This is a genomic window from Pseudomonas sp. 1176_21, assembly GCF_052850635.1.
On record NZ_VXCV01000015.1, the window covers coordinates 1 to 57,671 of the forward strand.

General features: G+C 67.3%; 44 protein-coding genes and 2 pseudogenes (1 of these 46 running past the window's edge). 19 read left to right on the forward strand and 27 right to left on the reverse strand.

All coding sequences use genetic code 11. The features are described 5' to 3' along the window. Positions 1-126, forward strand: a 126-nt coding sequence (locus FW760_RS23970) for a hypothetical protein (RefSeq protein ID WP_446444067.1), incomplete at its 5' end; no start/stop codon positions are given. Further along, positions 102-3,200, forward strand: a complete 3,099-nt coding sequence (locus FW760_RS23975) for an error-prone DNA polymerase (protein WP_446444038.1) — start codon at positions 102-104, stop codon at positions 3,198-3,200. The genes FW760_RS23970 and FW760_RS23975, both read left to right, overlap by 25 nt. On the opposite strand, the gene FW760_RS23980 is transcribed toward FW760_RS23975, so the two are convergent. Then, positions 3,201-4,022, reverse strand: coding sequence for an aldo/keto reductase (locus FW760_RS23980; protein WP_446444039.1), 822 nt, complete (start codon positions 4,020-4,022; stop codon positions 3,201-3,203). It lies immediately after the preceding gene. Between the two features lie 206 nt (positions 4,023-4,228). On the opposite strand from FW760_RS23980, the gene FW760_RS23985 reads away from it, so the two are divergent. From FW760_RS23985 to FW760_RS24000, 4 genes are all read left to right on the forward strand, one after another. Then, complete coding sequence (locus tag FW760_RS23985) at positions 4,229-4,927, forward strand: CoA transferase subunit A (protein WP_043862941.1); 699 nt, start codon at positions 4,229-4,231, stop codon at positions 4,925-4,927. A 36-nt stretch (positions 4,928-4,963) separates the two neighbouring features. Beyond that, positions 4,964-5,620 (forward strand): CoA transferase subunit B, encoded by a 657-nt coding sequence (locus FW760_RS23990; RefSeq protein WP_054915387.1) that lies wholly within the window; start codon positions 4,964-4,966, stop codon positions 5,618-5,620. 143 nt (positions 5,621-5,763) lie between these two features. Then, entirely contained in the window at positions 5,764-7,182 is a 1,419-nt protein-coding gene (locus FW760_RS23995; protein ID WP_043862939.1) for a short-chain fatty acid transporter, read from the forward strand. A 150-nt stretch (positions 7,183-7,332) separates the two neighbouring features. After that, on the forward strand, positions 7,333-9,561 hold the full coding sequence (locus FW760_RS24000) for a TonB-dependent siderophore receptor (RefSeq protein WP_446444040.1): 2,229 nt from the start codon (positions 7,333-7,335) through the stop codon (positions 9,559-9,561). 83 nt (positions 9,562-9,644) lie between these two features. Here the strand turns inward: FW760_RS24000 and FW760_RS24005 are convergent, their stop codons facing one another. Together FW760_RS24005 and FW760_RS24010 are read right to left on the reverse strand one after the other, a co-directional pair. Then, positions 9,645-10,529: a dihydrodipicolinate synthase family protein gene (locus FW760_RS24005; protein ID WP_043862937.1), complete on the reverse strand. Its 885-nt coding sequence runs from the start codon at positions 10,527-10,529 to the stop codon at positions 9,645-9,647. Between the two features lie 25 nt (positions 10,530-10,554). Then, positions 10,555-11,337, reverse strand: a complete 783-nt coding sequence (locus FW760_RS24010) for an aldolase (protein WP_043862936.1) — start codon at positions 11,335-11,337, stop codon at positions 10,555-10,557. A 161-nt stretch (positions 11,338-11,498) separates the two neighbouring features. Between FW760_RS24010 and FW760_RS24015 the strand changes: the two genes are divergently transcribed. Beyond that, on the forward strand, positions 11,499-12,047 hold the full coding sequence (locus FW760_RS24015; RefSeq protein ID WP_043862935.1) for a helix-turn-helix domain-containing protein: 549 nt from the start codon (positions 11,499-11,501) through the stop codon (positions 12,045-12,047). Here FW760_RS24015 and FW760_RS24020 read toward each other — a convergent pair. Beyond that, a complete protein-coding gene (locus FW760_RS24020) occupies positions 12,044-12,595 on the reverse strand; it encodes an RNA 2'-phosphotransferase (RefSeq protein WP_446444041.1) in 552 nt (183 codons plus the stop codon). The genes FW760_RS24015 and FW760_RS24020 overlap by 4 nt on opposite strands. Positions 12,596-12,731: 136 nt before the next feature. Here FW760_RS24020 and FW760_RS24025 point away from each other — a divergent pair, with 136 nt between their 5' ends. Next, a complete protein-coding gene (locus tag FW760_RS24025) occupies positions 12,732-13,514 on the forward strand; it encodes an AraC family transcriptional regulator (RefSeq protein WP_088515382.1) in 783 nt (260 codons plus the stop codon). 65 nt (positions 13,515-13,579) lie between these two features. Here the strand turns inward: FW760_RS24025 and FW760_RS24030 are convergent, their stop codons facing one another. After that, the gene (locus FW760_RS24030) at positions 13,580-14,173 is read right to left on the reverse strand and encodes a LysE family translocator (RefSeq protein ID WP_446444042.1); all 594 of its coding nucleotides are present in this window, start codon (positions 14,171-14,173) and stop codon (positions 13,580-13,582) included. Between the two features lie 269 nt (positions 14,174-14,442). Here FW760_RS24030 and FW760_RS24035 point away from each other — a divergent pair, with 269 nt between their 5' ends. After that, a complete protein-coding gene (locus FW760_RS24035; protein ID WP_043862931.1) occupies positions 14,443-16,014 on the forward strand; it encodes a TerC family protein in 1,572 nt (523 codons plus the stop codon). Here FW760_RS24035 and rarD read toward each other — a convergent pair. Then, on the reverse strand, positions 15,977-16,864 hold the full coding sequence (rarD, locus tag FW760_RS24040; protein ID WP_043862930.1) for an EamA family transporter RarD: 888 nt from the start codon (positions 16,862-16,864) through the stop codon (positions 15,977-15,979). The genes FW760_RS24035 and rarD overlap by 38 nt on opposite strands. Positions 16,865-16,914: 50 nt before the next feature. After that, positions 16,915-18,474, reverse strand: coding sequence for an EAL domain-containing protein (locus tag FW760_RS24045; protein ID WP_446444043.1), 1,560 nt, complete (start codon positions 18,472-18,474; stop codon positions 16,915-16,917). Positions 18,475-18,878: 404 nt separating this feature from the next. On the opposite strand from FW760_RS24045, the gene hppD reads away from it, so the two are divergent. Next, complete coding sequence (hppD, locus tag FW760_RS24050; RefSeq protein ID WP_054915379.1) at positions 18,879-19,955, forward strand: 4-hydroxyphenylpyruvate dioxygenase; 1,077 nt, start codon at positions 18,879-18,881, stop codon at positions 19,953-19,955. A 67-nt stretch (positions 19,956-20,022) separates the two neighbouring features. Here hppD and FW760_RS24055 read toward each other — a convergent pair whose 3' ends face one another. Continuing rightward, a complete protein-coding gene (locus tag FW760_RS24055; RefSeq protein ID WP_043862927.1) occupies positions 20,023-20,829 on the reverse strand; it encodes a CSS-motif domain-containing protein in 807 nt (268 codons plus the stop codon). Between the two features lie 140 nt (positions 20,830-20,969). Next, positions 20,970-21,674 carry a type 1 glutamine amidotransferase domain-containing protein gene (locus FW760_RS24060; protein ID WP_043862926.1) on the reverse strand — a complete coding sequence of 235 codons (705 nt, stop codon included), beginning with the start codon at positions 21,672-21,674 and terminating at the stop codon, positions 20,970-20,972. A gap of 147 nt (positions 21,675-21,821) precedes the next feature. Between FW760_RS24060 and FW760_RS24065 the strand changes: the two genes are divergently transcribed. Together FW760_RS24065 and FW760_RS24070 are read left to right on the forward strand one after the other, a co-directional pair. Further along, complete coding sequence (locus tag FW760_RS24065) at positions 21,822-22,283, forward strand: nucleoside deaminase (protein ID WP_446444044.1); 462 nt, start codon at positions 21,822-21,824, stop codon at positions 22,281-22,283. Between the two features lie 23 nt (positions 22,284-22,306). Further along, positions 22,307-24,388 carry an ATP-binding protein gene (locus tag FW760_RS24070; RefSeq protein WP_446444045.1) on the forward strand — a complete coding sequence of 694 codons (2,082 nt, stop codon included), beginning with the start codon at positions 22,307-22,309 and terminating at the stop codon, positions 24,386-24,388. On the opposite strand, the gene FW760_RS24075 is transcribed toward FW760_RS24070, so the two are convergent. The 14 genes and pseudogenes from FW760_RS24075 to FW760_RS24140 form a co-directional block, all read right to left on the reverse strand. Then, positions 24,340-25,308 (reverse strand): lysylphosphatidylglycerol synthase domain-containing protein, encoded by a 969-nt coding sequence (locus FW760_RS24075; protein ID WP_286899413.1) that lies wholly within the window; start codon positions 25,306-25,308, stop codon positions 24,340-24,342. The two genes, FW760_RS24070 and FW760_RS24075, sit on opposite strands and share 49 nt — an antisense overlap. Then, positions 25,305-26,516 carry a cardiolipin synthase ClsB gene (gene clsB / locus FW760_RS24080; protein WP_236176897.1) on the reverse strand — a complete coding sequence of 404 codons (1,212 nt, stop codon included), beginning with the start codon at positions 26,514-26,516 and terminating at the stop codon, positions 25,305-25,307. The genes FW760_RS24075 and clsB overlap by 4 nt, the downstream gene beginning before the upstream one ends. Continuing rightward, positions 26,513-27,295: an endonuclease/exonuclease/phosphatase family protein gene (locus tag FW760_RS24085; RefSeq protein ID WP_446444046.1), complete on the reverse strand. Its 783-nt coding sequence runs from the start codon at positions 27,293-27,295 to the stop codon at positions 26,513-26,515. Before FW760_RS24085 ends, clsB begins: the two co-directional genes overlap by 4 nt. Continuing rightward, positions 27,292-28,920, reverse strand: coding sequence for a response regulator (locus tag FW760_RS24090; protein WP_446444047.1), 1,629 nt, complete (start codon positions 28,918-28,920; stop codon positions 27,292-27,294). Before FW760_RS24090 ends, FW760_RS24085 begins: the two co-directional genes overlap by 4 nt. Positions 28,921-29,037: 117 nt before the next feature. Continuing rightward, positions 29,038-30,090, reverse strand: a complete 1,053-nt coding sequence (locus FW760_RS24095; RefSeq protein ID WP_236176898.1) for a tetratricopeptide repeat protein — start codon at positions 30,088-30,090, stop codon at positions 29,038-29,040. 113 nt (positions 30,091-30,203) lie between these two features. Beyond that, positions 30,204-30,773, reverse strand: a pseudogene (locus tag FW760_RS24100) (methyl-accepting chemotaxis protein); the annotation flags it as partial. A gap of 285 nt (positions 30,774-31,058) precedes the next feature. Further along, positions 31,059-31,778 (reverse strand): annotated as a pseudogene (locus FW760_RS24105) (HAMP domain-containing protein); the annotation flags it as partial. A 129-nt stretch (positions 31,779-31,907) separates the two neighbouring features. Then, positions 31,908-34,367 carry a TonB-dependent receptor plug domain-containing protein gene (locus FW760_RS24110; protein WP_446444048.1) on the reverse strand — a complete coding sequence of 820 codons (2,460 nt, stop codon included), beginning with the start codon at positions 34,365-34,367 and terminating at the stop codon, positions 31,908-31,910. Positions 34,368-34,427: 60 nt separating this feature from the next. Beyond that, a complete protein-coding gene (locus FW760_RS24115) occupies positions 34,428-36,659 on the reverse strand; it encodes a TonB-dependent receptor (RefSeq protein WP_282362488.1) in 2,232 nt (743 codons plus the stop codon). A 267-nt stretch (positions 36,660-36,926) separates the two neighbouring features. After that, positions 36,927-37,985: an ABC transporter substrate-binding protein gene (locus tag FW760_RS24120; protein ID WP_043862916.1), complete on the reverse strand. Its 1,059-nt coding sequence runs from the start codon at positions 37,983-37,985 to the stop codon at positions 36,927-36,929. Beyond that, complete coding sequence (locus tag FW760_RS24125) at positions 37,982-39,127, reverse strand: LLM class flavin-dependent oxidoreductase (RefSeq protein ID WP_043862915.1); 1,146 nt, start codon at positions 39,125-39,127, stop codon at positions 37,982-37,984. Before FW760_RS24125 ends, FW760_RS24120 begins: the two co-directional genes overlap by 4 nt. Before the next feature lie 183 nt (positions 39,128-39,310). Then, on the reverse strand, positions 39,311-41,134 hold the full coding sequence (locus FW760_RS24130; protein ID WP_054915370.1) for an ABC transporter ATP-binding protein: 1,824 nt from the start codon (positions 41,132-41,134) through the stop codon (positions 39,311-39,313). Further along, positions 41,127-42,905 carry an ABC transporter ATP-binding protein gene (locus FW760_RS24135; protein WP_446444049.1) on the reverse strand — a complete coding sequence of 593 codons (1,779 nt, stop codon included), beginning with the start codon at positions 42,903-42,905 and terminating at the stop codon, positions 41,127-41,129. Before FW760_RS24135 ends, FW760_RS24130 begins: the two co-directional genes overlap by 8 nt. 55 nt (positions 42,906-42,960) lie before the next feature. Beyond that, positions 42,961-44,178: an acyl-CoA dehydrogenase family protein gene (locus FW760_RS24140; RefSeq protein ID WP_043862912.1), complete on the reverse strand. Its 1,218-nt coding sequence runs from the start codon at positions 44,176-44,178 to the stop codon at positions 42,961-42,963. Between the two features lie 290 nt (positions 44,179-44,468). On the opposite strand from FW760_RS24140, the gene FW760_RS24145 reads away from it, so the two are divergent. Genes FW760_RS24145 through FW760_RS24175 form a run of 7 tightly spaced genes read left to right on the forward strand, consistent with a single transcriptional unit; the run spans position 44,469 to position 52,762 of the window. Next, complete coding sequence (locus FW760_RS24145; RefSeq protein WP_446444050.1) at positions 44,469-45,524, forward strand: ABC transporter substrate-binding protein; 1,056 nt, start codon at positions 44,469-44,471, stop codon at positions 45,522-45,524. A gap of 15 nt (positions 45,525-45,539) precedes the next feature. Continuing rightward, complete coding sequence (locus FW760_RS24150) at positions 45,540-46,274, forward strand: class II aldolase/adducin family protein (protein ID WP_054915366.1); 735 nt, start codon at positions 45,540-45,542, stop codon at positions 46,272-46,274. 10 nt (positions 46,275-46,284) lie between these two features. Next, entirely contained in the window at positions 46,285-47,460 is a 1,176-nt protein-coding gene (locus FW760_RS24155; protein WP_446444051.1) for an LLM class flavin-dependent oxidoreductase, read from the forward strand. A 10-nt stretch (positions 47,461-47,470) separates the two neighbouring features. Then, a complete protein-coding gene (locus FW760_RS24160) occupies positions 47,471-49,045 on the forward strand; it encodes an ABC transporter substrate-binding protein (protein WP_196932390.1) in 1,575 nt (524 codons plus the stop codon). Next, a complete protein-coding gene (locus FW760_RS24165) occupies positions 49,038-50,099 on the forward strand; it encodes an ABC transporter permease (protein ID WP_054915363.1) in 1,062 nt (353 codons plus the stop codon). The genes FW760_RS24160 and FW760_RS24165 overlap by 8 nt, the downstream gene beginning before the upstream one ends. A 12-nt stretch (positions 50,100-50,111) precedes the next feature. Beyond that, positions 50,112-50,930 carry an ABC transporter permease gene (locus FW760_RS24170; protein ID WP_043860485.1) on the forward strand — a complete coding sequence of 273 codons (819 nt, stop codon included), beginning with the start codon at positions 50,112-50,114 and terminating at the stop codon, positions 50,928-50,930. Continuing rightward, a complete protein-coding gene (locus FW760_RS24175; RefSeq protein WP_282362546.1) occupies positions 50,927-52,762 on the forward strand; it encodes a dipeptide ABC transporter ATP-binding protein in 1,836 nt (611 codons plus the stop codon). The genes FW760_RS24170 and FW760_RS24175 overlap by 4 nt, the downstream gene beginning before the upstream one ends. Here FW760_RS24175 and FW760_RS24180 read toward each other — a convergent pair. The 4 genes from FW760_RS24180 to FW760_RS24195 form a co-directional block, all read right to left on the reverse strand. After that, complete coding sequence (locus tag FW760_RS24180) at positions 52,656-53,942, reverse strand: benzoate/H(+) symporter BenE family transporter (protein WP_446444052.1); 1,287 nt, start codon at positions 53,940-53,942, stop codon at positions 52,656-52,658. The two genes, FW760_RS24175 and FW760_RS24180, sit on opposite strands and share 107 nt — an antisense overlap. Positions 53,943-54,002: 60 nt before the next feature. Continuing rightward, a complete protein-coding gene (pdxR, locus tag FW760_RS24185; protein WP_446444053.1) occupies positions 54,003-55,526 on the reverse strand; it encodes a MocR-like pyridoxine biosynthesis transcription factor PdxR in 1,524 nt (507 codons plus the stop codon). A gap of 85 nt (positions 55,527-55,611) precedes the next feature. After that, entirely contained in the window at positions 55,612-56,070 is a 459-nt protein-coding gene (locus FW760_RS24190; RefSeq protein WP_054915360.1) for a GNAT family N-acetyltransferase, read from the reverse strand. Between the two features lie 113 nt (positions 56,071-56,183). Beyond that, positions 56,184-57,671, reverse strand: partial view of a GmrSD restriction endonuclease domain-containing protein gene (locus tag FW760_RS24195; protein ID WP_446444054.1) — the 3' portion only. The gene runs 876 nt beyond the window's last position; 1,488 of the gene's 2,364 nt are visible here — the last part of the coding sequence; its start codon lies off the right edge, out of view; it ends in the stop codon at positions 56,184-56,186.

Below are 57,671 nucleotides of genomic sequence, written 5' to 3' on the forward strand. Positions count from 1 at the left end.
TGGTGGGATGGCGGCGATGTACGGCGTGACTACTACCTGGTCGAAACCCCGGCTGGCCAGCGCGGCTGGGCCTACCGGCCACTGGGCGAAGGCGGGCCGTTGTGGCTGCAGGGCTGGTTCGCATGAGCGTGGGCTATGCCGAGCTGCACTGCCTGTCGAACTTCACCTTCCAGCGCGGGGCCTCGAGTGCCCGCGAGCTGTTCGAGCGGGCGCACCAGCAGGGCTACCAGGCCCTGGCGATCACCGACGAATGCACCCTGGCCGGTATCGTGCGCGCCTGGCAGGCAGCCAGGGAGACGGGCCTCAAGCTGATCGTCGGCAGCGAGGTGCGGGTGCACGACGGCCCCAGGCTGGTGCTGCTGGTTGAAAACCTGAGCGGCTACCAGCACCTGTGCCGGCTCATCACCCTGGCGCGGCGCCGGGCGAAAAAGGGCGAATACCAGCTGCTGCGCGAAGACTTCGCCGGCCCGCTGCACGGCCTGCTGGCGCTGTGGGTGCCGGACGAGCCGTTGCAGGCCGGCCCCGGCCTGTGGCTGCGCGAGGTGTTCGGCGAGCGCCTGTGGCTGGCGGTGCAACTGCATCGCGGTGCCGACGACCATCAGCGCCTGCAACAACTGCAGGGGTTGGCCGCGAGCCTGAACCTGCGCACCGTGGCCTGTGGCGACGTGCACATGCATGCGCGTGGGCGGCGCGCGCTGCAGGACTGCATGAGCGCGCTGCGCCATCACAGCACCGTGGCCGGTGCCGGGCAGCACCTGTTCGCCAATGGCGAGCGGCACCTGCGGCCCCTGGCGCAGCTGGCCGAGCTGTACCCGGCCCACCTGCTTGAGGCCACCCTGGAGATTGCCCGGCGCTGCACCTTCGACCTCGGCCAGTTGCGCTACCAGTACCCGCGCGAAGTGGTGCCCGAGGGGTACACGCCGACCGGCTGGCTGCGCACGCTGTGCGAACGCCAGGTGCCGTGGCGCTGGCCTGGGGGAATCGAGCCGGCCGTGCGCCAGACCCTCGAACACGAACTGGCGCTGATCGCCGAGCTGGGCTACGAGAGCTACTTCCTGACCGTCTACGACATCGTTCATTTTGCCCGTGGCCAGGGCATCCTGTGCCAGGGCCGGGGCTCGGCAGCCAACTCGGTGGTGTGCTTCGTGCTGGGCATCACCGAGCTGGACCCGACCCGCACGCACCTGCTGTTCGAGCGCTTTTTATCGCGTGAGCGCGACGAGCCGCCGGACATCGACGTGGACTTCGAGCACGAACGGCGCGAAGAGGTGCTGCAATACGTGTTCAACCGCTATGGCCGCCACCGCGCCGCCCTGACGGCCGTGGCCAGCACCTACCATGCCGCCGGGGCGGTGCGCGACATTGCCCGGGTGCTGGGGCTGCCGCCCGACCAGATCAACGCCCTGGCCGATTGCTGCGGGCGCTGGACCGACCGCATCCCGCCGCCGGAGCGGTTGCGCGAAGCCGGTTTCGACCCCGACAGCCCGCTGCTGCACCGGGTGCTGACCTTGACCGGCGAGCTGATCGGCTTCCCCCGGCACCTGTCGCAGCACCCTGGTGGCTTCGTGATTTCCGAGCAGCCACTGGACACCCTGGTGCCGGTGGAAAACGCCGCCATGGACGAACGCACGGTGATCCAGTGGGACAAGGACGACCTGGACATGGTCGGCCTGCTCAAGGTCGATATCCTGGCCCTGGGCATGCTCAGCGCCTTGCGCCGCTGCTTCGACCTGGTGCGCTACCACCGCGGGCGCGAGCTGACCATCGCGACCCTGCCGCCGGACGATGTCCCCACCTACGACATGATCGGCCGTGCCGATACCGTGGGGGTGTTCCAGATCGAGTCACGGGCGCAGATGGCCATGCTGCCGCGGCTCAAGCCACGCGAGTTCTACGACCTGGTGATCGAGGTGGCCATCGTGCGCCCCGGGCCGATCCAGGGCGACATGGTGCACCCGTACCTGCGCCGGCGTAACAAGCAGGAGCAGGTGACCTACCCGTCGGATGCGCTGAAGAAGGTGTTCGAGCGCACCCTGGGTGTGCCGCTGTTTCAGGAACAGGTGATGGAACTGGCCATGGTGGCTGCCGACTATACGGCAGGCGAGGCCGACCAGTTGCGCCGTTCGATGGCCGCCTGGAAACGTCACGGCGGGCTGGAGCCACACCGCGAGCGGCTGACCCGGGGCATGCTGAACAACGGCTACAGCGTCGAGTTCGCCGAGCGCATCTTCGAGCAGATCAAGGGCTTTGGCAGCTACGGGTTCCCCGAGTCCCACGCGGCCAGCTTTGCCTTGCTGACCTACGCCAGTTGCTGGCTCAAGTGCCACGAGCCGGCGATCTTCGCCTGTGCGCTGATCAACAGCTGGCCGATGGGCTTCTACAGCCCGGACCAGATCCTGCAGGACGCGCGCCGCCACCGCATCAAGATTCGCCCGGTGGATGTGCAGCACAGCCAGTGGGACTGCAGCCTGGAGCCGGTGGGCGGCGATGAACTGGCGCTGCGCCTTGGCCTGCGCCAGGTGCGCGGCTTTCGCCAGGACGATGCCCTGCGCCTGGCACAGGCCAGGGCGCAGCGGGCGTTCGGCGATGTGGCCGACCTGTGCCTGCGTGCCGGCCTGGATGCGCGGGCGCGGGCGCTGCTGGCCGATGCCGGGGCCCTGGGCGCCCTGGCCGGGCACCGTTATCAGGCGCGCTGGGAAGTGGCGGCGGTGCAGGCGCAACTGCCGCTGTTCGCCGGGGTGGAGCCGCCCCGTGAAGTGCCGGTGAACCTGCCGGTGCCCAGCGTGGGCGAGGACCTGTTTGCCGACTATGCCAGCGTCGGCACCACATTGGGCCCGCACCCGCTGAGCCTGCTGCGCCGACGCCTGAATGGCCTGGGCTGTCGCAGTTCGCAGGCCCTGGAGGGGGCCGAACACGGCGATGCGGTGAGCGTGGCGGGGCTGGTCACCGGGCGCCAGCGGCCAGGCACTGCCAGCGGCGTGACCTTCGTGACCCTGGAGGATGAGTTCGGCATGGTCAACGTGGTGGTGTGGCGCGAGCTGGCCGAGCGTCAGCGCCGGGTGCTGGTGGGCTCGCAGCTGCTGCGGGTGATGGGTACGCTCGAATGCGCCGACGGCGTGCGCCACCTGATCGCGAAGCGCCTGGAAGACCTCAGCCCGCTGTTGCACGGGCTGGATGTGCGCAGCCGCGACTTTCGCTGATCACACCATCGCCAGGCGCTGCTTGCGGGTGGGCGGCGGGAAGGCGCGGTCGATGGCGCGCAGGTCTTCGCTGCTCAAGGTCAGGCTGGCTGCGGCGGCATTGAGTTGCACATGGCGCTTGTCCACCGCCTTGGGGATCGCGATCATGCCGTCTTCTCGGGTTACCCAGGCCAACGCCACCTGGGCCGCGGTGGCGCCATGACGTTCGGCGATCTGGTTGAGGGTCGCGTTTTTGAGCAGGCGTCCGGCCTGGGCCAGCGGGCAGTAGGCCATGGTTGGCAAGTGGCGCTTGTGGCTGTAGGGCAGCAGGTCGAACTCGATGCCGCGCTGCTCGGGGTTGTACAGCACCTGGTTGGTGGCGCAGGCCGGGTTGTCCAGCTCGCGCAGGTCATCGGTATCGAAGTTGGACACGCCCCAGCGCCGGATCTTGCCGGCCTCGCGCAGGCGCTCGAAGGCTTCGACGGTTTCCTCCAGCGGGTACTGGCCGCGCCAGTGCAGCAGGTACAGGTCGATATGGTCGGTGCCCAGGCGCTGCAGGCTGCGCTCGCAGGCGGCGGGGATGCCGCTGCGGCTGGCGTTGTGCGGGTACACCTTGCTGACCACGCAGACCTGCTCGCGACGCCCCTGGATGGCCTGGCCCACCACCCGCTCGGCGCCGCCCTCGGCATACATTTCGGCGGTGTCGATCAACGTCAGGCCCAGGTCGATGCCGTGTTGCAGGGCGGCGACCTCGGCTTTCTGCTGGCCGGGGTCTTCGCCCATGTACCAGGTGCCCTGGCCGATGACGGGTACGGTGGAGTCGCCGAGTTCGAGCGTACGCATGGAAGGCTCCTGCAAAGTGGGGAGGGTGGTCTACTGTCCTTTAGGGTTTTGTGGCGGGTCAAGCCTACCCGCGTCGACATTGATTTGAATAACCAATCAATCCATCAAAAAAACAAAATTAACAAATGAGTGGCCAAGGGTGAAGATGGCCCCAGACGCTCTCCGACGACCCTCGTCGGTTCTACAACTACAAAAGGCGAATCAGCATGGCCGGACTGGACAAGCGCGTAGCGACCTATGAAGAGGCCCTCGAAGGCCTTGCCGACAACATGACCGTACTGGCAGGCGGCTTCGGCCTGTGCGGCATCCCTGAAAACCTCATTGCCGAGATCAAGCGCCGCGGCGTGCGCGGCCTGACCGTGGTGTCCAACAACTGCGGCGTCGACGGCTTCGGCCTGGGCGTGCTGCTCGAAGACCACCAGATCCGCAAGATGGTCGCCTCGTATGTGGGCGAAAATGCCGAGTTCGAGCGTCAGCTGCTCAGCGGCGAGCTGGAAGTGGAACTTACCCCGCAAGGCACCCTGGCCGAGAAGATGCGCGCCGGCGGCGCCGGCATCCCGGCCTTCTTCACCGCCACCGGCTACGGCACCCCGGTGGCCGAAGGCAAGGAAGTGCGCGAATTCAACGGGCGCAAGTACATCCTCGAAGAAGCCATCACCGGTGACTTCGCCATCGTCAAGGGCTGGAAGGCCGACCACTACGGCAACGTGGTGTACCGCAACACCGCGCAGAACTTCAACCCGCTGGCCGCCACCGCCGGCAAGATCACCGTGGTGGAGGTCGAGGAGATCGTCGAGCCAGGCGTGCTGCTGCCTACCGAGATCCATACCCCGGGCATCTACGTCGACCGGGTCATCGTCGGCACGTTCGAGAAGCGTATCGAAAAACGCACCGTCAAAGCCTGACCCGACCCCGCGCAGAACAACAAAGAGAACCTGAGCATGGCACTTACCCGCGAACAAATGGCACAACGTGTAGCCCGTGAACTCAAGGACGGCTACTACGTCAACCTTGGCATCGGCATCCCGACCCTGGTGGCCAACTACGTCCCGGCGGATATGGACGTGATGCTGCAATCGGAGAACGGCCTGCTGGGCATGGGGGAATTCCCCACCGAAGCGCAGCTGGACGCCGACATGATCAACGCCGGCAAGCAGACCGTGACCGCCCGCACCGGCGCGTCGATCTTCAACTCGGCCGAGTCCTTCGCGATGATCCGTGGCGGCCACGTCGACCTCACCGTGCTGGGGGCGTTCGAGGTGGACGTGGAGGGCAACATCGCCTCCTGGATGATCCCGGGCAAACTGGTCAAGGGCATGGGCGGGGCGATGGACCTGGTGGCCGGTGCCGAGAACATCATCGTCACCATGACCCATGCCTCCAAGGACGGCGAGTCCAAGCTGCTGTCGCGCTGCAGCCTGCCGCTGACCGGTGCCGGCTGCATCCGCAAGGTGCTGACCGACCTGGCCTATCTTGAGATCGAGAATGGCGCGTTCATCCTGCGCGAGACGGCGCCGGGGGTGAGCGTGGAAGAGATCGTCGCCAAGACCGCCGGCAAGCTGATCGTGGCCGATGATGTGAAAGAGATGACGTTCTAGGCTGATAACCGCCTTGCCTGTGCTGGCCTCTTCGCCGGCAAGGCCGGCTCCTGCAGGGAACCACGCATTCCTGTGCAGGAGCCGGCCTTGCCGGCGAAGGGGCCTTCAGTCGTTCAAAAAAAATCAATAAGAAGGAAAATCCCGTGGCCGCCGAACTCCAAGACAGCCGCTCCGCCCGCTTTGCCCTGCGTTGCTCCAACTGGGCCGAACGCTGGTTCCCCGACTCCTGGGTGTTCGCCGCCCTGGCCGTGGTGCTGGTGTCACTGGCCGCCCTGGCCATGGGCGCCAAACCCCTCGATACCGCCACCGCCTTCGGTGACGGGTTCTGGAGCCTGATCCCCTTCACCATGCAGATGGCCTTCGTGGTCATCGGCGGCTATGTGGTGGCCAGCTCGCCGCCGGCGGTGAAACTCATCGACCGCCTGGCGCGCATTCCGAAGAACGGCCGTTCGGCCGTGTGCTGGGTGGCGCTGATATCGATGGTCGCCTCGCTGCTCAACTGGGGCCTGTCGCTGGTGTTCGGCGGCCTGCTGGTACGCGCCCTGGCGCGCCGTACCGACCTGAAGATGGACTACCGCGCCGCCGGTGCCGCCGCCTACCTGGGCCTGGGCGCCGTATGGGCCCTGGGCCTGTCCTCGTCGGCCGCGCAGCTGCAAGCCAACCCGGCCAGCCTGCCGCCGTCGATCCTGGCGATCACCGGGGTGATCCCGTTCACCGAAACCATCTTCCTCTGGCAGTCGGGCGTGATGCTGGCGGCGCTGGTCATCGTGTCGCTGATCGTGGCCTACGCCACTGCACCCGGCCCGCAGAGTGCCCGCGATGCCCAGGCCTGTGGCATCGACCCCAGCTTCAGCGCACCACCACCGGCGCAGCGCACGCGCCCAGGTGAATGGCTGGAATACAGCCCGGTGCTGACCCTGCTGCTGGTGGCCCTGGCGGCTGGCTGGCTGTACCACGAGTTCTCGACCAAGCCGGCCATCACCGCGATCTCGGGGCTCAATACCTACAACTTTCTGTTCATCATGCTCGGCGCCTTGCTGCACTGGCGCCCGCGCAGCTTCCTGGATGCGGTGGGCCGTGCGGTGCCGACCACCACCGGGGTACTGATCCAGTTCCCGCTGTACGGCTCGATCGCGGCCATCCTCACCCAGGTCAAGGGCGTGGACGCGCAAACCCTGGCGCACCATATCTCCACCTTCTTCGTGCAGATCGCCTCGCATGACACCTACGCCTTGCTGATGGGCGTGTACTCCGCGGTGCTGGGCTTCTTCATTCCCTCCGGTGGCGGCAAGTGGATCATCGAGGCGCCCTACGTGATGCTGGTGGCCAACGACCTGCAGTACCACCTGGGCTGGGCGGTGCAGATCTACAACGCCGCCGAGGCGCTGCCCAACCTGATCAACCCGTTCTACATGCTGCCGCTGCTGGGCGTGCTGGGGCTCAAGGCGCGCGACCTGATCGGCTTCTCGTTCGTGCAGTTGCTGGTGCACGTGCCGCTGGTGCTGTTCTTGCTCTGGGCGCTGGGCACCACGTTGCAGTACACGCCACCTGTGATGCCGTAGCGCATCCGGCGGGTAAAAAAGGCGATCTTCGGATCGCCTTTTTCATGCCTAAATTAAATCGATAAGCATTCGTATTAAGGGTGATCCGATGATGTCCCGCTGTGTATTTCTAAACGGAATTTCCCGCCGTAAAACAAGGAGAAGGCCGCGATGTTCGCGCCGATTACCCGTTCCATGACGTTGACACTGGGCCTGTACGGCACCGCCTGCAGCGCCGTCGCACTGGCTGACAACGAACCCCTGCCCGACGCCGCCCCCCAGGCGCTGGAGCTGGGTTCGACCAACGTGAGTGCCCAGGGCCTGGGCAGCACCACCGAAAACACCGGGGCCTACACCACCGGCAGCATGAGCACCGCAACCCGCCTGAACCTGTCGATCAAGGACACCCCGCAGTCGATGTCGGTGCTGACCCGCCAGCAGCTGGACGACTTCCAGCTCGACAACCTCTCCGAAGCCATGGGCCAGGTGACGGGCGTGGTGGTGCAGCGCAACGACTCCGAGCGCCCCACCTACAACTCGCGCGGCTATGCCATCGACAACTTCCAGATCGACGGCATGCTCAACACCTTCGCGGGGCTCAAGTCCGACTCGGACACCATCATCTACGACCGCATCGAAGTGGTGCGTGGCGCCACCGGGCTGACCACCGGCGCCGGCGACCCGTCGGGCACCATCAACATGATGCGCAAGCGCCCCACCCATGAACTGGCGGTGAAAACCGGCCTGCGTGGCGGCAGCTACGACAACTACTACAGCTATGTCGACGTGGGCGGGCCGCTGGCCTTCGACGGCCGTCTGCGCGGGCGCAGCGTGCTGGCCTACCGCGATGCCCATTCGTTTCGCGACCGCTACCAGACCCAGCGCGAGGTGGCCTACGGCATTCTCGAGGGCGACCTGAGCGACGACACCGTGCTGGCGGTGGGGTACGACTACCAGAACAAGCATGTACAGGGTGCCTCGTGGGGCACCGTGCCGTACTGGAACGCCTCCGGTGGCAAGGCCAAGCTGCCGCGTTCGAACAACATCTCGGCGCCGTGGAGTTCATGGCCGCTCAAGGACGAGACCGTGTTCGCCGCCCTCGACCAGCGCCTGGGCGGCGACTGGCACCTCAAGGCCGCCTACACCTACCGCCAGAGCGAAACCGACGGCAAGGTGTACTTCGGTGGCCAGGGCTTCCCCGAGGCCGACCGCAGCGGCATGAATGCCTGGGTCAGCCACTTCATCGGCGACGAGAAAATGAGCGCCGCCGACCTCAACCTGGGCGGGCCCTTTGCGCTGCTGGGGCGCGAGCACGAATTCATGATCGGCTATGGCGAGTCGCAGCGGCGCAACAGCGCGCCGCTCAAGCGGCCCCTGGACCTGCCGCCCGGCTACACGACCATCCCCGACTGGAAGTACCTGGGCGGGGTAGACAAGTTCGCCGATACCGTGACCAACCTGGATGGTTCGCGCGATACCACGCAGCAGAAGGCCGGCTATGTCGCCACCCGGCTGAACGTGACCGATGCACTGCACCTGGTGCTGGGCAGCCGCTACGGCAGCTGGAAGGTCACGGGGCGCTCATGGGCATTCGATGCGGCGGGGCAGGTGGTGGAGAACCCGCGCTCCAGCCGCACCCACAATGATGTGTGGACACCCTATGCGGGCGTTCTGTACGACATCACCGACCAATACACCGTGTACGCCAGCTACACCGACATCTTCAAGCCGCAGAACTACAAGGATGTCGACGACAAGTACCTGGAACCGGTGGTGGGCAGCAACTACGAGGTGGGGCTGAAGGGCAGCCTGCTGGACGAGCGCCTGAACCTGTCGACGGCGGTGTTTCGCAGCAAGCAGGACAACGTGGCCGAGGTGGACGATTCCATTCCGGTAGGGCCCAACGGCGAGCAGTATTACAAGTCCGGCGGCAAGGGCAATACCGTGGAGGGCTTCGAGGCGGAGGTCGCTGGCGAGGTGATGGCGGGGTGGAACATGACCCTGGGCTACAGCTACACCCACTCGCTGGATGCCGAGCACAAGCGGCGCAACACCACCCAGCCGTTGAACATGGTGCGCTGGAACAGCACCTACAGGGTGATGGACAGGTTGACCGTGGGTGGGTCGGTGGATTGGCAGAGCGACATCTACCGCAGCGGCAATCGTCCGGTGGGGCGAGGCAGCGATGGCCGGATCATCACGGCGCCGGCTGACATTCGCCAGCGGTCCTACACGGTGGTGGGGTTGATGTCCCGTTACGAGTTCGACGAACACCTGTCGGCGTCCTTGAACGTGAAGAACCTGCTGGATACCAGGTACTACAACAACGTGGGGTTCTACAACGGGGTGTACTGGGGTGATCCGCGCACGCTGACGGTGAGCCTGGATTGGCGGTTGTAGCGCCCTGAAGCCGAGCCAACAGGGCTGGCGATGCATGCCCTGTTGGCCGTGGCAATCCCGTGCGCCGAGGCCGTGAGAAGGCCTTACCCCATCTGTTCGAGCAACCCGCGCAACCGCTCACGCCCGGCGTCATCCAGCCCGAACACCGGCCTGCGCGGCTCGCCCACCTCCAGCCCCGTCAACGCCAACCCTGCCTTCACCGTCGCCGGCAAGCCGCCCTTGAGGATGAACTCCAGCAATGGCAACTGCCGGTAGAACAGCGCCCGCGCCGCCTCAAGGTCGTTACCCAGCACGGCCTGGTACAGCTGCTGGTTGAGCGCCGGAATCAGGTTGGCTGCCGCCGTGCACCAGCCCGTGGCACCGGCCACGAACGCTTCCAGGGCCAACGGGTTGCAGCCGTTGTAGAAAGGCACCTGGCCTTCGCCCAACTGCTGCAGCTTGTGCATGCGCTGGATGTCGCCGGTACTCTCCTTGACCATGGTCACGTTCTCGACCTGGCGCACGATGCGCATGATCAGCTCCACCGACAGGTCGGTGCCGCTGGTGGCCGGGTTGTTGTAGAGCATGATCGGCACGCCGATGCAGTCGCCGATGCTCTGGTAGTGCTGCAGGATCTCGGCTTCGCTCAGCTTCCAGTAGGCCGCCGGCAATACCATCACCGCATCTGCCCCATGGGCCTCGGCAAAGCGCGCGCGGCGCATGGCGCTGGCGGTGGTCAGGTCCGAGACGCTGACAATGGTCGGTACCCGCCCGCCAATGTGCGCCAGGCTGAACTCGGCCACCTGGTCCCACTCGCGGTCGCTCAGGTAGGCGCCTTCGCCCGTGCTGCCCAGGGGCGCGATGGCCTGTACCCCACCTTCGATCAGCCGATCGATGGAGCGGCCAAGGGCCGTCAGGTCGAGCTGGGTGCCGTCGGCGCTGAACGGGGTGATGGTGTAGCCGATGATGCCGTGAAAAGTCGTGGACATGAAAAACACTCCGCAGAAAACAGGTTCAGTTCAGGCAATCGGCATGCTGACGCAGGCACTGCCGGGCATAGTAGGCGAACGCCGCGCCGTGGCGCTTGGGGCGGGCGATCCAGTCGTGCGCTTCGCGCCCCAGCACCGGCTCGATGGGCTTGATCTGGCCGGCTGACATCGCCAGCAACTGCAGGCGCGCCGCGCGCTCGATCAACTGCGCGATCACACAGGCTTCCTCGATGCTGGCGCCGGTCGACAGCTGGCCGTGGTGCGAGAGCAGGATGGCGCGCTTGTCGCCCAGCGCCGCGCTGATCAGCTCGCCTTCCTCGTTGCCCACCGGCACCCCGGGCCAGCCTTCGAGAAACGCGCAGTCCTCGTACAGCGGGCAGAGGTCCATGTGCGACACCTGCAACGGTACCTCGAGCATCGACAGCGCGGCGATGTGGGTCGGGTGGGTGTGGATGATGCAGTTCACATCCGGGCGTGCGCGGTACACCCAGCTGTGAAAGCGATTGGCCGGGTTGGGCATGCCGCTGCCTTCGAGCACCTCCAGGTCCTCGTTGACCAATAGCAGGTTGCTGGCGGTGATTTCATCGAAGCCCAGCCCCAGTTGCTGGGTGTAGAAGGTGCCCGGTTGCGGGCCGCGGGCACTGATCTGCCCGGCCAGGCCGGAGTCGTGGCCGTTGTCGAACAGGATTCGGCAGGTCAGCGCCAGCTTTTCACGCACAGTCCACGTATTATCGGCAAGCGAGCCCTGCATCTGTTCCAGGGCCTGCTTGACCAGTTGGTCCTTGGGGAGTGCTAATGTCTTGGCCATTGGGGTTTCCTCGGTGGCGGATCGGACGTCAGGGCTGGCCCGCCCCGGTTGCTTGGAAGGTGAGCGGGGTGGTCAATCTAATGACACAAACAAGGCTATATGACACAAAGTGTCATTGGCAAGGGAAAGGTTGCCCATTGCACCGGGAATAGCGGCGTTAAATGTCTATCCGATTGAAAGTATTAAGAAAAAAACTTGGGCTGACGCTTGAGACGCTGGCCGAGAAAACGGCCATGACCAAGAGCTACCTGTCCAAGGTGGAGCGGGGTCTGAACACGCCTTCGATTGCGGCGGCGCTGAAACTGGCGCGGGCGTTGAACGTGAACGTGGAAGAACTGTTCGCCGAAGACCAGCCTGCGCAGGCGCGCTACAGCCTGGTACGCCGGGGTGAGCGCCAGGCGTTGTCCGGCAGCGCCGAAGGGCCGGGCTACGCGGTGCTGGCCCAGCATATCGGCCAGCGCAGCCTGCTGCCGTTCATCATCTGCCCGCCGGCGGACTTCAGCGACTCGACGTTCAAGGAGCACCTGGGCGAAGAGTTCCTGTTCGTGCACGAAGGGCAGGTGGAAGTGGACTTCATGCACGAGCGGGTGTTGCTCGAGCGCGGCGATGCGCTGCACTTCAATGCCCAGACACCGCACCGGCTACGCTCGGTCGGGGCGGTGCAGGCGCAGTTGCTGGTGGTGGTGCACGACGCCGACTCGCCGGTTTAACCGGGCTGTCGAATGAACGCCACCGGCACGTGGGCCGTCAGCCATACGCCATTGTCGGCCTGGAAGAACGCAAGGCCCTGGGCGTGCATTGCCGCTGCATCGATGTGCAGCAGTACCGGTGAGCCGTAACGCTGGCCGACCGCAATGGCCGTGGCGGGGTCTTGGGACAGGTGCACGTGGTGACGGTTGCCGGCGATCAGGCCCTGTTGGGCAATCGAATCGAGAAAGCGCGTTGCCGTACCGTGGTACAGCTCGGCAGGCGGCGCCTTGGGCGCGTACTGGAGCTCGACCGTCGCTGTCGAGTGCCCCTGTACGGCGCGAATCCTGCGGCCATCGTCCGACAGGCCGAAGCGTTTCTTGTCGCTGCTGGCCACCACCGCCTGCAGGTGCGCCAGGTCCAGCGCGCGGCCCTGGCGAGCGGCGCCGGCAATCAGTGCATCGACATCGCCCCAGCCTTCGCTGTCCAGTTGCAGATCGATGGATTCGGGGGCGTGACGCAGCACGTAGCTGAGAAATTTGCTGGTTTCGGTGAAGTGCTTGCTGCTCATGCGGGTCTTCCTTGAACGGTCTGCGCGGCAGCTTATCAGGGCGCGCAAGCGGCGACGAGCGGTGCGCAAGGGGCAGTGGCACGCCTTGAAGCCTGATAGAGTGCGCGTTGTTCCACTGCCCACAGGCCCGCACGCGATGACCACCACCTCGTATTTCTGGCGTGACCCGGCGTTGCCCTTCATCGAGGCGCGCGGGGTCGCAGACGGTCGCAAGGTCTGCTATGCGCGCCATTCCCATGCCGGGTTCTCCATCGGTGCGATCACTGCCGGGCGTAGCTCCTACCTCAGCGGGCACACCTGGCGCGAGGTCGAGACCGGCACGGTGGTGATGATGAACCCCGGTGTGGTGCACGCCTGCAACCCGATCGCCGACCAGCCGTGGTCGTACCTGATGTTGTACGTGGACATGCCGTGGCTGACCCGGCTTGGCTTCGCACCGGTCGCTGCCACCCTGAGTACCGCCCCGGCCCTGTTCGAGGCCCTGTTGCAGTTGTACGACGTGCTCATCGACAACCAGCGTGGCGCGGCGTGCAAGGCGGCGGCTGCCGAAGCGTTCTTCGGCGACCTGCGCCAGCAGCTGGAGGCAGCGCCACCGCCGCTGGCCAGGCCGGATGCGCGCCTGGAGCGGGCGGCGGCATTCATTCGCGCACATTGCACCGAACCGCTCAAGCTCGAAGACATCAGCCAGGCGGCCGGCTTGTCCACCTCGTATCTGATCCGCACCTTCAAGCAGCATTACGGCCTGACCCCGCACGGCTTTGTGCTGGACTGCCGCGTGCAGTACGCCCGCGCCCAGTTGCGCCAGGGCCGGCTGATCGCCGAGGTGGCGCTGGAGGCCGGGTTTGCCGACCAGGCGCATCTGCAACGGGCATTCAAGCAGCACCTGGCTGCGACGCCCGGGCATTACCGCTCAGCCTAGGCGCTGTACGAAAAGCCTTGATACTCGGTGATGCTGCGTTGAAAACAGCCTGACCTTCGTCTTTTTCATACAGACCCCTGCATCAGGTACAGCGCACTCAGCACCAGCAGGGCGGCCAGGCTGCGATTGAACAGGCGCAGGCGCCGCGGGTTGTCGAGGTAGCTGCGGATCAGGCTGCCGGCCAGCGCCCAGCTGCCCAGCGAGAGGTAGCAGATCACCAGGTAGATCAGGCTGAACTGGCCCAGCATGGCGGTTTCGCCCTGGCCCACGAAGGCGCCGATGCCCGCCACGCAGGCCAGCCAGGCCTTGGGGTTGAGCCATTGCATGGCAGCGCCGCGCAGCAGGCTGGGTGCGTGGGTATCACGCCCTTCACCGAGCGCGCCGTCGTCGCGGGCCAGTTTCCATGCCATGTACAGCAGAAACAGCACCCCGGCCCAGTGCAGGGCAACGGCAAGGCCTGGCCAGTGGCGCAGCACCTCGTGCAGGCCCAGGCCGATCAGTACCAGCAGCAGTATGAACCCCAGGGTGGCGCCGGTAACGTGGCGCATGGCCGGGCGCAAGCCATGCCGTGCGCCGGCGCCCAGGGCAACGATGTTGACCGGGCCAGGGGAAATGGAGGCGGCCAGGGCGAAGGCGGCCATGGAAAGGCTGAGGCTCATGCGGCAGATCCTTGAGGGGGAGGGTGCAGCGAGGGTAGGCGGGAAGGTCGGTGGGGTATTGAAGGAAATTGCCCTGTGCCGCAGCGCGTGTTTTGCCACAGATTGAAATAATTTCACGCTGTGAGAAAAGTCAGCTGAAATTGTAGGATCACCGTCCCTAATTGACCCAAGGTTGATATGACTTCGTTCTCGGAGCCTCCCAGTACCCGGCCGTCCTGGCCATCCTCCCTTTCCCGTCCCCGTGACGTTTCCCGCCTGAGTACCTGCCCATGGAATGGCTAGCCGACCCCACGGCCTGGCTGGGCCTTGCCACGCTGATCGTGCTCGAGCTGGTACTGGGTATCGACAACCTGGTGTTCATCGCGATTCTCGCCGACAAGCTGCCGCCCCATCAGCGCGACCGCGCGCGGGTGATCGGCCTGTCGCTGGCGCTGATCATGCGCCTGGGCCTGCTGGCCAGCATCTCGTGGATGGTGACGCTGACCGCGCCGCTGTTCGAGGTGTTCGACAAGAGCTTCTCGGGCCGTGACCTGATCATGCTGTTCGGCGGTGTGTTCCTGCTGTTCAAGGCCACCATGGAGTTGCACGAGCGTCTCGAAGGGCATGTCGCCCACCATCAGGGCCCGGCGCGCCATTCGGCGTTCTGGCCGATCGTGGCGCAGATCGTGGTACTCGATGCAGTGTTCTCGCTGGACGCGGTGATTACCGCCGTGGGCATGGTCGAGCACCTGTCGATCATGATGATCGCGGTGATCTTCTCCATCGGCATCATGATCGTCGCGAGCAAGCCGCTGACCCGCTTCGTCAACGCCCACCCCACGGTGATCATGCTGTGCCTGGGCTTTCTGATGATGATCGGCTTCAGCCTCACCGCCGAGGGCCTGGGCTTTCATATACCCAAGGGGTACCTGTATGCGGCAATCGGCTTCTCGATCCTGATCGAGCTGTTCAACCAGCTGGCCCGCGCCCGGCGCAAGCGCAGCCTGCAACAGCACCGGCCATTGCGCGAGCGCACCGCCCACGCGGTGATGCGCATGCTGGGCGGGCGCCGGTTGCAGGCCGACGAGGTGGGTGAGGACATCGCCGACCTGGTCGAGGATGGCGATGAACAGGTGCTGTTCGACCGCCGCGAACGGGTGATGATCAGCGGCGTGCTGAACCTGGCCGAACGCCCCATCAGAACGCTGATGACGGTGCGCGCCAAAGTCGACTTCATCGACCTGGCGCAACCGCCGGAGGCGATCCGTACCGCGCTGATGCATTCGTCCTACTCGCGCCTGCCGCTGATTCGCCAGGGGCGGGTGGAGGAGCCGCTGGGCTTCGTGCACAAGAAGGAGCTGCTCAGGGAGCTGCTGGCCGGTCACGAGCCGGACCTGGAGCGCCTGGCGCGCACGCCGCTGAACCTGCTGGAGAGTTTCAGCATCCTCAACGCGCTGGAGCAGATGCGCAGCCAGTCGACCCACATCGCCTTCGTGGTCAACGAATTCGGCGACTTCACCGGCGTGCTGACCATGACCGACATCCTCGAGTCCATCGCCGGCGAGCTGCCCGATGCCAGTGAAGTCGAAGGGCCGGGCATCGTGCAGGCGCCGGACGGCTACCTGGTCAACGGCGCGCTGAACCTGCGCCAGATCCAGGCGCAGATCGGCTTTGCGGCCAAGCCCACCGAGGACTACCAGACCCTCGCCGGCCTGGTCATGAGCCTGCTCGACCGCCTGCCGCGGGTGGGCGATCAACTGACCTGGGGCGACTGGCTGATGACCGTCGAGGCCGTGCAGGAGCGCCGGGTGCGGCAGGTACGGCTTACACCGAACGCCGCCGCTGACGCAGCAGGTGCCTGACCCCCTCGAGCACCAGCACCACCACTGCCAGCCAGATCGGCAGGTAGGTCAGCCACTGATCCGGGGCGATGCTCTCGCCCAGGATCAGGGCCACCGCCACCAGCAGCACCGGTTCCACATAGCTGAGCAGGCCGAACAGGCTGAACGCCAGCAGACGGCTGGCCATCACGTAGGTGACCAGCGCCAGGGCGCTGATCACGCCCAGGATCGGGATCAGCACATAGAGCTGCGGGTGGGCCAGCAGGTCGGCTGCGCTCAGCGGGCCCTGCACGATGAAGTACACCGAGGGCGGCATCATCAGGCACATGTCGGCCCACAGCCCGCCCAGGTGATCGGTGCGCAACTTGCGCCGCAAGATGAAGTAGAACGGGTAGCCGCCGGCCACCAGCAGGGTTTCCCAGGCGAACGAGCCATGGCGTATCAGTTCATGCCCCACCCCCACCACGGCGCAGGCCACGGCGACCTTCTGCAGGCGTGACAGGCGCTCGCCATACACCACCCGCCCGGTCAGCACCATGGTCAGCGGCAGCAGGAAGTACCCCAGCGACACCTCCATGCTGCGCCCGTGCAGCGGTGCCCACAGGAACACCCACAGCTGCAGCCCCATCAATGTCGAGGTACCCACCAGCCCCAGCAACAGCAGCGGGTTGCGCCGGATGCGCTGCAGTACGCCGATTGCCAGTGGCCAGTCCTTGGACAGCAGCATGAACAGCGTGATGCACGGCAGGGTCAGCAGCATGCGCCAACCGAAGATTTCCTCGCCGTCGAGGGGGGTGAGCAGGGAGGTGTAGTAGTACATCAGGGCGAACAGACACGACGCCATGACCGATGAAACGATGCCTCTGGACAAGGGGGCCTCGGGAGCACGAAGGGGTAGGGAAGTGGTGAGCGCGCATGATCTCAGGGGCGCGTCACCTGGGCAACCGGCTGTGTGCCCAATGCAGCCACGAACTCGGCCAACGGCATCGGCCGGGCGAACAGGTAGCCCTGCTGGAAGTCCACCCGGTGCCGGGCCAGGTAGTCGCGCTGGGCGATGGTCTCCACGCCCTCGGCGACGATGCCCAGGCCCAGCTTGCCCGACAGCTCGATGATGCTGTCGAGGATATGCAGCGACAGGGCATCGACGCCGATCATGGCCACGAAGCTCTGGTCGATCTTCAGGTAGTCGACCTTGAACTGGCGCAGGTAGCCCAGGCTCGACTGGCCGGTGCCGAAGTCATCGATGGCGATCATCACCCCCAGGGCCTGCAGACTTGCGAACAGCTGCTCGGTGGTGTCGCTGGGTACCACCAGCTTGCGCTCGGTCAGCTCCAGGGTCAGGATCACCCGGCCAGGCGGGAAGGCGGCGAGAAAATCGCGGCAGTCGTCATACAGGGCCATGTCCTGGCAGTGATCGGCAGTGATGTTGATGCCCACATGAAAGCCGTCGCCAAAGGTCTGGGCGTGGGGCGCCAGGCCTTCGGCCACGCGCTGCATCAGGCGCCGGGTCATGGGCACGATCTGGCCGCTGTGCTCGGCATAGGGAATGAACAGGTCAGGGCGCACCATGCCTTCGCGCGGGTGCTGCCAGCGCATCAGCACCTCGGCGCCGGCCCAGCGGTAGTCACCCTCGCGCACCACCGGCTGGAAGTACGGGATGAACTCGTCGGCCTCCAGTGCCCGTTGCAGCTCCACCCGTGGCGAACTGGCCCTGCGCAGCTGCCAGCGGCAGGCCGCGCCGGCCATCACGCCCAGCAGGGTCACCAGGCCGAACAGCCCCGGGTACTCGGCGCGCATCAGGCGCCAGGGCTCGCCAGCGGCATAACCGCTGTGCACCGAAAAACGATAGCGCTGCGAGGCCTGCTGCGTCGGCGCCACGGCAAACACCGGGGGCGGGCCCTGGTGCACCACGCCGTCTTCGCCCATCCAGTTGGGGCCTACCTGCAGCACCAGGGTGGTGCCCTGGTCGAGCAGCTCCAGGGCGCTGCTCAGGTGGTCGCCATCGACGGTGGTGATGGCGCCGTCGTTGCCCTTGCTGAGCCGGTAGGCCAGCAGCGCATGGCCGGGCGTCACCGAGTTGCCGTTCATCAACCACAGGCTGCCATCGACATAGTCCTTGGCATCCACCGGCTCGCTGAAGTTGCCAAACAGCGAACTGCAGTACAGGTCATTGTCACGAAACAGGTTGCTGGAGCGCACGAACGAGCCGCGTGTCACCTGTTCGCGCAGGGCCAATGTGGCCTCTGCGCAGGGTTGGCGGGTCAGGGGCAGCAGGGCCTGGGCGGCGCCGGCGATATTGTCGAGGATGCGATCGAAGTGCCCGGTGACCAGGGCGGCCGTGTTCGCGGCCCTGGCCTCGAGCTCACGCTGTGCCTGCCAGTGCATGATCAGCACGCCGGACACCACCGGTATCGCCCCCACCAGCCATGGCAGCAGGGCTCGCAGGGTCCAGCGACCGGGGCGTTTTTTCGTGAGGGGCATGGTGGCTACCTGTGCGGGATGAGCGCGGATGATTTCAAGGGCAGGGTTTCCCTGGTACCCCGAGCGCACAGCATAGCCGTTCATCGGCCTGTATACAGCTGAGGCGTCAGCCTGATGTACTGCAGGGGAGGCTGCCGCTGTCGGCAGGCCCGGGCACTAAAGTACTTACAATTTTTCTTACGCCCTGTAGAATCGCGTTACGCATACAATAATAAGGTCCTTCGCCACTGGAGGATCAGACGGCCGAGAATAGGTCCCATATGAAGTGTCATGGGTTCAAACTGATTTATGGTGACTACCTCGCCCGCAGTGTGAGGGGCATCTCCTGCGCGCCGCCACGTTCGCTCCACATCGACAGCAAGCTACCCCTGTGATTTGAACGCTTTGATGATGAGGAAACGAACATGGCAGATATCTTCGAAAACCCGATGGGCCTGATGGGCTTCGAGTTCATTGAACTGGCCGCACCTGTCCCGGGTACCCTGGAGCCGATCTTCCAGATCATGGGCTTCACCAAGGTTGCCAGCCACCGCTCCAAGGACGTGCACCTGTACCGTCAGGGCGGCATCAACCTGATCCTGAACAACGAACCCAAGAGCGTGGCGTCCTACTTTGCCGCCGAGCATGGTCCGTCGGTGTGCGGCATGGCCTTCCGTGTGCGCAATGCCCATGAAGCCTATGCCCGTGCCCTGGAGCTGGGTGCCCAGCCGGTCGAGATCGAGACCGGGCCGATGGAACTGCGCCTGCCGGCGATCAAGGGTATCGGCGGCGCGCCGCTGTACCTGATCGACCGTTTCGAGGAAGGCAGCTCGATCTACGACATCGACTTCAAGTGGATCGAAGGCGTGGACCGCAACCCGGTCGGCGCCGGCCTCAAGATCATCGACCACCTGACCCACAACGTGTATCGCGGGCGCATGGCCTACTGGGCCGGCTTCTACGAGAAGCTGTTCAACTTCCGCGAGATCCGCTACTTCGACATCAAGGGTGAGTACACCGGCCTGACCTCCAAGGCCATGACCGCCCCCGACGCGATGATCCGTATCCCGCTGAACGAGGAGTCCTCCAAGGGCGCCGGCCAGATCGAAGAGTTCCTGATGCAGTTCAACGGCGAGGGCATCCAGCATGTCGCCTTCCTCACCGACGACCTGATCAAGAGCTGGGACGCGCTGAAAAAGCTCGGCATGCGTTTCATGACCGCGCCGCCGGACACCTACTACGAAATGCTCGAAGGCCGCCTGCCGAACCACGGCGAGCCGGTGGGCGAGCTGCAGTCGCGGGGCATTCTGCTGGACGGCTCGTCCGAGGCGGGCGACAAGCGCCTGCTGCTGCAGATCTTCTCCGAAACCCTGATGGGCCCGGTGTTCTTCGAGTTCATCCAGCGCAAGGGTGACGACGGCTTCGGCGAGGGCAACTTCAAGGCCCTGTTCGAATCCATCGAGCGCGACCAGGTTCGCCGCGGTGTACTGACCGCCGAATAAACGCGGCGCGTATGCAAAAAGGCCATCGAGCATGCCTCGATGGCCTTTTTTTGTGCCTGCGCCGGCCTCAACCGTAACGACGGACCGATGGCGCGCGGCGGTTGCGAAACAGCGTCCAGTACACCGCTGCCGAGGTCATGACGCCCACCAGCAGCAACGACGGGATGATGGCCTGGGCGTTGGACAGCATCGCCTGCCAGATATGGCCGTCCGGGTAGCCGCCATGGATGGTGTACCCGTAACTGGCGGACAGCACGCGGACATGCTGTTCGGAGTGATCGGGCAGCACGTCGTCGAAGGTGCTGCCCTCGCTCCACAGGTAATCGTCACCGAACTGCAGCACCAGATTGGCGCTGGCCTTTACCCGCTGCATCGTGGCTTGCAGGGTCTTGGCGTCGACCAGGGCCAGCACGCCGAGCGGGTACTCCTGCAGGCGGTAATACAGGATGGCCGAGTCCGGGGTCACATCGTTGCCCGGCTCCAGGCGCAGGCGCTGGTTGAAGAAGCTGCCCGGGTCGACCAGCAGCTGGTATTCGCCGTGCACCGTGCTGCAGTAGGCCCGGTTCTCGCGCACCAGCACCAGCGAGCGCAGCTCGGGGCGCATCACCACTTCGGTACGCAGGCTGGGCAGGGCCCGCGGGCAGGGGAAGTCCGCCAGGTTGAGCACCTTGTTGCTGGCATTGTGCAGCGAGTCGAGGATGCGATCGATGTCCTGCTGGGTGTGCTGGATCGAGACCAGGGTCGACTCGGCCAGCATCTTTTCCACCTGCCAGCTCATGATCAACAGGCCGCACCCCACAGGGGTCAGGCCGATCAACAGGATGACCAGCAGTTCCAGCAGCACACGGCCAGCGCGAAATTTGTGACGGGGCATGATTCACCTATGTTGACAGAGCGGGCCGCAGGGGCGCGCGGGCATCTTGAGCGGATGCCGTTCAGCATAAGTGAGGGGCGTAGTTTGCCCTTGTAAGACGCGACGACATTGGCCGTGCTATTCGTCGACGCTCCGGGGGGCTAGCCTGCCTTCGATGCGGCCAGTACTGCCAGCACCTGGCGTGCGACAGCGGCCGAGGAGGCGGGGTTCTGCCCGGTGATCAGGCGCCCCTCGCGCTGGTCGCGCACCACGTATTCCTGCCAGGGGTCCTCGGCCTTGCTGTACAGGCCACCGCGCGCGGCCAGTTCGTTCTCGGTCAGAAACGGCACCACCTTGTCCAGTTCGACCAGTTGTTCCTCGACGTTGGAGAACCCGGTAACCTCGCGGTCCTTGAGCAGCAGGGTGTTGTCACTGAGCTTGATGTTGAGCAGGCCGACCGCGCCATGGCACACCGAGGCCACCACGCCGCCGGCCTCGAAGATCTGGCGCGCCAGGCCCTGCAATGCCGTGTTGTCGGGGAAGTCCCAGATCACCCCGTGGCCGCCGGTGAAATAGATCGCGTGGTAGTCCTGCGCCTTGACCTGGTCAGGGGCCAGGGTGGCGCCCAGGCGGTTCATGAACGCCTTGTCGTCGTACCACTGCCAATCCAGGTCCGGGGCCATGCTCAGGCTGTGCGGGTCGATCGGCACGTAACCGCCGGCGGGGCTCACATAGTCCACCTTGTAGCCGGCCTTCTCGATCACCGCAACGAAGTGCACGGCTTCGCCCAGCCACAGCCCGGTGGCGCGCTTGAGGCTCGGATACCTGGCGGTATTGGTCAGCACTACCAGTACTTTCTTGCTCATTGCAGCGTTCCTCTGGTGATCGGGCGCGGGGAGGGGTGGGGCGAAGCAAACCTATAGAGCATAGTCGCGGCCGCAAAACCCGCCATCGCCCAGGGCGTTGTGCTAGTTTCCACCCATACAGCCGCTGTCACAGGAGTCACCGCCATCATGTCCACACACACCGATCCGTTCATGCAGGCCGCCATCGACGAAGCGCAGAAGAGCCTGGCAGAAGGTGGCATTCCCATCGGCTCGGTGATCGTGCACCAGGGCAGGATCATCGGACGCGGCCACAACCGCCGGGTGCAACAGGGCAGCGCGATACTGCACGGTGAAATGAGCGCGCTCGAAGATGCCGGGCGCCAGCCGGCCAGCGTGTACGCCGACGCCACCCTCTATACCACCCTGTCACCCTGCGCCATGTGCAGCGGCGCCATCCTGCTGTACGGCATCAAGCAGGTGGTGATCGGCGAGCACCACACCTTCCTGGGCGAGGAGGCCCTGCTGCAGAGCCGTGGCGTGAACCTGCAGGTGCTGCATGACGCCACCTGCACCGGCCTGATGCGCGGATTCATCGAGGACCACCCCCAGCTCTGGAACGAAGATATCGGCGAGCAGTCCGAGCCTTGAGCCCCAAGGAAGCGCACCCGATCATGCACACCCCCCACTCTGAAGCGGCCCCGAACCTGTCGGGCGGCATGAGCGATGCGGTACGCCAGTTCGACTGGAGCCGCACCGCCCTGGGGCCGGCGCCGCAATGGCAGGCTTCGCTGCGCATCGCCGTGGACATGCTGCTGGCTTCCAAGTTTCCGGGTTGCCTGGTGTGGGGCCCCGAGCTGATCAGCATCCACAACGACGCGTTCGTGCCCTTGCTCGGCGCCAAGCCGGCGCCGCTGGGCAAGCCGCTGAGCGTGATCTGGAGCGACGTGTGGGACGATATCAGCGCCCTGGCGCAGCGGGCCTACGCCGGCGAAGCGGTGTTCATGGAAAACTTCGCGCTCGATACCGACCGCAACGGGGACGTGGAGCGGGCGTACTTCACCTTCTGCTACAGCCCGGTGCGCGACGAGTCCGGCCAGGTGGCGGGCTTTCTGAACACCGTGTTCGAAACCACCGAGACGGTCAGAAACGAGCAGGTGTGGCGCGAACGCGCCGATGCCTTCGAACAGAAGATCATGGAGCAGACCGCAGACCACGAACGCATCTGGGAGCTGTCCAGCGACATCATGATGCTGGTGCGCGAAGACCTGCAGATCTACGCCATCAATGCCTGCGGTCGCGAGCTGCTGGGCTGGGACGATTCGTTCATCGGCAGGCCGGTGCTGGAGCTATGCCATGTAGACGACCGCCCGGGCATCGAAGCGGTGCACCAGCAACTGCGGGCCGGGCAGACCGTGCAGGGCTTCAAGTGCCGCTACCGTCACCGTGACGGCCATTACCGCTGGTTCAACTGGTCGATCGTGCCCAGCACCGGCATCTATACCGCCATCGGCCACGACATCACCCTGGACCAGGAGCGCGCCGCGGCCCTGGTGCAAGCCGAGGAACTGCTGCGCCAGAGCCAGAAGATGGATGCCGTGGGCCAGTTGACCGCCGGCATGGCGCACGACTTCAACAACCTGCTGACCGGCATCAGCGGCAGCCTGGAAATGATCGAGCGGCGTATCGGCAGTGGCCAGCTGGACGGCCTGGATCGCTACATCGCCGCCGCCAAGGAGGCGTCCCAGCGCGCGGCGGTGCTCACCCACCGCCTGCTGGCATTCGCCCGGCGCCAGCCCCTCGACCCGCGCCCGGCAGACCTCAATGCCCTGGTGCACGGCATGGACGCCCTGATCCGCCAGACCCTGGGCCCGGACATCGCCCTGCAGCTGAAGGTCGAGCCGCAGCTGTGGCGCACCCTGGTGGACGCCAACCAGCTGGAAAACGCCTTGCTCAACCTGTGCATCAACGCACGCGATGCGATGCGCGCCGGCGGGCGGCTGACCATCAGTACCGGCAACGAACGCTACGATGCCCGGGTCGCAGGCAGGGACGGCCTGCCCCCTGGCGACTACTGCTCGCTGACGGTCGAGGACGACGGCCAGGGCATGAGCCCCCAGGTGATGGAACGCGCCTTCGAACCCTTCTTCACCACCAAGCCCGTGGGCCAGGGCACCGGCCTGGGCCTGTCGATGGTGTACGGTTTCGTGCGTCAGTCGGGCGGGCGGGTGTGGATCGAGGCGTCCGATACCGGCGGCACCCGCATCAGGCTGGTGCTGCCACGCTACTGTGGCGCCGACGGCCAGCCTGCAGCCAGCGTACCGGTGCAGGCCAAGGTCAGCGTGCCGGGCAAGGGGCGGATCCTGCTGATCGATGACGAACCGACCCTGCGCATGCTGATCAAGGAGGTGCTGCAACAGGAAGGCTACGACGTGATCGAGGCCGTGGATGGCCGTTCAGGCCTGGCGGCGTGCCTGGCCGGCCCGCCGGTCGACCTGCTGATCACCGACATCGGCCTGCCCGGCGGTTTCAGTGGGCGCCAGGTGGCCAGCGAGGTGCGCCGGCACAACCCGCAGCAGAACATACTGTTCATCACCGGCTACACCGACGAAGCCATCGCCCAGCGCGACACCCTCGAGGCGGGGGTGGAACTGCTGACCAAGCCCTTCCCGCTGGACCGCCTGCAGCGCAAGGTCAAGGCCATGCTTCAGCGCGCCGAGTCGCGCGGGCCGGGGGCCGGCACGCCGGCGGCCTGACTGGCCACGCGCTCCAGCAGCAGGTAGACGACGCAGGCCACCAGCAGCGGCAGCAGAAAGTACAGTACGCGGTAGGCAATCAGCGCCGCCAGCAGGGTGCCCTTGGCGTACTGGCCCTGCAGCAGGGTGATGAACACCGTCTCCAGCACCCCCAGGCCTGCCGGAATATGCGTGATCACCCCGGCAATGCTGCTGATCATCAGCACCCCGACGATGCTCGGGTAGCCCACCTTGTCCGGCAGCAGGGTGTAGATCACCAGCCCCATCAGCAGCCAGTTGCATGCCCCCATGACGGCCTGCAGCAGTGCCAGGCGGATGCCCGGCAGCGTGAGCACCTGCCCGCGCACCTGCCAGCTGCGGCGCCTGGCGAACGCGCAGGCGCCCAGGTAGGCCGCAGCGGCCAGCAGCATCAGCACACCGATCACGCGCAGCCCGCCGGTGCCGATCTCCATCCCCGCCGGCAGGCGCGGCAGGCCACAGGCGAACAGGCTGCCGGCCACCAGCAGGTAGCCCAGCCAGTTGGTCACCAGGCCCAGCCCGAGCAGGCGGCTGATGGTCGGTACATCCAGCCCCAGGCGCGAATACAGGCGATAGCGCAGGGCAACCCCGCCCACCCAGGCACTCAGGTTCAGGTTGAACGCGTAGCACACGAAGGCCAGCGGCACGACCTGGCGCGCCGGCAGCTGGTGGCCGGTGTAGCGCCGCCCCAGCAGGTCATAGCAGCTGAACAGCACGAAGCTGCACGCCGCAATCGCCCCGCCCAGCAGCAACACCCCGGGCGGGTACGACACCAAGGCGTGACGCACCTCGCCCCAGTCCTGGTTGCGCAGCAACATGAACAGCAATGTCGGTATCAGGATGAAGAACGCCAGGGTCAGGGCCCGGCGCGCCCATTGCCAGTGTGTGCCGGAAAGCTTCATGACAGTGGCTCCTGGAGCGCCGCTGGCGGCTGCAGCGGCTTGAGCCGGGGCTGGTGCGCAGGCAGCCAGCCGACGATGGCCGGGAACAGGCGAGTGAAGTGGAACGCCATGAAAATCAGCGGTGCGCGCCACCAGTAGCCGCGCAGCACCCGTTGCAGGGTCACCGGCTTGCATTGGCTGTGGGCCAGCGCCTGCAGGTGCTCGCCCAGCAGCTGGTTGAAGGCCTGGTCGCGGATCACCAGGTTGGCCTCGAGGTTCAGCGACAGGCTCAGCGGGTCGAGGTTGCTCGACCCCACCGTGGACCACTCGCGGTCCACCACCGCGACCTTGCCGTGCAGCGGGCGCTCGCAGTACTCGTGAATGCGCACGCCGTCGCGCAGCAGGTAGTTGTAGAGCATGCGCGAGCACAGCCGCACCAGCGGCATGTCGGGCATGCCCTGCAGGATCAGGGTGACGTCCACGCCACGCCGGGCCGCATTGCGCAGGGCTCGCAGCATCCGGTAGCCGGGGAAGAAATAGGCGTTGGCGATGATGATCCGTTCGCGCGCGGTGACGATGGCGCGCATGTAGTGCTGCTCGATGTCGGTGGGGTGCTCGGCGTTGTCGCGGATGCACAGGCACATGCGCGCCTGCACGCTGTCGGCACTGATCGGCGGTGCCCGGCGCCACCAGCCCCGGGGCCGCACAGGGCGGGCGCGCTGGGCGTCGAGCAGGGTCAGGGTGGCCTGCTGCAGGTCGGCCACGATCGGCCCCCGTACCCGCACGGCGTAGTCCTGCTTGGCCATCGGCCCGAAGTCGGCCAGGTGGTCGGCGCTGTAGTTGATTCCGCCGACAAAGGCAGTGTGCCCGTCGATCACCAGGATCTTGCGGTGCAGGCGGCGGAACAGGTTGGTGCGCAGCCCCAGCCGCCGCGGGCTCGGGTCGAACGCCTGCAGGTGCACACCGGCCTGGCTCAGCGCCAGCAGAAAGGCGCTGCTCAGGTCGGCGGTGCCATAACCGTCCACCAGCACCTCCACCTGCACGCCGCGTTGCGCTGCCTCGATCAATACCTGTTGCAGCTGCTTGCCGACCTTGTCCTCGAAAATGATGAAGGTCTCCAGCAGCACCTGCTCCCTGGCATTGGCAATCGCCTCGAAGGCGGCCGGGAAGTACGCCTCGCCATTGATCAGCAATTGCACCTCGTTATCCTCGCGCCAGTCGGCCTTCATAGCAGTACCTCCACGAACAGCGGCAAGTGGTCTGACAGGTGCGACCAGGGTTTGCGCCCCATCACCCGGGGTTGCCGGGCCTGGGCGTTGCGCACATAGATACGGTCCAGGCACAGCAGCGGCCAGCGCGCCGGAAAGCTGCGTGCGGGGCGCCCGTGGGCCTGGGTGAACACCTCCACCAGGCCGCAGCCGGCCAGGTGCTGGTCGGCGCGCTGGCGCCAGTCATTGAAGTCGCCCGCCACGATCACCGGCGCTTCGGCGGGCAGGCTGTCCAGCAGCCGGCACAGCAGGCGCAACTGCTTGACGCGCTGGCGCTCGTCCAGCCCCAGGTGCGCGCACACGGTGTGCAGCGGACGCTGGCCGGGTACATCGAGCACGGCGTGGAGCAGGCCGCGGCGCTCGCTGCCGGTCACGCTCACATCGAGGTTTTCGTAATGCCGGATGGCGAACTTGGACAGCAGCGCATTGCCGTGCTCGCCGTCCGGGTACACCGCATTGCGCCCGTAGGCGTACTGCGGCCACAGGCTGTCGGCCAGGAACTCGTACTGCGGCACGTGGGACCAGTCCGGGTGGCGGCTGGCATGGCCACGGTGGCTGCCCAGCACCTCCTGCAGAAACACCAGGTCGGCGTCCTGGCTGCGCACGGCCTCGCGCAGCTCGGGCAGCACATAACGCCGGTTGAACGCGCTGAAGCCCTTGTGCACATTCACCGTAAGCACCCGCACGGCGTGCTCGGTGACCTGCCGGCTGGCCACCGGCGGGGGCTGGGGCAGGCTCATGGGAGGTTGCCCGGGCCGAGCATCTGCGCCACCTTGCGCGTCAGCTGGGTGAACTTGAATGGCTTGTTGATCATCTGCATGCCCGGGTCGAGAAAGCCCCGGCACGAGGTGGCGTTTTCGGCATAGCCGGTGATGAACAGCACCTTCAGCCCCGGGCGCAGCTTGCGCGCGATCTCCGCCAGCTGACGCCCGTTCATCCCCGGCAGCCCCACATCGCTGATCAGCAGGTCGATCGGCCGGTCGGAGCGCAGAACCGACAGTGCCAGGCTGGCGTCGGCCACCTCGCAGCACTGGTAGCCCTGCTCGGCGAGGGTCTCGTGGACCAGCTGGCGCACCGTGTGGTCGTCCTCCACGATCAGCACGCGGTTGCTGCCATTGGCCTCCGGCGGCGGGCCGGGGGCGGGCGCTGGCGCGCCCTGTACATCCCCCACATGACGCGGCAGGTAGAGCTCGACCTGGGTGCCATGGCCGATGCTGCTGTACAGCGCCACGTGCCCCTGGGACTGGCGACTGAAGCCATACACCATCGACAGGCCCAGCCCGGTGCCCTGGCCGATGGGCTTGGTGGTGAAGAAGGGGTCGAAGGCGCGGTCCACGCTGCTTTGCGGCATGCCGCAGCCGTTGTCGTGCACGCTCAGCAGCACATAGTCGCCGCTGGCCAGCGGATGCCCGCCAGGCAACGGCTTGCCCTGGCGGCGGTTGCCGGCGTGGATGCGCAGCTCACCGCCGTTGGGCATGGCATCACGGGCGTTGCTCAGCAGGTTGTCGATGGCTTCGCGCAACTGCTGCGCGTCCACCTCGATGTGCCACAGGTCGGCGTCGAGGCTGACCTGCAGGTCGATCTGCGGGGTCAGCAGGGTGCGCAGCTGGTCGCCGTCCAGCAGGCTGGCCAGGCTGACCGGGCCCGCATCCAGCGGCTGACGGCTGGAGAATGCCAGCAGCCGATGGGTCATGCTGGCGGCGCGCTGCACCGCCCCCAGGCTCATGTCGATAAGCTTGGGCAGGTCTTCCTGGCGGCCCTGGGCAAGGCGCCGGCGGATCAGCTCCACGCTGCCGCCGATGCCGGTAAGCAGGTTGTTGAAGTCGTGGGCCACACCGCCGGCCAACTGGCCGATGGCTTCCATCTTCTGCGTGTGGCGCAGCTGTTGTTCGTCTTCGCGCAGGTGGCGCAGTTGCTCTTCCACCCGTTGCTCCAGGTCCTGCAGGCGGGCCGCGCTGTACTGGGCCTGGTACTGGCGACGGCGGGCGCGCAGCGAAGCGTGGGTCAGGGCCAGCAGGCCGCTGGGCTGGAACGGGCATGCCAGCAGGAACAGGTTGCCCAGCGCCGTGTGCAGGTCGGCGTCCGGCGCGCGGGCCGGGCTGGTCAGCAGCACCACCGGCAGGTCCGACCAGGCGGGCTGGGTACGCAGGTAGTTGTGCACGGGCGACTGCACGAAGGCGCCCAGGGACTCGTCGGCGATGATGGCCAGCCCCGCGCCCTGGCCCAGGGCATCGGCCATCTCGTCCAGGTCGCGGGTGGCCAGCGCCTGTATGCCGGCTTCGTCGAACAGGTTCAGCGCCAGGCGGCTGAGGGTGGGCGGGGCAAGTATCAGTGCGCGTTCGCCGTTTGGCACCGAATTGTTCACGGGCGATCTCCTTTGATAACGCACAGCCAGGCGATTGCCTTTTTATCCATGCACTATCACTGGACACGCCACTTTCGGCGGGGTTCAAAACGCTTGCGGGAGCCCGGACGAGGGGCCTCAGAGGCCTTGCTGCACCAGCGGATCGTCCGGGTTCTGCTGCTCCAGCTGGGCCAGCAACACCTGCACGTTCTGCAGCTGGCCGGTCTCTTTCCAGTAGCCGATCAGCAGCACCCGCGCCTTGCGGTTGGCCGGCTGGCGGGCGAGCAGGGTTTCGAGCTGCTTCTGCGCCACCTCGACCTGCTCCAGGCTGTGCAGGGTCAACGCCAGGGTATAGCGATACTCGGCGTTGTCCGGGTCCAGCGCCAGGGCCCGGTCGAACGCCAGCAGCGCGTATTCGTGCTGGTCGTGGCGCATCAGCCACAGGCCCAGCTCGTGTTGCAGGAAGGCCGAGTCGGGGTGGCGCTTGAGCGCCTGGGCCAGCAGCTCGCGGGAGGCATCGGCGTGGCCCTGGCTGTCGAGCAGGCGCACCTTGGCCGCCAGTGCCTCGAGGTCGTCGGGGGCCAGCGCCAATGCTCGCTCCAGTGCCTGCGCCGCCTCGTCTTCATGGCCCTCGTGCACGTACAGCCGGGCCAGGTGCACCTGGGCGGCGGCATCGTCGAGCTGCTTGAGCAAGGCCTGCTGGTACTGCTCCAGTGCCTGCTGCAGCGGGCCGTAGTACAGGCCGACATCGTCCGGGCCCAGCCCCAGCAGCGCATCGACCGCGGCAAAGCGCACGCTCTGCTCGGGGTCTTCGAGCATCGGCCCCAGCAGCACGCTGCGCTGCGGCGCCGGCACCAGCGCGCTGATGCTGGCGATCGCCGCGCGGCGCACCAGCGGGTCGTCGTGGCTCAGGTCCTGGTCGGCCAGCTTCAGCGCCAGCGGCGAAGGGTAGTTGGGCAGCTCGGCATGCAGGCTGGCGCGGCGAATGCCCGACAGGTCGGCGCGCGCCAGTTGCTGGTACAGCACCCGCGCCGCCCCCGGCTGCCCTTCATGGGCCATGGTCAGCGCCTTGGTGTAGCCATGGCTGGGGGCCGGCGCGGGGGCCGGGGCGTCACCCAGCCAGCCGTAGCCCAGCCCGATGACGAGCAGCACGAGCAGGCTGAGCAGTGTATAGAGGCGCGGTTTTGACATGCGGCATCCGGGCAGGCGGGGTGGGGCAAGCTTGGGTCAGCCAGGAAACGGAGTCAATCCGTTTTCCCCCTTCACCTGCCCGCGCCCTGCGCCGCAGCCCGTGCCGCGAGCCGTCAGGTGCGAAAATGCACCACCAGGCTCTGCAGGTCGCTGCCCAGGCGCGCCAGTTCGACGCTGGAGCTGGCGATCTCGCTGCTGGCCAGTGCCGACTGGTCGGCGGTTTCGCGCACATGCAGCACGTTGCGGGTGATTTCCTCGACCACCGTGGTCTGTTCTTCGGCGGCGCTGGCGATGCGCAGGCTCATCTGCTGGATGTCCGAGACCTGCCGGGTGATCGCCGCCAGCGCATCGCCGGTGTTGCGCACCCCGGTCACGGTCGACTGGGTCTGCTCCACGCTGGACTGCATGATCTGCGTGCTCTCGTTGGCAATGCGCTGCAACTCGCCGATCAGGTGCTCGATCTCCTCGGAAGACTGCTGGGTACGCTGGGCCAAGCTGCGCACCTCGTCGGCCACCACCGCGAAGCCGCGCCCGGCCTCGCCGGCACGTGCTGCCTCGATGGCGGCATTGAGCGCCAGCAGGTTGGTCTGCCCGGCCACGGCCTTGATCACCCCGAGCACGCTGGCGATACGGTCGATTTCCTGGTGCAGGCGGCTCATCGACTCGGCCGACACCCCGACCTCGCCGGCCAGCGCCTCGATCTGCACGATGGCATTGCGCGAGATGCCCGATGCGCCGCTGGCTTCCTCGTCGGCCTGGCGGGCCGCCTGGGCTGCGTCTTCGGAGTTGCGCGCCACGGCCTGCACCATCGAAGTCATCTGGTTCATGGCGGTGGCGACCCGGTCGGTGTCGCTGCGCTGGCTGTCGGTGCCGGCCTGGGTCTGGGTGGTGATGGTGGCCAGCTGGCTGGCCGATACCGCCAGTTGCGAGGAGCCGTGACCAATGCGCGTGATCACCTCGCGCAGACGCTGGCTCATGTCGCCGATAGCGCGCAGCAGCTGGCCCAGTTCGTCACGCCGATGGCTGTCCAGCTGCACGGTGAGGTCGCCGTGGGCGATGCGCTCGGCCGCCTCCAGGCTCTGGCGCAGCGGGCGCACGATCTGCCGGCCGATCAGCCAGGCGATCAGGGTGCCCAGCACCAGGGTCGCGACGGTCACGCCCAGCAGAATCGAGACCACCGTGGCCACGCTGGCGGCAGCGCGCTCCTCTTCCTTCTTGTACAGCACGTTGATGCTGCCCTGCAGGTCGGCCAGCAGGGCGTTGGCCTGCACCACCCGGGCGCTGTCGGGCGGGTCCAGGGCCAGGGCGGCCTGGTGGGTGGTGATGTAGCCCTGCAGGCCGTCGGCCAGTTGCTGCACGGTCTGCAGGTCTTCGGCGGGCCAGGCGCCGCGCTGCACGTCCTCGAGCACCGCGTTCAGTGCGCTGTGCAAGGCCTGCTGGTGGGTCTGGTGGGTGTCCAGGTGGGCGGCCTGGGGCGCCAGCGCGTACTGGTAGTTGGCCTCGCGGGCAAACACCGTTTCGTCGAACAGGGTGCTCAGTCGGTTGATCCGCTCGAACGAGGTCTTGTCGTTGTGCAACCCCTTGAGGCCGGTGGCGGCCAACCACACCGCCAGGGCCAGCATCAGCCCGAAGCCCAGTGCCAGTTTGCGGGTGACGGTGAGGTTTTCCAGTGAAAGTACGCGCAGCATGAACGCTCCTTAGAGTGGGGGGAACGTGGTTCCCGCCACACTATAGAAGCGCTGTCGCAGTGGATGAAGGCTAAGTGCCATACATCACGCCAAACGTTGATCCAGCTCAATTTTATTGTCGGACAAAACTCAGAAGTCGTAACTCAGGCTGGTGTAGTAGAACGCGCCCTGGGCGCCCTCGGGCGAGGTGATCGAGTACTTCTGCACCCCGTACAGGGTCTGGCCTTCGAGTTTGTCTGGGTGGCTGTCGAACAGGTTGATCGCACCCACCGAGACCTTCAGCCCCTGGTCGAAGCGGTAGCTCAGGTCCAGGTCGGTGATCCACTGTGCGCTGAAGGTCTGGTCCAGGTCGGGGTTGCTGGCATTGAGGCTCTGCCATTCACCGTAGCGGCGCTGGGTCAGGGTCACGCCCCAGTTCTGGTACAGCCAGTTGGCGCTGAGGGTCAGCTTGGTGTCGGGGGTGCCGTGCTCGATCAGGCCCTGGGTGGCGCGCCCGACGATCTGGTTGCCGGCAATGCCGCCGGCATCGCGCAGTTCGGTGATGCGCGTGCGGGTCTTGGCGAAGCCGGCGTTCAGGTCCAGCCGGCCGTACTGCGCCAGGTCCCACTGGTACTGGCCGGCCAGCTCGATGCCGTCGGTGCGGGTGTCGGCAATGTTGGTATAGAACGCCGCACTCTGGATGTTGGCATACGGCGTACCGGCGAAGATCGGCCCCACCACGCTGGCCGGCAACTGGTCGGACAGGGTGATGCGGTTGTCGATGTCGATGCGGTAGGCGTCCACGGTCACCGAGGCGTTGGCCAGCGGGCGCCACACCAGGCCCAGGGAGTAGTTGGTCGACTCTTCGGGCTTGAGCGCGCGCCCGCCCAGCAGCGCGGCTTCGGGGCTGTCGGCACGCAGGGTGCGCTGCTGCACCTCGACCCAGTTGCCGCTGCCAGGTGGCTGCTCCACCACCTGCACGCTGAACGAGGACAGCCCGCTCTGCACCAGCGAAGGGGCGCGGTAGCCGGTGCTGAGGCTGCCGCGTGCGGCGATCTGCGGGGTGAAGTCGTAGCGCAGCGACAGCTTGCCGTTGGTGGTGTCGCCAAAGTCCGAGTAATGCTCCGAGCGCAGCGCCACGCCGGCCTGGAACTTGTCGGTGAGCTGCCCTTCGAGGTCGACATAGGCGCCGAACACCTTGCGCTCCAGCGACGCGGCATCGACGTTGGTGATGCCCGAGTAGTAACCGGGGATCGGCCGCCCGCTGACCGGGTCCAGGCTGCCGAACAGCGGCCCGTTCTGCCAGCCGGCCGCCTCGCCGGCGCCCAGGTGGTAGTTCTCCTTGCGCCAGGCCAGGCCCGCCGACAGGGTCAGCGGCCTGGCCAGCAGGTCGGTGGGGAAGTCGCGCACCCAGTCCAGGGTCAGGTTGGTCTGTTGGTTCTCGCGCTCGCCGGTGTAGATGCTCGACGGGCTGGCCGTGCCCCAGCTGGGGTTGATGGCGTTGCGGTCGGTGGACTTCAACGTGTCGTTGCCGTAGTTGGCAGCCAGGTCGAACGTGCCCAGGGTTTCGTCCTCCCAGCGCAGGCCGCCGGTCACGGCATAGTCTTGCAGGTTGTAGCGGGTGACCGGCAGGCGCCCGTCCGGGTAGCGGCGCAGCGCATCGCTGCCGTAGTTGCGGGCCAGGGTGGTGGGCGGGTCGAAGAAGCCGTCGGCGTCGGTGTTCTTGTGCGCATAGGTGGCAAAGCCATAGGCGGTCAGCCCTTCACCCAGGCCGATTTCGCTGTTGGCCACCAGGTTGTACTGGTCCGAGACATTGCCCGAGCCCCAGCGCCAGGTGCGGTAGCGGTTGTTCTGCTCGCGCGGGGTATCGGTGCTGGTGCTGCCGGGGTAGAAGATCCGGTTGTCGGGGTTGGTGTCGCTGGCCGGGTCCTGGCTGCCGGCATCGAAGCTCAGGGTCAGGAAGCCATCGTTGGGCAGGGCCAGGCCCTTCCAGCCGCTGAGCTTGCGCTGCAGGCCGTCGCCCTTGTCGTAGCCGCCGAAGCGATAGCCCACGTTGCCGCCGTCGTCGTTCTCCTTGAGCACGATGTTGATCACCCCGGCGATGGCGTCCGAGCCGTACTGGGCGGCGGCGCCGTCGCGCAGGATCTCCACCCGCGACACCGCGCTGAGCGGGATCAGGCTCAGGTCCACGGCCGCTGCGCCACGCCCGTTGGCCAGGCCCTGGCGGGTCACGTTGGCGCTGGTATGGCGGCGCTTGCCGTTGACCAGCACCAGCACCTGGTCCGACGCCAGGCCGCGCAGCGAGGCGCCCTGGGCGATGGAGCCGGCGAACGCGCCCTGGGGCGACTGCGGGAAGCTGAACGAGGGCGACAGGGCGGTCAGCGCACCGGACAGGTCGCTGGCGCCGGTGTCCTGCAGCTTCTCGGCGCTCAGCACATCCACCGGGGCTGCGCTTTGCAGCGCGGTGACGTCGCTGCGGCGGGTGCCGACCACGACCACGGTATCGAGCTTGTCATCCGCGCCGGGTGCGGCCTGGGCAGAGCATTCGGGCACGGCAACGCTGCCGATGACCAGCGCGATGGCGCCGGCCAAGGGGGTGGGATGCAACATGGGGTGTACTCCTTGCAAGGCAGTTGAAGTGCGCCGGCAGCCTGCCGCCGGCGCGGTCGATCAGAATCGGCTGGTGACGCTGAGGCCGACCGTGCGCGGGTCGCCGTAGGTCAGCACGTACTGGCCCTGGGGGCCGTTGGGCCGGCCGTGCACCTGGTAGCGGCGGTCGGTGAGGTTGTTGACGAAGCCGGTCACGCTGAGCTTTTCATCCGCGCTGAACCAGGTCAGGCGGCTGTTGGCCAGGGTGTAGTGGGGCTGGCTGAGGGTCGGCTCGGCGCTGCTCTGGCGGTTGGCCAGAAAGTACTCCTTGTCGCGAAAACTCACGTCGGCGCCGGCCACCAGCTTGCCGCCGATCGCCAGCGGGATGGTGTAGTCGGCGCCCAGCGACACCACGTTGCGCGGCGAGCGCACGAAGCTGTTGCCGCTGTAGTCGGCGGTCACCTCGCCGGTGGTGGGGTTGACGTTCTTGAAGTCGGTGTACTCGGTGTCCAGGAACGACACCGCCGCGCGCAGGTGCAGGTAGTCGGTGGGCTGGCCCTCGATCTCCAGCTCCGCGCCCTTGACCTTGCCCTTGGCACCGTTGGTGAGCGCGGTGGTGAGCACGCCGCTGTTGACCGTCAGCAGGTTGACCTGGATGTCCTGGTAGTCGTAGTAGAACAGGTTGGCGTTGACCGTCAGGCGGTGGTCGAACCACTCCGATTTCAGGCCCAGCTCGTAGGCATCGAGCTGTTCCGGGTCGACCGTGGTCAGCTGCGCCAGGTTGCTCGACAGCCCGGTGTTGAAGCCGCCGGAGCGAAAGCCGTGGGCATAGCGAAAGAACACCCGCAGGTTGTCGTTGATGCGGTACTCGGGCGTCACATCGTAGGTCCAGGCGTCCCAGCGCTTGCTCTCGTCGCGGTTGCCGTTGGCGCCCGCAGCGCCCAGCGGCACCAGCGGGCCGTTGGCGCTGGTACGGGTGAGCTGGGCCAGGTCCAGGTCGATGCTCTTTTTCTCGGTGGTCCAGCGCAGCCCGCCGGTCACGGTGAAGTTGTCGCTCAGGTCATAGGCCAGGTTGCCGAACAGCGCGTAGCTGTCGGTCTTGTGGGTGTAGTCGAGGCTGCTCAGGTCGACCCCGCCGATCTGGTTGGAGCCGGTGCCGTTGGGCGTCGGGCCCGGCGTCACGAAACGCCGGTCGGTGCTGTCGAGGGTTTCGTGAAAGTAATGGGTGCCGAGCATCCAGCGCAGGGTTTCCTGCTGCGGGGAGGCCAGGCGAAATTCCTGCGAGTACTGGTCGTAGCGATTGTCGGTGTCGCTCGCGCCGTTGACCTCGTAGGGGGTGTAGTCGGCGTCGGTCAGCGACTGCTGGCGGATAGAGTCGTAGGCGGTGATGGAGGTCAGCCGGTAGTCGCCGATGTCCCAGTTCAGGGTCAGCGAGGTGCCGTCGTGGTCGAGTTTGGAGTGCTCGTCCACGTTCAGCTCGATGCGCCGCCCCTGCGGGCGCTGGTAGCCGACGTTGTAATAGGTGCCCAGCGGCAGCGAACCGCTGCTGCCATCGCCCTTGAACTGGCGCCCGTGGAGCTTCCACAGCGCCTCCAGGTCCGGGTTGAGCCTGGCCAGAAACTGTACGCGCACGGCCTTCTTGTTGACGTCGCCATAGGTCTGGTCGTTGGTCAGGTTGTGGGTGAAGCCGTCGCGCTCCTCGGAATACAGCGACACCCGGCCGGCCAGGCGTTCGTCCACCAGGGTGCCGCCCAGGGCGCCGTTGAGGATGCGTTCGTTCTTGCTGCCAAAGCCGATGGTGCCGAAGCCGTCGGTGTCGAAGGTGGGCTTTTTCGAGATCACGTTGACTGCCCCCGCCGTGGTGTTCTTGCCGTACAGGGTGCCCTGAGGGCCGCGCAGCACCTCGATGCGCTCCAGGTCGAACAGCGGGCCGCCGCCGGCGACGGGTGCGTTGAGGTAGACGTCGTCGGCATAGATGCCCACCGGGTAGACCGTGGCGGCGCCGGTGTCGCCGGTGCCCAGGCCGCGGATGTACCAGCGCGGGCGGCCATCGCCATCGGGGTTCTTGGCCGAGGCGTTGGGGATGAAGGTGGTGATGTCGCCCATGGCGCGCACGCCGTCGGCGGTGATACTGGTGCCCTGGACCGCGCTGACCGCCACCGGCACTTCCTGCAGGGTTTCTTCGCGGTGTTGTGCGGTGACGGTGACGGTCTTGAGTGCCGGCGTGGTGCTGTCGTCGGCGTGGGCGGTGCTGGTGCCTGCGAGCAGCAGGCCCAGGCCGATGCCCCTGGCCAGTGGATGAAGCTGATGCATGGTGTGGCTCCCCGAGTGTGGCTGATACGGGGCTAGAGCAGGGTTTGTGCCATGTTTGCAAGCTGTTGATTTACATGGGTTTTATCGGGTGTTTCGGGGTGGGTTGCTAGTGGTGCAGCAGGGGGCTGTGGAACGCCTGCTGCTGCAGCAGCAACCGGTTGGCAAGGCTGCGCCTTGCATCGCGGGTCAAGCCCGCTCCCACACGGACCGTGCGAATCCTGTGGGAGCGGGCTTGACCCGCGATGGGCTGCAAAGCAGCCCCAGCAATCAGGTGGCCACCCGCGACGTCGACCCGATCACCGCCTCCAGCACACTGAAATCGATCCAGTCGCGCACATCGAAGCGCCGCGCAATGAAATGCCACCGATGCAGAAAATCGGTGAAATCCTGCAGCGCCTCGATCGAGCGACTGTCCAGCGTGGTCCGCAGGCGCCGGTGCGCGTCCTCGCCATACGCCGCCGCCACCCAGTACTCGCTGGTGTTGAGCTCGCGCGCCAGGTAGCGCCGGGTTTCATCGGGGTTGGCCCAGGCCCACTGCTCGGTACGCAGCACCACGTCGACGATGCGCGTGCACGCGCCGAAATGCTGTTGCAGCAGGTTCAGGTCAACAGTCAGGGTGCGCGGCGTGCCGTTGTTGGAACGGATCAGCGGGTCGGGGTGCGAGCCGGTGTCGATCACCACCCGCAAACCGAACTCGTGGGCCAGTTGCAAGGCCGAGGCCCCCTTGAGGAAGATCGCGTCGATATCGCCGCGCAGCAGCCCGATCAGTTCGTTGTTGCGCCGGCTCACCCGGTTCATGCCCAGGGTCACCGTGGCGCCATGCACATGGGTGACCTGCTCGTCGCTGTGGGTGCCGCCGTAGGGGTAGTCCACCAGCTCCACATCGGCCACGTCCAGGCCTTCGAGCCTGAGCGCGTTTTCCAGCCCGCGCAGGGCCTGGGCGCGGGTGAAGTCGATCTGCACGTTAGCCCACTTGGGCAGGCCGAAGCGGCGGTTCTTGAGGTCGCGCACGCTTTTCACGCCGCTGTCCTCGGTGGTCAGGATCAACTGCACCTCATCGGCCCAGCTCAGCCCCAGCACGCGGGTCTGCACGCCGCTGGCGTAGGCCCAGATCGCCGGAATGTTGCCGCCGTGGCGCACCGAGTTGGGCAGGTGATGGTCGTAGTGGGCTTCGCGCACTTCGCGCTCGCTGGACTCGCGCAGCGACTGGATCGAGGTGCCCAGCGGCTGGAACGCCTCGGCCAGGCGCCCGGTCTGCACGGCGATGCCAAGGCCGGTCGGCACCGGGCTGTGGGTGTACCAGAGGGTATCGAGAGGGGTGGTCATAGGGGCATCGGGTCCTTGATGGGTTGTTGTTGCACCAGCGGCAGCACTTCCTGGCCGATGCGCAGGGCTTCTTCCAGGTGCGGGTTGCCGGCCAGGATGAAGGTCGAGAAGCCGGCGTCGCGGTACTCGGCCAGGCGTTCGGCGATGTTCTGGTGGCTGCCCACCAGGCCCACGGTGGGGCCGGGCTTGGCCTTGGCGAAACCGGCCCACAGGTTTGGCCCCAGAATCAGGTCGTCGAAGCGCTGGATGTTCTGGTGATAGGCGCTCTGGCGGGCGCCGCCGACCGAGTCGCTGGCAGTGCTGAAGGTGCTGGAGAGGGCGCTGGGCCTGCCGTCAAGCCTGTCGAACTGGCGGCGCAGGTCGCGCCAGGCCGCCTCTTCGGTTTCGCGGGCGAACAGGTCCACGCGCAGGCCGAAGCGCACCGTGCGGCCCTGCCTGTCGGCCAGCTCGCGCACGCGCTCGATATGCGGCCTGAGCTGCTCGATCGGCTCGGCCCAGTTCAGGTACACGTCGGCGTGGCGTGCAGCCACGTCCAGGGCCGGGTCGGAGAAGCCGGAGAAGTACACCCCCGGCTTGCGCACATGGGCCAGGTGCTCGGGCAGGGCGCCGTTGTCCAGTTGATAGACCTCGCCCTGGTAGCTGAAGTGCTCGTTGCGCCACAGGCCGTCGATGATGTCGAGAAATTCGCCGGTGCGCCGGTAGCGCTGGTCGTGGTCGAGAAAGTCGCCCTGGGCGCGCTGGCTGGCGGGGTTGCCGCCGGTGATGATGTTCCAGTCCAGGCGGTCGTGGCTCAGGTGCTGCAGGATGGCGGCCTGCTGTGCGGCGTAGGCGGGCAGGGTCCAGGCGGCCTGGAAGGCGATCAGAAAGCGCAGGCGGCGGGTTTCGCGGGCCAGTGCGGCGGCCACGATCCAGGGTTCGGGGCCGGTGGGCAGCAGGGCGCCTTCGAAGCCGGCCAGTTCGGCAGCCTTGGCCACCTGGGCGATGTAGTCGATATAGGTGAAGCCGTCGGGGCGGCCGTCTGCCAGCCGGCCGGGTGCGATATGGCCGTGCTGGTGGCTGAAGCTGCCACGGTTGTGCCGGTCGGTGCTCAATTGCGGCCCGTCGGTGCCCAGGGGCAGGCGCCAGAAGAATTCGGTGCTCATGGCTGTTCCTCGGTGAATGTGCCAGAGGTGGTGCAACCGTCATGCCACGCGGTGCGGGCCCGATTTTGCGGGGGGTGGGCTGCTGCACTGCTGCCAGGGCAGCAGTGCAGCAGCAGTGGGTGCGGCGGTTGCAGCACCAGAGCAATGCCCCCCTGTGGGAGCGGGCTTGACCCGCGATTGGCCCTAACCGGCCCGCGCATAGCTGCGATGCAGCGCCGCATACGCCCCACCCCTGGCCAGCAACTGCGCATGCGGCCCTTGCTCCACCAGGCGGCCCTGGCCGATCACCACGATGCGGTCTGCCTCGCGAATGGTCGCCAGCCGATGCGCGATGATGATCGCCGTGCGCCCCTCGCACAGCCGACGCAACGCCCGCTGGATGCGCCGCTCGGTATGCACGTCCACCGCCGAGGTGGCTTCGTCCAGCACCAGCACCGCGGGGTCTGCCAGGTACGCCCGCACCAGGCACACCAGCTGGCGCTGTCCATGGCTCAGGTGCGCGCCCAGCGCCCCCACCTGGGTCGCGTACTGGTGCGGCAGGCGCTCCAGCACTTCATCGGCGCCCAGCTCGCGGGCCGCCGCGATCAGCGTCGCATCGTCCGCCCCCGGTGCTGCCAGGCGCAGGTTGTCGAGGATGCTGCCGGCAAACAGCACGTTGTCCTGCAGCACCACACCCACGTGCCGGCGCAACTGCTGCTGGCTCAACTGGCGAACATCGATGCCATCGAGCTTCACCGCGCCGCCGTCCACGTCATAGAAGCGCGTGAGCAACTGCACCAGCGTGCTCTTGCCATGCCCCGACGGCCCGACCAATGCCAGCACCTCGCCGGCCCGTATGTGCAGGTCCAGCCCGTCGATCACCGGCGTTGGCGCCTGACGCTCATAGGCAAAGCGCACCTGCTCGAAGCGCACCTCGCCACGCGCCCTGGGCAACGCCACGGGCACCTGCGGGTCGAGAATCTGCGGCGCGGTGTCCAGCAGCAGAAAGATCCGCTGCGCCGAAGCCGAACCGGTGGCATAGCGCTCGAACAGGTCGGTCAGCTCCTGCAACGGCCCCAGAAACAGCATCACGTAGAACAGGCTTTCACCCACCTGGCCTACCGTCACCGAACCCTCGGCCAGCCCGTAGCCACCCACCAGCACCAGCACCGCCATGCCCATCGCGGCCAGCAGCGCGGTGAACGGCGCGAACCAGCCCGAGCGCAGGCTGCCCAGAATCAGCGCGCGGTTGAAGTCGTCCAGCAGGCCCTGGTAACGCTGCAGGTTGGTCTGCTGCCGGCCGGTCTGCTGCAGCAGGCGCACGCCGCTGACGCTCTCCACCAGGTGGGCGGTGAAGCGGCTGCGGTTTTCCGCGACCTTCGCCCAGTTGCGCTGGGCGATACGCTTGAAGCCCCAGGTGGCGAGCAGCAGCAACGGCACGCTGCCGATCAGGCTGAAGAAGAACAGCGGCTCTATCAGCCACAGCATCACCGCCGCCAGGCTGCAGCGCAGCAGGGCGCCGAGCAGCTCGGGCGGGCCCTGGATCAGCAGCGGCTCAAGCGCGTCCACGTCGCGGTCGGCCCGCGAAATGATGCGCCCGGCGCGGGTGCGGTCGAAGTAGCCCACGCTCAGCGCCTGCACGTGCGCAAACACCCGCACGCGCAGGTCGTTGAGCACGCTGATCGCGGCGCTGCCGGCGATGTACTGCGACAGCCCCGCCAGCACGAAGCGCCCCAGCCAGCTTGCCGCCAGGCCCGCGCCCAGCCACAGCACCAGCGGCGGGTCCAGCAGCCAGGCGTTGCCGTCATGGATCAGCCCGTGATCGAGCAGCTCGCGCACGAACCACGGGCGCAGGAACACGGTGAACACCAGCACCAGCTCCAGGCCGATCACCCAGCCGATCTGCCGGCGCACCGGGCGCAGCAGGGGCAGCAGGCGCCGGAACATGCTGCGGTCCAGGGCCTTTCTGGCCAGTAATTCTTCTATCTCGATATCGCTCAGGGCAGTGCCCGCTTGCGGCTTAGCCATGCTCGATCCCCAGCAGTTCACGGTAGGTCGGGTTGCGGTGCAGCAGCTGCGCATGGCTGCCGCTGTCGGCAATGCCGGTACTGCTCAGCAGCAGCACGCGGTCGGCCAGTTGCACGGTGCTCAGCTTGCTGGCGATCAGCAGCAGGGTCGGTGCATGCCCATCGCTGCGGCGCTGGCGCAGGGTGTCGAGCACACGCTGCTCGCTGATCGCGTCCAGCGCGCTGGTGGCGTCGTCCAGGCACAGGATGTCGGGGGCCGCCAGCAGGGCGCGGGCCAGGCACAGGCGCTGGCGCTGGCCGCCCGAGAGGGTCACGCCACGGTCGCCCAGCGGCGTGTCCAGGCCCTGGGGCAGGCGCGCCAGCACGTCCTCGGCGCTGGCCTGGCGCAGTGAATCGAGCAGTTGCGCGTCGCTGGCCGTGGGCGCACCCAGGCGCAGGTTGGCAGCCAGGCTGTCGGCGAACAGAAAGCTCTCCTGGGGCAGCACATGCACGCGCCGGCGTAGTTCATCCAGCGCCAGGGTGCGCACGTCGTGCCAGCCCCGTGCAGCGCTGCCCAGCAGCACGCGGCCCTGGTCGGCCTCGGTCAGGCGCGGCAGCAGGCTGGCCAGCAGGCTCTTGCCGGTGCCCGTGGCGCCCACCAGCGCGACCACCTCGCCGGGTTCTATCTGCAACGAGCACTGGCTGAGCACCGCCTGCCCACCGCCGGGCGCTGCCACGCCGACAGCCTCCAGCTTCAGGCCCAGCGGCCCCGGGGGCAGCGACTGCTGACCGCTGACGATGTGTACCGGCGCATCGAGCAACTGCCAGATACGCTCGGCCGAGGCGCGCGCGTCGGCGAAGGTCTGCATCACCCGGCCGATGCCTTCGATGCGAAACACCAGGGTGGTGGCGATCAGCAGCGAGGTCACCAGCTCGCCGATGCCGATGCGCCCCTGGGCCACCAGCTGCGCACCGACCACCAGGATCCACACATGCCCCAGCGCCACCACCGCCTGCGGCAGCGGTATGCGCGAGCTGGCGTAGGCCAGCGCCTGGCGTGCATGCCCGGCAAACACCTGCACCTGCGCGGCAAAGCCCTCGATGCGCTGGGCCTGCAGGCCGAACGACTTGATCACCCGTACCGCGCCGATGCCTTCGGCCAGGTCCTGGTTGACCCGGTCGTAGGCGGCGCCCACGGCACGGTCCAGTGCCACCAGGCGCTCGGTCTGGTGCACGAATATGCCCAGCCCGAGCACGGTCAGCAGCAGCGGCCCCAGGGCCAGCCACGGGTCGTACCAGGTCAGCAGGCCGACGGTGGCCAGCACCACCAACGGGGTTTCCACCAGTTGGCGCCAGAAGCTGATCAGCGCATCGCGCACCTTGTCCGCATCGCGGGTGGTGCGGGTGACCATCTCGCCCATGCCGTGCTGCCAGTGGTAGCCCAGGTGCAGGGCCTGCACCTGGGCCAGCAGGCGCTCGCGCAGGCGCGTGAGCAGCGCCTGGCCGAGCACCAGCGAGCCGATGGCCGCGGCGTACTGCAACACCGCGCGGCCCAGCGCCACCGCGGCTATCAGCCAGAACCAGTGCCAGGCCAGGCGTGCATCCAGGCTGCCATCGGCCAGGCGCACCACGGCGGCGCCGGCACTCACGTCGTTCAGCGCATGGCCGATCAGCCATTGCTGCCAGACCAGCCCCAGGTTGATGAAAACGAACAGCCCGGCGACCAGGGCGAAACGCCAGGGCATTTCGCGGTAGATCGCCAGGCTGCGCAGCAGCGGGTGTCGAGGGCTCATGGAAAACTCGAGGCAAAGGGGAAAGCAGGCGCAGGGCAGGCCCCGCGCCCGGTGTTCAGCGGCTGGCGCCCGCGCTCTGCCTGGCGGCGAGAATGGCGGTGTATTCGCCCGGGTCGATGCCGTTGAGGTAGTAGTTGCCCACGTGGTGCAGGCGCCAGCGGATCGGGTCGTGGGTGGTGTGCACCCGCGCATTGCGCCAGAAGCGGTCCAGGTTCCATTTGCTCAGCGAGGCGCTGGCCCCCAGCAGCGAGAAGATGTCGCTGGAGATCTTCAGCGAGGCGGCATCCGAGTGCGCCCGCGCGGTGGCTACCGAGAGAATCAGCTCGTCCTGCAGGGCCTTGTCGTCGGGGGCCAGCTCGTGCGCATCGAAGGTCCGTGCGGCATCGCGCAGCAGCGATTCGGCGGCGCGCAGGGCCACGGCGTATTCACCGATCTGGCGGATGATGTGCGGCTCTTCGCTGGCGCGCTCCACCTCGCTCTCCACCCACGGGCGCGCGTGCTGGTTGAGGTAGTCGATGCCGGCCTGCAGGGCGCCGGCGGCGATGCCGGTGTCGATGGCCGCGTGCAGTATCTGCGGGAAGGTCAGCCCGGTGCGCTTCATCGGGCCCTGGCGGCGCAGCACATAGCGCTCGTCCAGCTCGATGTTGTCGAACTGCACCGTGCCGCTCACCGAGTTGTTCTGGCCGAATGCGTCCCAGTCGTCGAGCAGGGTCAGGCCCGGCGTGTCGCGGTGCAGCAGCACCCCGGCGCCGCCGTCGTCGCTGGCGGCGGTCAGCGAGATCCATTCGGCCAGGTACGAGCCGGTGGAGTAGAACTTGCTGCCGTTGAGCACCAGCTTGCCGTCTTCGCGGCGCTCGATGCGGGTCTTGAGGGCGAACTTGTTCTTGCCGCCGACCTCGGCCAGGGCGTTGCCCAGGCGCTTGCCGGCCAGCAGGTCGGCGATCAGGCGCTCGCGCACTTCATCCGGGTAGCCGCTGAGCACACCGCGCAGCATCACGTTGTGAATCTGCAGCAGTTGCCCGACACCTCCGTCGGCGGCGGACACGATGCGCACGGTCTCGACGATGGTCTGTACCGAAGCGCCCAGCCCGCCGAACTGCGCGGGCACGCCGATGGCGGTCAGGCCGCTGTCGGACAGCAGCTGGGCCTGGCGACGCGGCAACTGGCGGTTGTTGTGCCGGTCGCGGGCCAGCTCGGCGATCTGGCCGGCGATTTCATGGGCGGCGGCGATGGCCTGGGCGGCGCTTTCCAGGCGGCGGGGCGGGGTACTCATGCGGGGGCTTCCTTGAATGAACAGGTTTCAGGCCCTTGAGCAGGTTCTGTGCCACACGCCGCAAAGCCTTGTGCCACAAGGACTGCGGCCAGGTGCGGGCGGCGGGGTGCTGCTGGGGCAGCAGCGGGGCGCCGATTGTTGCTCTGGCAGCAGCAGGGCAGCTGCAACACTGCTGCCAGGCCAGCAGCCGGTGTTCAGAAGGTCTCTAAAAAACCAACAAAAACAATGAGTTGGTGAGTTGGCACGGGCGCTGCAATGGCATGGCTACCTTCGCTTGATGGAACATGCCCATGTCAATCGCCGCTACCTTGCCGTTGCCTGCCGCACCGGCCCTCGAACAGATCTGGTTCACCCGCTGCCCCGTGCCGACCGCCTCCGGCATCGCCTACACCCTGGGCTGGCTGGGGGAGGAATTCGCCGCCGACGGCCTGCCGGTGGAGACCCTGCAGGAGGCCCGCCAGCTCGGCCATCACCACTACGATCACCAGTTGCCCGGGCTGTTTCGCGAGGGCGGCAATGTGCCGGCCCTGGCCGCCCGCGCCGCCGGTTCGCCCAGCCGCCTGATCGGCCTGACCTGGATCGAGGAATGGCAGACCGTCCTGGTACGCCCCGACTCCGGCATCCGCAGCGCTCGGGACCTCAAGGGCAAGCGCCTGGCGCTGCCAGCCTGGGGCGACAACCGCCCGGGCAGCATCGCCCGCGCCATGAGCCTGCATGGCTACAAGGGCGCGCTGAGCCTGGCCGGCCTGAGCTTCGACGATGTCGAACTGGTGGAAGTGGCGCTGCACAACCAGGACGACGCCCTCACCCCCGAGCAGGGCCTGCAGCGCCTGTGGTCGGGGCTGGACTACCTGGCCCGTGGCGAGGTCGACGCGGTGTACGTCAAGGGCGCCGCCGCTGCCGATGCAGCGCGCCGCCTGGGCCTGGTGGTGGGCATCGACCTGGACCAGATCAGCGACCCGCGCTACCGCATCAACAACGGCACGCCACGGCCGATCACCGTGCACCAGAGCCTGCTGGACAACCACTTCGAGCTGGTGGTGCGCTTCCTCGCGCAGACCCTGCGCGCCGCCGACTGGGCCAGCCACAACCGCGAGGCACTGCTGCGCATCCTGCAGGACGAGACCCGCGCCGGCGCCCAGGGCGTGGACGAAGCCTACCGTGGCGACTTCCACACCACCCTGGCCCCGGACCTCTCGGCCCAGCGCCTGGGCTACCTGGACATCCAGAAGACCTTCCTCAACCTGCATGGCTTTCTCGAAGCCGATTTCAACCTGGCCGACTGGGTCGACCCGCGTCCACTGCAAGCTGCCCATCAACTGCTGGCCCAGCGCGCCCGCGCCTGAACCAAGGAGTCCGCCATGACCGTACTGACCACCGAGCACCTGATCGACGCCGACCTCAAGGCCTTCATCGAGCAGGTGCTGCACGAGGCCGAACAGGCCTTCACCGTGTTCCGCGAAACCAACACCCTCACCGCCGCCGGCACCGTGGGCTTCATCGAGCGCGTACCGGGCCGCGAGCTGCTGGTGTCGGTCAACTACCCAGGCCCGTGGGACTACCGCAAGCCGCTGCAGGCCACGGTCAGCGACTTTGCCGGCAACCTGGTGCATGGCCAGGGCAAGGGCGGGCTGGGCCGCTACACCCGGCTGTTTCGCGAAGACGCCGGCATCACCACGGTGTCCCACGTGCACACCCCGTACCTGGGCGCCTGGGCGCAGACCCAGCGCAGCCTGCCGTTCCACTACGTGCCGGTGCAGCGCTACCAGCTGGCCCGCGAGCTGCCGGTGTACATCGACCGGCGCCAGGACGAGGTCGACTTCATTCTCGAGCGCCTGGCCGAGAACCCCTACACCCCGGCGATTCTCGAAGCCAACGGCGGTGCGACCGTGTGGGGGCGCCAGGGCCTGCGCGCCACTGCCGAATTCATCCTGCTGCTGGAGGAGGGCGCGCAACTGCAACTGCTGGCCGAGTCCATCGGCGGCTCGCGCCCCTACGGCCCCGGCGTGCTCACCCAGCAATGGAACATGAGCAAGCTGATCGACCGCGCCCACGCGCTGGGCCTGGTCCCGGCCATCGACCGCCCACGCGCCTGAGGAACCTGCCATGGCCATCAAGATCCTGTGGTACCTCACCAGCCCCGACGGCCCCTACCCGTGGGAGCCCCAGGGGCGCTGGAAAACCGATTTCGCCCACCTCAGGCAACTGGCGGTGGCCAGTGACCGCCTGGGGTTCTACGGCGCCCTGCTGGGTTCAAGCCCCAACGAGAGCCTGGCGGTGTCGGCGGCATTGATCGATGCCACCGAGCGCCTGCGCTTTCTGGTGGCGCAGCACCCGGGCGAGCTGTCGCCGGCGGTGCTGGCCAAGTGGGCGCTGACCTTCGACGAGTTCTCCAACGGCCGCCTGCTGTTCAACGTGGTCAATGGCAGCGACGCGGGCCTGGCCACCCTGGGTGTGCATTACCCGCACGATGAGCGCTACCAGTTCAGCCTGGAATACTGGCGCGCCTTCCAGCGCATCTATGCCGGCGACACCGCCGGTTTCGACGGCCAGTACGTGCAGCTCGCGCCACGCCCGGCTGCGGCGGCGCGCCATCCGCTGGGCGGCTGGCACCCGCCGCAGCGCCTGGCGGTACCCCTGTGGGGCGCCGGCACCTCGGACGTGGGCGTGGCGCATTCGGTGCAACTGCTGGACGTGTACCTGAGCTTTGCCGACACCCCGCCCAGGCTGGGCGACAAGTTCCGCCGCGTGGCCGCCGAAGCGGCGAAGATCGGCCGCGAACTGACCTACGGCACGCGCCTGCAGGTCATCGTGCGCGAGACCGAGGCCCAAGCCTGGGCACATGCCGAGAAGCTGCTGCAACAGACCTCCCTGGCCACCGCCCGCGCCGCCATCGAGCGCCACCTGCCGCCGGGCCAGACCCTGGACACCTTCCACAGCGACAACCCGCAGGTGCAGCGCAACGTGCAGAGCATCCGCGACGGGCGCCTGCCCACTGCGCGCGAGCTTGAGATCTACCCCAACGTGTGGACCGGCCCCAGCCTGTTCGGCTTCGACATCCTCGGCCCGTCGTCCGGCACCTACCTGGTGGGCAGTGCCGAGCAGGTGGCCGAGCGCATTCGCGAGTACCAGCAGCAGGGCACCTCGGCGTTCATTCTCTCGGGCTTTCCGCTGATCGATGAAGCGCACCGGGTGGCCGACCTGCTGTTCCCGCTGCTGGAACTGGACCACGGGTTCGAGATCCCGCGCCTGGGTGCGCGCACCGCTGCCGAGCCGGCCTAAGGAGCTGCCCATGCCTCATGAATTCTCGCGCCGGATCTTCCTCGGCAACAGCCTGGCCGTCGGTGGCGGCCTGTTGCTGGGCTCCAGCCTGCTGGGCGGCTGCGATGCCGGCGGGCCTGCCAGCAGCGCGGCGGCCATTGCACGCCCGGGCACCCCGGTGCACGGCGGGCGCCTGCGCGTCGGCATCATCGACGGCGACCAGGCCGGCAACCTGGATGCACACAAGCCTTCCGGTGGCGGGATCATTCGCGGCTGGGCGCTGTACAGCAAGTTCTGGGAGTGGAACGATGACGTCAGCACGCGCCTGGGCCTGGCCGAATTTGCCGAGCCCAATGCCGATGCCAGCGCCTGGACCATTCGCATCAAGCCGGGGCTGGAGTTCCACCACGGCAAGAGCATCGGCGCCGACGACATGCTGTTCTCGATCCTGCGCCTGACCGACCCGAAACTTGCCTCGCCATTTGCCGGGCTGGTGGGCGCCATCGACCGCCAGGCGCTGCGCAAGCTCGACGAGCGCACCATCGAGATCCGCTTCAAGCAGGGCCGCAGCTTCTTCCCGCTGGACGAGACCCTGATTGCCTTCGGCGGCATCGTGCCCACCGACTACGACCCGGTCAGCAACCCGGTGGGCGCCGGCCCGTACCGGCTCAAACGTTTCGTGCCGGGCCAGCGTGCGCTGTTCAGCCGTTTCGAAAACTACTACAAGCCCAACCAGCCATATGCCGACGAGCTGGAGATCATCGAATTCAAGGACCAGGTATCGCGCGTAGCCGCCCTGCGTGCCGGGCAGATCGACATCGCCAGCGGCGTGCAGGCCGAGCACAGTGCCTTGCTCAAGGCCGACCCGCGCCTGCAACTGGTGGTGTCGCCCACCACCTCGTTCAGTGGCTTCAACCTCAACACGGCCAAGGCGCCGTTCCAGGACGAGCGGGTGCGCCAGGCCTTCCGCCTGCTGGCCGACCGCCAGGAGCTGGTGGGCCGTGGCCTCAACGGTTTCGGGCGCATCGCCAACGATCTGTATTCGCCAACCGACCCCACCTACAACCATGCCATCGCCCAGCGCCCCTTCGATCTGGACCAGGCCCGTTCGCTGCTGCGCCAGGCCGGGCAGACCGACCTGCGCATAGAGCTGACCACCACCGCCAACGAAATCAACGCTGCCCTGGTGTTCGCCCAGCAGGCGAAGAAGGCCGGGGTCCAGGTCAAGGTCACGCCGGTGGACGCCTCGGTATTCAACGGCCCGCAGAAGGAGCAGTGGCTGATGTCGCCCGGCTCGACACCGGCCCGCGGCTTTCTGGCCACCGGCCTGCACAACGATGCACCGCTGGCGATCTACAACCGCAGCAACTTCCGTGACGAGCGCTTCAGTGCGCTGTTCACCCAGGCCCTCGGCCAGCCGGATCTGGCGCAGCGCAAGCAACTGGTACACGAGGCGCAGGCCATTCAGCACCAGCGCGGCGGCCTGCTGATCTGGGGCTTCACCGACGTGCTGGACGCCGCCTCGAACAAGGTCGGCGGCCTGCACGGCGAACAGACCACCTTCGCCTCCTGGCGCTTTGACAGCCTGTGGTTGAACCATGCCTGAACCGTGCGCAACCTCTCATCGACTGCCGGCCTGGCTGCCCTGGTTCATCGGGCGCCTGGGCTATGGCCTGCTCACCGCCTGGGTCATCAGCCTGGTGGTGTTCATCGCCACCCAGGCGCTGCCCTCGGACCCTGCACGCGTGATCCTGGGCCCCGACGCGCCGCTGGAGAGCATCCAGACCCTGCGCGAGCAACTGGGCCTGAACCGGCCGATCCTGCTGCAGTACCTGAGCTGGCTGGGGCAGGTGCTGCACGGTGACCTGGGCATCTCGCTGGATTCGAACCAACCGGTGGCCGGCATCATTCTCGCGCGCTTTGGCAATACCCTGGCGCTGCTGGGCGGCGTGCTGCTGGTGGTGGTGCCGCTGGCGTTGAGCATCGGCGTGAGCCTGGCGCTGCGGCGTGACAGCCGCCTGGACCGCTGGGCGCTGTCGGCGCTGATCTTTCTCAAGGCCACCCCGGGTTTTCTGCTGGCCATCGGGCTGGTGCTGCTGTTTTCCATGCCGCAGTTCAGTCTGCTGCCGGCGGTGTCGATCCTCGACCCGGACAAGCACCTGTGGCAGCAGCTGGAGTTTCTGCTGCTGCCGATCCTGGCCCTGAGCCTGTCGTCGCTGCCTTACCTGGCGCGGCTGGTACGCGCCTCGATGATCGAGGCGCTGGAATCCGACTACGTGAGTGCGGCGCGCCTGCGCGGGGTGCCCGAATGGCGCATCGTGTGGCGCCACACCTTGCCCAACGCGCTGGTGCCGGCGGTGCAGGGCGTGGCCCTGACCTTGCGCACGCTGATCGGCGGCGCGCTGCTGGCCGAGGTGATCTTCAGCTACCCCGGCATCGGCACCCAGCTCAACACCGCGATCCAGATGCGCGACCTGCCGCTGATCCAGGGCGTGGTGCTGGTGATCACCCTGGGCGTGGTGGCGATCAACCTGCTGGCCGATCTGCTCACCGTGCTGCTGACCCCCAGGCTGCGCACCGCGCGCCGGGTCACGCTGATCCAGCGCAACCGTCGCGGCATCCAGAGCTGGTGGCGCCGCCCGGCAGCTAAGGCCCCTTGAGAGGAAGAGAGCATGTTCAGTGCAAGTGTCTGGCGTGAGCCGCAAATTCGTCGGGGTGGGCTGGTGACCCTGGCCATCGTGCTGCTGGCGCTGCTGGGCCCGTGGCTGGCGCCGCATGCGCCTACCGACATGGTTGGCGGGGTGTACGGGCCGCCCAGCGGCGAGGCGCCGTTGGGACATGATTTTCTGGGCCACGACGTGGTGTCGCGGTTGCTCGGTGGCGGTGTGTCGATCCTGTGGATGTCGCTGGCGGCCGCTGCCATTGCGCTGGTGCTGGGCACGGCGCTGGGGCTGCTGGCCGGTCTGTCGCGCCAGCGCCTGGACCAGGCCATCACCTGGCTGGCGGATGTGTGGCTGGCGTTTCCGGACCTGATCCTGGTGCTGCTGATCGTGTCGATGCTGGGGCGCGCGCCGTGGCTGATCGTGATGACCGTGGCGATTGCCTTTACCCCCGGCGTGATCCGCCTGGCGCGCGGCAGTGCGGTGGCGGTGGCCAGCCAGGAGTTCGTGGAGGCGGCGCAGATGATGGGCTTTTCGCGCACGCGGATTCTGCTGCGCGAGATCCTGCCCAACGTGCTGACGCCGCTGCTGGTGCACTTTGGCAACATGCTGACCTGGGGCGTGGGCATGTTGTCGGGCCTGAGCTTTCTGGGTTACGGCGTGGCGCCGCCGGCGGCGGACTGGGGGCTGATGATCAACGAGAACCAGGCCGGGCTGCTGGTGCAGCCGTGGGCGGTGCTGGCACCGGCGCTGCTGATCGGGGTGTTCGCCTACGGCACCAATATTCTGGCCGAGGGCATTGCCCGGCACAGTGCGGGAGAACGCAAATGAATGCGCATGCCTTGATGGCCTCTTCGCCGGCAACGCCGGCGCCTACAGGTTTTGCACCGTCTGTAGGAGCCGGCGTTGCCGGCGAAGCGTTGCGGGTCGAGAACCTGCGGGTCGAACTCGCCAGCGGCGCCGATATCATCGACCACATCCACTTCAGCCTGGCCCCCGGTGAAATCCTCGGCCTTGTCGGCGAGTCCGGCTCGGGCAAGACCACCCTGGCCACCGCGCTGCTGGCCCATGCCCGGCGCGGTGCGCAGATTGCCGGCGGGCGCATCGACATTGCCGGCGCCTCGCTGCTCGAGCTCAAGGGCGATGCCCTGCGCCGTGCCCGCGGCGGGCTGATCGGCTATGTTGCGCAAGACCCGGCCATGGCCCTCAACCCGGCGCTGCGCATCGGCAACCTGCTGCGCGAAACCCTGCTGGCCCACGAGCCGCAGCTTGCCCGCGCAGCCCAGGCCGACCGGCTGCAGCAGACCCTGGTGGACGTCGGCCTGCCCGGCGATCGCGAGTTTCTCAGGCGCTTCCCCCATCAACTGTCCGGCGGCCAGCAGCAACGGGTGATGCTGGCCCTGGCCTTCGTGCTGCGCCCGCGCCTGATCGTGCTCGACGAACCCACCACCGCCCTCGACGTCGGCACCCAGGCGCACATCCTGCAAACCCTGCGCAGGCTGTGCAAGGAGCAGGGGGTGGCGGCGGTGTACGTGTCCCACGACCTGGCCGTGATCAAGGACCTGGTCGACCGCGTGATGGTGATGTACGCCGGGCGCATCGTCGAGGTGGCGCAGCGCGAACGCCTGTTCGCGCGGCCCGCGCACCCGTACACCCTGGGCCTGCTGGCGGCGATTCCGGACGTGGCCCGCCAGCGCCCGTTGCAGGCGATTGCCGGCCATGCCCCGGCGCCCGGTCAGCGCCCGCAAGGCTGCGCCTTCGCCCCGCGGTGCGCGCGCCGCAGCGCTGCCTGCACCTCGCTGGAGCCGTCGCTGAATGCGCTGGACAGCGCGCAGCAGGTCGCCTGCCTGCACCCGCAACTGACCGCCGTGGCCGCGCCGGCGGTGGTGCCGGCAACGGTGCTCAGCTGCGCTGACACGCCGCTGCTGAGCCTGCGCGACCTCAACCTGAGCTACGACCGCCAGGTGCTGTTCGACCTGTCGCTGGACCTGTACAAGGGCGAATGCCTGGCGGTGGTGGGCGAGTCGGGCTCGGGCAAGACCAGCCTGGCGCGCACCCTGGCGGGGCTGGGCGATACCGCCCAGGCCGAGCTGACCTTCGACGGGCAGCCGCTGAGCCTGCTGGCGCGCCAGCGGCCCGCGGCCACGCGCCACCGTATCCAGTACATCTTCCAGAACCCGTACCGCGCCCTGAACCCGCGCCAGACCGTGGCGCAGTGCCTGCAAGCGCCCCTGGAGCACTTCTTCGGCCTCAAGGGCGCGGCCTGCCGGGCGCGTATCGACGCGGCGCTGGCACGGGTCGCGCTGCCCCCGGATGCGGCGCACAAGTACCCGCATCATCTGTCGGGTGGCGAGCGCCAGCGCGTGGCGATTGCCCGCGCGCTGGTGTGCGAGCCTTCGGTGCTGATCTGCGACGAGGTGACCTCGGCCCTGGACGTGTCGGTGCAGGCGGCGATCCTGGCGCTGCTCAAGCAGTTGCAGGGCGAGGGCATGACCCTGCTGTTCGTCACCCACGACCTGGGCGTGGTGCGCGCCATCGCCGACCGCGTGGTGGTGGTCAGGGAAGGGCGGATTGTCGAGCAGGGGCCGGCGCAGGATGTGCTGGACCACCCCCAGGCGGCGTACACCCAGGGCTTGCTGGCGCACTCGCCACGGCTGGGCTGAGCGGGCGGCCGGCGTGCATCAGCGCATGCACCAGCAGGCCGGTCAGCAACCCCCAGAACGCGCCGCCGATACCCAGCAGGGTGACATTGGCGGCGGTGGCCAGAAAGGTGATCAGCGCGGTCTCGCGAGTACGCGCATCGCCCATCGCGCTGGCCAGGCTGCCACCGATGACGCCCAGCAGGGCCAGCCCGGCGAGGGTGGTGACGAAGGTGCGCGGCAGCACCATGAACAGGCTGGCCAGGGTCACGCCGAAAACCCCCACGGTGACGTAGAACACCCCGCAGGCGATGCCGGCGAGGTAGCGCCTGGCCGGGTCTGGGTGCGCGTCCTTGCCGGTGCAGATGGCCGCGGTGATGGCGGCCACGTTGAACGCATGGGCGCCAAACGGCGCCATCAGCAGCGACCCCAGCCCGGTGACCGTGATGATCGGGTTGGCGCTGGTGGCGTAGCCGTCGTTGCGCAGCACCAGCATGCCGGGCATGTACTGCCCGGTGAGAGTGATGATGAACAGCGGCAGCGCCACGCCGAACAGCGCGCCAAGGCTGAACTGCGGGGTTTCGAACACCGGCAGCGCCATGCTCAGGTGCACGCCGTGCAGGTCCAGGCGCTGCTGGGCCAGCAGCATGGCCAGGCCCGCCACCAGCACCCCGACCACGGCAAAGCGCGAGGTGAAGCGGCGCAGCACGGCGTAGGTGAGCACCAGCACGATCACCAGCAGCGGGTCGGCGCTGGCCCCGCCGAAGGCGTTGACCCCGAACTGCAGCAGGATGCCTGCCAGCAGCCCGGCGGCGATGCCGGCCGGTATCCAGCGCACCAGCCGCTCGAACACCCCCGACAGCCCCAGCAGGATGAAGCCGATGGCGCACAGTACGTAGGCGCCGATCACCTCGCCATAGGGTGTGAACGGCATGACCGTGGCCAGGAACGCCACGCCCGGGGTGGACCAGGCGGTGATGATCGGCGCGCGGTAGCGCCAGCTCAGCCAGGCCCCGGTGAGGCCCACGCCGATGCTCACCGACCACACCCACGAGGCGGTTTGCGCGGCGGTCAGGTTGCCCAGTTGCGCGGCCTGGAACACCAGCACGAAGGTGCCGCCATAGTTGACCATGACGCTGATCAGGGCGGCCAGGGTGGGTGAGACGAGGTCACGCGGGTGCAGGCGCGAAGCGGTTCGGTTCATGGGCAGGTCCTTGCGGGATGGGCTGGGGTGCCGAGCGTATCCGCGCCAGGGGTGGCCCGATCAGTCCACCTCGCTGGCCTGCGCCAGACCGCTGCGCACGCCGGGGCGCAGGGCCTTGGCCAGGCGTGCCACGGCACTGCCGATCTGGTGCGGGGTGAGCGCTGCGAAGCCCAGCAGCCAGCCGCCCTGTGCCGGCGGCGTGGCGTACAGGCGGCTGAGGCCGGGCAGGTGGATGCCCGCCCGCGCGGCCTGGCGGATCGTTTCGGCCTCGCTCCAGCCATGCTCCAGGCGGCACAGCATCTGCAGGCCGCCCGGTGGCAGCTGCGCGCTGGCGATGCCGCCCAGGTGCTGGTGCAGGGCCTGGGCCATGGCCTCGCGGCGCACGGCATACAGCGTGCGCATGGCGCGAATGTGCGCGGCGAAATGGCCGTCTTCGATAAACCGCGCCAGGGTCAACTGGGCCAGCTGCGGGGTGTGCCCGTCGAGCATGCTGCGCGCGTGGCTCATGGGCGCGACCAGGGCCGGCGGCAGCACCATGAAACCCATGCGCAGGCCGGGATACAGCGACTTGGCGAAGGTGCCCAGGTAGATCGTGCGCTGCGCGCTGTCCAGGCCCTGCACGCAGGCGGTGGGCAGGCCGTCGTAGTGGAACTGGCTGTCGTAGTCGTCCTCGATGATCCAGCCGTTGCGCTCGGCGGCCCAGGCAATCAGGTGCAGGCGCCGTTCCAGGGCCAGGGTGACGCCGGTGGGGTACTGGTGCGACGGGGTGACGTAGACGGTGTTGGCGCCGCTGCGGTCGGCACGCAGCAGGTCGGTGCGCAGGCCGTGCTCATCCACGGCCACGGGCACCACCTGCAGCTGGGCCATCTCGAAGGCCTTGCGCGCGCCAAAGTAACCCGGGTCTTCGAGCAGGATCGGCCCGCCGGGGTCGGCCAGCACCTGCGCGCACAGGTACAGCGCCTGGCGCGCGCTGCTCAGCACCAGCACCTGGTCGGCGTGCACCCTGGCGCCGCGTTCCAGGTTCAGGTAGCGGGCGATGGCCTGGCGCAGCGGCGCGGCACCCAGTGGGTCGCCATGCAGCAGCACCTGGGCGCGGTAGTCCTTCTGGGCCTGGCGTTGCAGGCGGTCCCAGGTGTCGAGGGGGAAGTTGCGCGTCTCGGGCAGGCCGGTGGCGAAGGCCTTGACCTGCTGCTGGTCGCTGACCCCGCCGCTGGCCAGGATCGCCGCGCCACGGGCGCTGAGGCCGACGGTGGCAGGCGCGTGCTGCGGCGCGCCGGTGCGCGGGGGGCGTGCACCCAGCAGACGCGGCCCCAGGTGCTCGGCCACATAGCTGCCCGAGCCTGGGCGGCGGCAGATGCAGCCCTCCAGCTGCAGTTGCACATAGGCCATCTCCACGGTGTCGCGAGACAATCCCAGGGAACTGGCCAGGGTGCGGGTGGCGGGCAGGCGGCAACCCGGCGGCAGTTCGCCGGCAAGAATGAGTTCGCGCAGGGCGCGCTGTACCCGCACGCGCAGCTCCAGCGGGGCCAGCTCGGCGGCGGCCAGGCGGATCTTCAGGGTGTCGAGTTGAAAACTGTGGGCCATGACGTCTGTGCAGTGAAGAAGGGCAGGCCGGCATGCTGACCTGCCAGGGCCCGGCTGTCCATGCCTGCCCTTGAACGGGGGAAGGTTACAGCGCGATCTGGTAGAGGATCGTGCCGGGGTTGACGGCCACACGGTTGTACAGCTGCTGGGCGCGATGGTTGGTCTGGTGGGTGTGCCAGTACAGGCGTGTGCACTGCTGCTGGTCGGCGGCGGCCTTGACCCAGGCGATCAGGTGCTCGCCGGTACCCTGGCCGCGCATCTGCGGGGCGACGTAGAGGTCTTCGAGGTAGCAGTAGTGGGTGGTCGACCAGGTGGAGCGGTGGATGACCCAGGTGACCATGCCGACCAGCTCGCCGTCGTACTCGGCCACTGCGGCGAACACGGGCTCGTCGGGGTCCAGAAAGCGCTTGAAGGTGGTGGCGTTGACGGCTTCGCCCAGGTCGACCTGGTAGAAGTCCTGATAGGCCAGCCAGAGCGGCAGCCAGGCCTCGAAGTCGGTGGGCTGGATGGGGCGGATGGCGAGTGATGCGGTACTGCTGGTCATCGCTGATGGTCCTCGTTGATGGCAAGGCTGCATGCCTCGCGACCTGCCCAAGCATAGGGGCAGGGCGCGGGCATCAACCGACCACTTGGAGGGCGGCGGGCAGTCCGCGTGCCTCAGGCCGCCAACAGGCCGGCCAGCGCGACCAGCCGCTGTTCGACCGTGTCGCGGGGGCAGTGGCTCTGCAGGTAGCCGGCCTCGACGACAAAGTCGAAGTCCTGCTGCAGGGCATGGGCCAGGGCGTCGCGCCCGAGCAGTTCATCGACATCGATCTGCAGCAGGAAGCCATGCGGCGTGGAGGTGACATAGAGATGGGTGTGCACCTGCGGGCTGTGCCTGTGCAGCAGGTAGAAGTAGGGTTCGTCGGCACTGCCGGAAACCGGCACGTAGCCTTCGACCGACAGCGGTGCCAGTTGCGCCAGCCGCTGCGGGGTTTGCAGCCGTTGATGCAGGGCGAAGCTGAACAGCTCGGCATGGCTGCCACTCATGCGTTCCCTGGCCAGCAGGTACACCTGGTCGCGTTCGAAGCGCAGTTGGCGCAACGCGCAGTACCCGAGGGCCGAGGGGGTCTGGATCAGCACCTGGCGCCACGGCTCCCGCACCCGGGCTTGATCGATGATGCGTTGCAACTGGGCCGGCAGCGGGCGGGTTTCGTCCAGTCGGTTCCAGAGGCAGAACAGCGTCACGCGCATGCCGTCTTCATTGGCCAGCAGGCGTTTCCAGGTGCCAGGGCCCGTGAGACCGTCGCCAAGGAACGAATGGTTGTAGCCGCGTTTGAGCAGGTAATCACCCTCGCTCAACAGCGCGCGCTCCCAGAGGAGGTCGTCGATTGCGCGTAGGCCGTGGTCGTCGAACATCTGCTCGGCCAGCGCAAGGCTGCTGGCAAAGTGTTCCTGCCAGGTGGCGTGCGCGTGGCTTTGCAGCGCCCAGGCGGCGCTGCTGTGGTCGAGCAGAAAATCGATCTGGCCCTGGAAGTAGCCGTGCTGCTCGGCGTGTTCGAGCAGCGGCCGCCATTGGCTGTCGGCGACGATCAGTTTCGCCTTGGTGATTTCTTCGCGCACCTGGGTACCGCGAAAGCCGCTGACGGGCCTGTCGACGCTGGCAAAGTGCGCGAGGATGTCCAGCGCCTGCTCCAGCATTTCGCCGAGCCCGCTGACGCTGCGCTTTACATCGTCCGGCCCGTCGTAGCTGGCATTGACCGACAGGTTGACCACCAGCCGCATCCACTCGCCAAATGCCTGCGGTTGGCTGCTGCCATGGCGGCGCAGGAACATCGCATAGCCGCAGAACTGCACCAGGCGGGTGTAGTTCAGTGGCTGGTCGCTGATGGCGTGGTTGAAGAAGGCGACCTCGTCGAAGTAGTACGCCGTGGGCAACTGGGTGGTGAAACTGTCGGGCCCCTCGCTCCAGGCCTCGAGCAGCAGCATCAGGGTTTCGGAAAACGCATCATCGAGCCAGCCGTTGTCCTCGTACACCTGGTAGCTCAGGCGCTGCTGGCGGTTGCGCAGCTTGAGCAGGTCGGCTTCGTAGCCCGGCGCCTCGGGCGCGCGGGTGGCCGCGGCGACCATCTGCAACAGGTTCATCACCGCCTGGTCGAACAGGCG

Bases quoted from the DNA above. Each gene is read 5' to 3' on its own strand.
- FW760_RS24075 (WP_286899413.1), bottom strand. From the start codon at position 25,308: ATGAAGCTTTCCGGCACACACTGGCAATGGGCGCGCCGGGCCCTGACC.
- FW760_RS23980 (WP_446444039.1), bottom strand. From the start codon at position 4,022: ATGCGTACGCTCGAACTCGGCGACTCCACCGTACCCGTCATCGGCCAG.
- FW760_RS24000 (WP_446444040.1), top strand. From the start codon at position 7,333: ATGTTCGCGCCGATTACCCGTTCCATGACGTTGACACTGGGCCTGTAC.
- FW760_RS24165 (WP_054915363.1), top strand. From the start codon at position 49,038: ATGCCTGAACCGTGCGCAACCTCTCATCGACTGCCGGCCTGGCTGCCC.
- hppD (WP_054915379.1), top strand. From the start codon at position 18,879: ATGGCAGATATCTTCGAAAACCCGATGGGCCTGATGGGCTTCGAGTTC.
- pdxR (WP_446444053.1), bottom strand. From the start codon at position 55,526: ATGGCCCACAGTTTTCAACTCGACACCCTGAAGATCCGCCTGGCCGCC.
- FW760_RS24065 (WP_446444044.1), top strand. From the start codon at position 21,822: ATGTCCACACACACCGATCCGTTCATGCAGGCCGCCATCGACGAAGCG.
- FW760_RS24055 (WP_043862927.1), bottom strand. From the start codon at position 20,829: ATGCCCCGTCACAAATTTCGCGCTGGCCGTGTGCTGCTGGAACTGCTG.
- FW760_RS24110 (WP_446444048.1), bottom strand. From the start codon at position 34,367: ATGTTGCATCCCACCCCCTTGGCCGGCGCCATCGCGCTGGTCATCGGC.
- FW760_RS24025 (WP_088515382.1), top strand. From the start codon at position 12,732: ATGACCACCACCTCGTATTTCTGGCGTGACCCGGCGTTGCCCTTCATC.
- clsB (WP_236176897.1), bottom strand. From the start codon at position 26,516: ATGAAGGCCGACTGGCGCGAGGATAACGAGGTGCAATTGCTGATCAAT.
- FW760_RS24130 (WP_054915370.1), bottom strand. From the start codon at position 41,134: ATGGCTAAGCCGCAAGCGGGCACTGCCCTGAGCGATATCGAGATAGAA.
- FW760_RS24180 (WP_446444052.1), bottom strand. From the start codon at position 53,942: ATGAACCGAACCGCTTCGCGCCTGCACCCGCGTGACCTCGTCTCACCC.
- FW760_RS24095 (WP_236176898.1), bottom strand. From the start codon at position 30,090: ATGTCAAAACCGCGCCTCTATACACTGCTCAGCCTGCTCGTGCTGCTC.
- FW760_RS24140 (WP_043862912.1), bottom strand. From the start codon at position 44,178: ATGAGTACCCCGCCCCGCCGCCTGGAAAGCGCCGCCCAGGCCATCGCC.
- FW760_RS24155 (WP_446444051.1), top strand. From the start codon at position 46,285: ATGGCCATCAAGATCCTGTGGTACCTCACCAGCCCCGACGGCCCCTAC.
- FW760_RS24005 (WP_043862937.1), bottom strand. From the start codon at position 10,529: ATGTCCACGACTTTTCACGGCATCATCGGCTACACCATCACCCCGTTC.
- FW760_RS24150 (WP_054915366.1), top strand. From the start codon at position 45,540: ATGACCGTACTGACCACCGAGCACCTGATCGACGCCGACCTCAAGGCC.
- FW760_RS24070 (WP_446444045.1), top strand. From the start codon at position 22,307: ATGCACACCCCCCACTCTGAAGCGGCCCCGAACCTGTCGGGCGGCATG.
- FW760_RS24035 (WP_043862931.1), top strand. From the start codon at position 14,443: ATGGAATGGCTAGCCGACCCCACGGCCTGGCTGGGCCTTGCCACGCTG.
- FW760_RS24120 (WP_043862916.1), bottom strand. From the start codon at position 37,985: ATGACCACCCCTCTCGATACCCTCTGGTACACCCACAGCCCGGTGCCG.
- FW760_RS23990 (WP_054915387.1), top strand. From the start codon at position 4,964: ATGGCACTTACCCGCGAACAAATGGCACAACGTGTAGCCCGTGAACTC.
- FW760_RS24145 (WP_446444050.1), top strand. From the start codon at position 44,469: ATGTCAATCGCCGCTACCTTGCCGTTGCCTGCCGCACCGGCCCTCGAA.
- FW760_RS24030 (WP_446444042.1), bottom strand. From the start codon at position 14,173: ATGAGCCTCAGCCTTTCCATGGCCGCCTTCGCCCTGGCCGCCTCCATT.
- FW760_RS24015 (WP_043862935.1), top strand. From the start codon at position 11,499: ATGTCTATCCGATTGAAAGTATTAAGAAAAAAACTTGGGCTGACGCTT.
- FW760_RS24125 (WP_043862915.1), bottom strand. From the start codon at position 39,127: ATGAGCACCGAATTCTTCTGGCGCCTGCCCCTGGGCACCGACGGGCCG.
- FW760_RS24010 (WP_043862936.1), bottom strand. From the start codon at position 11,337: ATGGCCAAGACATTAGCACTCCCCAAGGACCAACTGGTCAAGCAGGCC.
- FW760_RS24020 (WP_446444041.1), bottom strand. From the start codon at position 12,595: ATGAGCAGCAAGCACTTCACCGAAACCAGCAAATTTCTCAGCTACGTG.
- FW760_RS24085 (WP_446444046.1), bottom strand. From the start codon at position 27,295: ATGAGCCTGCCCCAGCCCCCGCCGGTGGCCAGCCGGCAGGTCACCGAG.
- FW760_RS24115 (WP_282362488.1), bottom strand. From the start codon at position 36,659: ATGCATCAGCTTCATCCACTGGCCAGGGGCATCGGCCTGGGCCTGCTG.
- FW760_RS24175 (WP_282362546.1), top strand. From the start codon at position 50,927: ATGAATGCGCATGCCTTGATGGCCTCTTCGCCGGCAACGCCGGCGCCT.
- FW760_RS24170 (WP_043860485.1), top strand. From the start codon at position 50,112: ATGTTCAGTGCAAGTGTCTGGCGTGAGCCGCAAATTCGTCGGGGTGGG.
- FW760_RS24060 (WP_043862926.1), bottom strand. From the start codon at position 21,674: ATGAGCAAGAAAGTACTGGTAGTGCTGACCAATACCGCCAGGTATCCG.
- FW760_RS24190 (WP_054915360.1), bottom strand. From the start codon at position 56,070: ATGACCAGCAGTACCGCATCACTCGCCATCCGCCCCATCCAGCCCACC.
- FW760_RS24045 (WP_446444043.1), bottom strand. From the start codon at position 18,474: ATGCCCCTCACGAAAAAACGCCCCGGTCGCTGGACCCTGCGAGCCCTG.
- FW760_RS24160 (WP_196932390.1), top strand. From the start codon at position 47,471: ATGCCTCATGAATTCTCGCGCCGGATCTTCCTCGGCAACAGCCTGGCC.
- FW760_RS24135 (WP_446444049.1), bottom strand. From the start codon at position 42,905: ATGAGCCCTCGACACCCGCTGCTGCGCAGCCTGGCGATCTACCGCGAA.
- FW760_RS23985 (WP_043862941.1), top strand. From the start codon at position 4,229: ATGGCCGGACTGGACAAGCGCGTAGCGACCTATGAAGAGGCCCTCGAA.